Below are 55,883 nucleotides of genomic sequence, written 5' to 3'. Positions count from 1 at the left end.
CGACGGGCGGGTACTCACCTTCGCACTCATGTCGAACGACCGATTGCCGGAGCAGAGCAGGCCGGCGCTCGACGCGGTGGCGGGTGCCCTGCGCGACTGCGGATGCTCGTAGAGAACGGGTGGCTGATGACCGAGAAGACGACCGAAAAGACCGAGCGCAAGAATTCCGGATTCAGCGGAGCGGTGGACTGGCGGCTGGCCGCGCGAACCGGGGCGCTGCTCGCGCCGGCAGGACCGCGCGCGTCCCGGCAGACGGCGCAACAGGTCGTCGCCGAGTTGGCATCGGCCTCGGTGCTGGCCGAACTGCCGGTGCGTGAGGTCAGTGGGCTGCTCGACGACCGGCCGGTTCCCGAGGCCAGGATCGTCGACCGGCCGGGGTGGATCGCCGCGGCCGCCGACTCGATGGCCGTGCTCACCGGTACCGAATCCGCCGACGGCGGCAAGTTCGTCGGCAAACCCGCGGGTGTGCAGGCGGGGACGATGCTGGCGTTCCTGTCGAGCGCGATCCTCGGGCAGTACGACCCGTTCACCGGCGAGGACGGCACCCTGCTGCTGGTCGCGCCCAATATCCTCGGCGTCGAGCGCGCACTCGGCGTGGATCCGAGCGACTTCCGGCTGTGGGTGTGCCTGCACGAGGTGACGCACCGGGTGCAGTTCTCGTCGGCGCCCTGGCTGGCCGGGTACATGCGTACCAACGTGGACATCCTGAGCGAGGTCGGCGAGGAGCCGATGAGCGAGATGCTCACCCGGTTGGTCGGTGAGGTGCGGTCGCGGCGCAACGGCGCGAACGCCGACGATCCGAACAGTCGAGGGGTGGTCGGGCTGTTGCGCGCGGCCCAAGCGCCACCGCAACGGGAGGCACTGGATCGGTTGTTGATGCTCGGCACGCTGCTCGAAGGGCACGCCGATCATGTGATGGACGCCGTCGGGCCCGCTGTGGTGCCGACCGTCGCCGATATCAGGGCCGCGTTCGATCGGCGTCGACAGAAGCCGTCCAACCCGATCCAGCGGCTGCTGCGGGCGTTACTCGGCGTCGACGCGAAGGTCGCGCAGTACGTGCGGGGCAAGAAATTCGTGGACGCGGTCGTCGAGCGGGTCGGGGTCGCGGAGTTCAACGCGGTGTGGACGAACGCGGACACCCTGCCGTTGCTGGACGAGGTCGACGATCCGGACCGGTGGATTCGCCGGGTACTCGGATAGGCCTCGGTAACCTGCACAGGTGACATACGCGGGCGATAGACCGCCGAGCACGGCCGCTCGGTCTGCTGTTGGATCGCGGCTGCCGTCCGATGATCGAGATGCGACCGTTCGGTGTACCCGATGACATCGCGCCTACCGGAGACGGCGGCGGTGCTGGCGGTACGACGGGGTGTGCGCGAGTGGGTGGCCGCGCACGGTGGGCCGAGCCCGGTGGTTGTGGGGTTGTCCGGTGGGGCCGATTCGCTGGCGCTGGTGGCCGCCGCTGTTGTCGAGGCCGGTGAAGTCTGTGCGGTGGTCGTCGACCATCGGTTGCAGGCGGGGTCGGCCGAGGTGGCTGAACGAGCGGCCACGCAGGCGCTGGGGCTCGGGTGCGTCGGGGCGATTGTTGTGCCCGTCGAAGTAGGGCGCGTGGGGGGCGCGGAAGCAGCGGCGCGGTCGGCCCGGTATGCGGCGTTGGAGACGGTGCGCGACGGGCGGCCGGTACTGCTCGGACACACGCTCGATGATCAGGCCGAGACCGTGCTGTTGGGGTTGGCGCGTGGGTCGGGCGGGCGGTCGATCCAGGGGATGGCGGCGTGGAATCCGCCGTGGGGGCGGCCCCTGCTCGGGGTGCGGCGGGCCGATACCGCGCGGATGTGCGCCGATCTCGGAATCGAACCATGGGACGACCCGCACAACGCCGACCGCAGGTACACCCGCGTGCGGGTCCGCGAGGAAATACTGCCGCTGCTCGAGGACGCGCTCGGCGGTGGAGTGGCGCAGGCACTCGTGCGCACCGCCGACCACCTGCGCGAGGACGGCGCGGTGCTCGATGCCTACGCCGCAGAGCTGCTACGTAACGCGCGTGCGCGCCTCGCTGGTACGTCTGCCCTCTCGATCGAGATCCTCGCCACTGCGCCGCCCGCGTTGCGTCGCCGGGTGGTGCGCGCCTGGCTCGCCGATCAGGGCGTGACCGGGCTCGTGAACGCTCATTTACAGGCGATCGACGAGCTGGTGAGCAATTGGCACGGGCAGGGCGGCGTGGCGGTGGCCGGCGGCTCCAGCGACCACAGGTTGGTCGTGACGCGTGAACGTGGCACGCTGGCGGTGCGAGCACAGCCGCGCATTTGATGCCACGAAGGGACACCCACTTCCGTGTACGGAGACGACATCGCATCGGTGCTGATCACCGAAGACGAGATCAAAGCCAAAATCGAGGAACTGGCCGAACTCGTCGCCAAGCGGTACCCGCCCGATTCCCCCGAAGGCGACCTCCTGCTGATCTGCGTTCTCAAGGGCGCGATCTTCTTCATGACCGACTTCGCCAGGGCGTTGACGATCCCCACCCAGCTCGAATTCATGGCCGTATCGTCCTACGGTTCGTCCACCTCGTCCTCGGGCGTCGTGCGCATCATGAAGGACCTGGACAAGGACATCGCGGGCCGTAACGTCCTGATCGTCGAGGACATCATCGACTCGGGCCTGACCCTGTCCTGGCTCAAGCGCAACCTGTCCACCCGCAACCCGGCCTCGCTGGAAGTAGTGACCCTGCTCCGCAAGCCCGACGCGCTGCGCACCCCCGTCGATGTCGCGCACGTTGGCTTCGACATCCCCAACGAATTCGTCGTCGGCTACGGCCTCGACTACGCGGAACGCTACCGCGACCTGCCTTACATCGGCACCCTCAACCCAGCGGTTTACTCCTAGCCCGCTGTCCGCGAGCCGACCACCCGCAATAAGGCGCGGATGTCGGCTTCGATGATCCTGAACACCGCGTAGGACACGACGAACCCGATCACCCCGCCCACGCAGATAGCGCGGAGTGGGGTGGTGGTCGTTCGTAGGTCTTCGACCGGCAAGAACGTCGCTCCGATACCCGCGACGAGCGGAATAGACGCCGCAGCGATCAAATATCGGCGACATTGGGCGATCAAGCCTGTCAGTGCCTGTCTATCGCGGCGGAAGTCCTCACCATGGTGGAGAAACAACGGGTAGACGCAACGCGTGAGATACAGCGTGATCAGGAAGAACGGGTAGGTCATCGCAATGGCCGCGCAAATCGCTGCCGCGAGTCCGAAGTGAACTACGGTACGGATAGTCAGACCGTTGCCTGCGAATCCGATTGTCGCCGCGAATACAGCAGCCGCCATCAGCCACAGGACGGAGGCTATCGTGACGGCCTGGTTGCCCAACCTCAAGGAATCCTGGCGGGCGCGGTCGAGCGAACTGGAATGGCAGTCACTGCCCGCACGCAGCCGCCGGGGAATAATGAGGAGCCGTCTGGCCAGGTAGATCAAGATTGCGGCGCCGAAAGCGAAGAACACCACATTCGTGGCGCCTGCGACTCTCAGTAGAGTGGCACGGGTGCTCGGGTCGAGCCGGTCAACGATCAGCGCGGTGTTCAACTGTGCGTTGTAGATGGCGGCCAGCAAATTGGGGATGGCGATCGACAACGCCATGATGGGAAACAGGACCGGTCGCAATCTGATTCGCCAACTGTTCGGTGGTGGATCTACAAGGTCGCGAGCATGTGCGTCCTGACTCAGGTCGAACTGCGTAGCGAGGACATCTCCGTCGGGCCAGCGGTCAGTTCGGTCAGGCTCGAGGCAACGCAGCAACACCCGGCGGAGTGCAGGCGGGCAGTCCGGTGGAAGTTGTTGTAGCGCATAGTCGCTCACGCCATTGCTGCGCGAGGTGAGTATCGCTTCGAGTCTGGTTCGATCGCACCAGGTGGGGTCGTCGGCGTTGGTGTCGTCGAATGGCTTTGTGCCGGTGAGTAATTCCCACAGCAGTACGCCGAGTGAGAAGAGGTCGGAGCGTGCGTCCAGATCGGCGGCGGTGCGGTCGTAGCCGGGATGGCTGGCCTCCAGCTGCTCGGGTGACATGTACGCCAGCGACCCGCCGAAATACGAGAGCGGGCTGGTGCCCGCGGTCTCGCTGAAGCTGATGTTGAAATCGGCGAGCTTCGGCACACCCTCGGCTGTGAGCAGGACGTTCGCCGGTTTCACATCGCGGTGCAGCACACCCCGATCGGCCGCGTGGTCCAGCGCGGCGGCCAGCCGCCGACCCAACCAGGCCACGGTGTCGGGCCAGCTGAGTCGGGCGATCTCGTGGCGCACGCTCGAATCCGCCGGGCGGATCTCGCCCTTCTCGGTCATCGCCGCGTCGATCGCGTCCAGCAGGAGCCGGCCGTCGCGTTCGGCGGGCGGGGTCGCGCGGACCCAGCGCAGCAGGTCGAGCAGGGTGCCGCCGGGCAGGAACTGCATGTACAGCAGTCGCAGCCGGGGCGAGCCGTCCTCGGGTGGATCGAGGACCAGCTGATCGAACACGCGCACGATGTAGGCGTGGTCGAGCTGGGCCAGGGTCTGTGGCTCGGTACCGCTGTCGGCGGAGATCTTCACCGCGACCAGGCGTTGCATCGACCGTTGCCGGGCCAGGAAGACCCGGGCGAACGCGCCGACGCCGAGTTCGGTGAGCAGCTCGAAGTCGCCGACGCGATCGCCCGCCTCGAACCGGTCGAGCCCGCGACGATCGGTGGAGTGCATGGTGGCGGTGCGGTCGAGCGAGGGACGGGTCGCCTCGGTGCTGACAGTCGGGCTCACGACGGGTGATACGCGCGCACACGCGCGGAAGTTCAACCGTGCCGTGGATCGGTCAGCTGACTACCCGTTCCAAGGCTTTCAAGTCGGCTTCCAGAGCGCGGAAGAGCAGGTAGGAGCCGATGAAGGCGACGATGCCGCCGACGCAGAGCACCCGAACGGCGACGATCACCGCCGGGATATCACCGGGCGGCAGAAAGGTGACGCCCGCGACGGCGAGCAGCGGCACCGAGGCGGCCACCGCGAGGTACCAGGTGCAGCGGCGGCTGAGCGCGCGCAGCCAGGCGCCGTCGTCGGCGCTGATCTCGCCGTGGCGAAGGAAGATCGGGTAGATGCAGCGGACCAGGTAGAACGTCACGAGGAAGAACGGGTAGGCCACGGCGATCGCACCGCAGACCAGCAGCGAGGCGAGGAAGTGGACCACGGCGTGGCCCGGGACGTCACCGGCGGCCAATCGCAGCGCGATCGGGAAGGTGACTCCCGAGATCGCCCAGAGCGAGAACGCGACGATCACCACCCGGTCGCCGAAGCGCAAGGTGTCGTGTCTGGTGCGGCGCAGGATCTCGGAGTCGTAGCGGCGGCCGTGGCGCAGACCGCGCGGTACGGAGAGCACGAAACGGGCGAGGTAGATGAGCACCGCGGCGCCCAGCGGGAAGAACACCACGTTCACGCCCGCGGTGATGATGACGAACGATTTCTGCGCGGTCTCGCTGAGCCGGCTCACCACCAGGTGCTGATTGTGCAGGATGTTGTACCAGGACGCGAGAGCGTTGGGGACACCGATCGCCAGGACCAGCACCAGCAGCGGCCACTTGCGCCACAGCATCCGCCAGCTGTTCGGCGGCGGGTCGACCAGGTCGCGGGCGCGGGCGTCCAGACACAGGTCGAACTGCTTGGCCAGCACCGAGCCCGTTGCCCAGCGACCCGACCGGTCCGGGTCGAGGCAGGTCAGCAGCACCCGGCGCAGGGCAGTGGGACAGTCGCCCGGAACCCGCTCCAGCGCCACGGGGTCGACGCCGCCGGTTCGGCGCTCGAGCATGGTCTCGAGGGTGGTCTCGTCGCCGCGCCCCTCGGCCGCCGCGGTGTCGTCGTCGAACGGCTTGGCGCCGGTCAGCAGTTCCCACAACACCACGCCGAGGGAGTAGATGTCGCTGCGGGTGTCGAGATCGGCGGCGGTGCGGGCGAGACCAGGGTGGCAGGCCTCCAGCTGCTCGGGCGACATGTAGGCCAGCGAACCGCCGAAGTAGGCCACCGGGCTGGTGCCCTCGACCGTGCGGCTGAAACTGATGTTGAAGTCGGCGAGCTTCGGGACGCCCTCGGCGGTGAGCAGGACATTCGCCGGTTTCACGTCGCGGTGCAGGACACCGTGCGAGGACGCGTAGTCGAGCGCCTCGGCCAGCCTTCTGCCCAGCCAGGCCACCGTTTCCGGCCAGGTCAGGTCAGCGATCTCGGAGCGCACGCTCGAATCGGTCGGGCGGATCTCGCCCTTCTCCTCCATGGCGGCGTCCACGGCGTCGAGCAGGAGTTTGCCGCTGCGCTCGGCCGGCGGGGTCGCGCGGACCCAGCGTAGCAGGCCGAGCAGGGTGCCGCCGGGCAGGAACTGCATGTACAGCAGACGCAGGCGACGCGAATCCGATGGCGTCGAGTCGGTGTCGAGCAGCTGTTGGTCGAACACGCGCACGATGTAGTCGTGGTCGAGTTGGGCCAGGGTCTGTGGCTCGGTGCCGCGGTCGGCGGAGATCTTCACCGCGACCAGACGCTGCATCGAGGTCTGCCTGGCCAGGAAGACGCGCGCGAAAGCACCGGAACCGAGGCCGGTGAGCAGTTCGAAATCGCCGATTCGCTGGCCGATCTCGATGCGGTCGAGCGGCTCGAACGCCCCGGGGTTCGACAGAGCGTCCGTCGACGCCGTCGCGGCCGAGGTGGCGGTCGCGGTGAGGTCGAGCTGCGGGCTGGTCATCTGGGTACTACGAGTCGAGTCCAGGGTTCGGTTCACCGTCGCGTCCGGATCGTCGGAGCGGTGGGTGCTCTGATCGAGGTCCTCGGCATTGAGCAGGCCGCGCAAACTGGGCGCCTGCTCCGGATACTCCCGCAGGCAATCGCGCGGATCGACGCGCTCACCGCTGTGCCTGCGGATGACGAATTCCTCGAACACCAGCCCTGCGGGCAGCGATGCCCGATCGAGTTCGGGGAACTCGGCGCAGTACTGACTCAGCCGCTTGCGCGCGATGTCGGTGCCGGCGTGATGCAGCCAGCGGTGGCGAAGGTCGACCCGGATCAGCTGGTGGAGCGCCTGCGCGCGCAAGGTCGCCGCGTCGGGCAGGTACGCGGCGATGTCGGGCGGGTGCTCGCCGAGCGTGCCCCACGCGGCGGCGAACGCCTCGACCATGTCGACGCGCACATTCGTGGCCCGACCGGGTGTTGCGTCGGGTAGTTCACCGCTTCCGGTGTTATCGCTCATCAACCGACCTCAAAGGTTCGCGCGCGGATCGGTGCGAAATTCATTCCGCCACACCCGCCGCCATCGCCGGAGAGCTGTACTAGAAATGATAACTTGCGCCTCTAGAGCTGATCACCCGAATTTCGACGACCGTGCGACGGGGGCGAATCCGCAGATGAACGAGGACCTCACAGCGGTAGCATGGGAGTCCGTCGACGACGACGGCGTAACGGACGCTGAGGTGACGATGGACTCGTCCCACCTACCCGCCGACCAATACCCCATCGGCGGCCCCGCAGCCGCGCTGGCCGCCCGCGTTCGCGCGGGCGTGATCACCCCGGCCGACGTCACCGCCGACGCGCTCGCCCGCATCGCCTCGGAGAATCGCAAGATCAACGCGTTCACGATGGTGCGCGGCGAGCGGGCCAGGGCGGAAGCGCGCGAACTCGCCGCCAGACCGGACCTCGACGCGCTGCCGCTGGCCGGTGTGCCGGTGGCGGTGAAACAGAACATCGCGGTGGCGGGCGAGCCGACGCAGGCGGGTTCGGCGGCCACCTCCGCCGAACCGGCGAGCGTTGATCACCCGGTGGTGGCCCGGTTGCGCGCCGCGGGCGCGATCGTTGTCGGGCTGACGGCGATGCCAGAACTCGGACTGTGGGGCAGTACCGACTCCACGGGGTGCGTTACCCGTAATCCGCGTGATGTCGGCCGGTCAGCGGGTGGATCCTCGGGTGGCGCGGCCGCCGCGGTGGCCGCCGGACTCGTGCCGATCGCGCACGGCAACGACGGCCTGGGCTCGATCCGGGTGCCCGCCGCGGCGTGCGGAGTCTTCGGGATCAAGCCGGGTAGACATGTGGTGCCCTCGCAGATCGGCGCCGACTCCTGGGCGGGCCTGGCCGAGAACGGCGTCCTCGCGACCACGGTGTCGGACGCGGCGCTCGCCCTTTCGGTGCTGGCGGGCCGTTCCGACCTGGCCGAACTACGCAAGCCACAGCGACTACGCATCGGACTGGCCGTGGCTCCGCCGTCGCGACTGGTTCGAATGGATCGGCATTGGACGGCGGCGGCGCGCACCGCGGGTGCGCGCGCGGCAGTGGCCGGGCACGAGGTGCAACCGGTGGAACTGCCCTATGGCGACGCGGCGCTGTTGATGCTGCTGCGCTGGCCGAGCGCGAGTCTGGCCGACGCCGACGCACTCGCGAACCCCGAACTGCTCCAGCGACGCACCAGACGTCATCTGGCGATCGGGCGGGTGATCCAGCGACTCGGTCTGGTCCGGCCGAGCCAGATCGACCGGACCGAAGCCAGACTGCTCGAGTTCTTCGAGGACTTCGACGTGGTGATCACCCCGACGCTCGCCGCACCGCCGCCCAAGGCCAAACAGTGGAGCGGGCGCGGGTGGGCCGCCAATGTCGTGTCCTCGGTGCGCTACGCGCCGTTCACCGGGCTGTGGAATCTGCTCGGCTGGCCCGCGGCGTCGCTACCGATGGGCACCCATCCCGAGGCGCACACCCCGTTGGCCGCGCAACTGATCGGTCCGCCGGGCAGCGAGTCCACTCTGCTCGGTCTCGCCGCCCAACTGGAACTGTCGAACTAGGCGCGACCCGCGCCGTCGCTCAGACCGCGATCGGCTGCGGCTGCGGGGTCGGCTCGGAGAAACCACCGTCGACGGCGCGACCGGCGAACTCCAAGATGGTCGGGCGCGTGTCGTCGGCCCGCCATGCCACCGCCAGCTCACACGGGGTGAGGCCGGCGACCGGACGCGCGGTGAGCCCGGGCCAGCGGTACATCGGCACGTTGTTCTCGGCCAGCAGGCACACGCCGAGACCGAGACTCACGGCCTCCAGCTTGTCTTCGGGGGTGGCCGCCTCGGCGCCGATCTTGGCCGCCTTGCCGCCACGGGCATCGTTGCCGAGCCAGAAATCGCGGACCGCGCCCGCCTCGGTGGGCAGGGCGATGAAGGGCTCGTCGAGCAGATCAGCGAACTCGATGCTGTCCTGCTCGGCCAGCGGATGCGATTCCGGCAGCAGCACCCAGCGCGGCTCGGTGCGCAGCACCTGCCAGCGATACCGGTTGGAGTCGGGCAGCGGCAGCCAGACCAGCGACAGGTCGGCCTGTCGACCGGCCAGGCCACTCGAGGGGTCGTTCCACGATGCGGCGTGCAGGGCGAGGCGGTGACCGCTGGCGCTCTCCAGGTCGTTGATCAGTCCCCGGCCGAGTGCGGACTGGATACCCACGCGCAGCACTTCACCGGCTTCCTGGAGGGACACATTGGTCACCTCCCACAGCTCGAGGATCTTGCGTGCGCCTTCGAGCAGTTCCTTACCGGCGACGGTGAGGGCGACACTGCGCTGGTTGCGGTCGAACAGGACCACGTCGAGCTGGCGTTCGAGCTGGCGGATCTGGCGTGACAACGTCGGCTGAGCGATATGCAGCCGCTGGGCGGCGTTCGTGAAATGCAGTTCCTCAGCGACGGCGACGAAATACCGCAGATCGCGCAAATGCGGGTCCATAGCACCTTGCTATCAGAATCGGTCGGGAAAATCCAGCCAAAACTGGCAAGGAAGTTCGCGGAGGTGGATCAAAACAGTCACCAGGTTGGTATTGCACAGCATATGGCCTGGCATGGTGAGCTGCACCATCGGATTGTCTATTGTTCGTGCCGATGTGCCATTGGGTGAATCAGCGTCAAATTTGGGCAGCTGACCAGCGAAAATGCGGCGATTTTCACATTGACCGCCCGAATGTGGGCGCTGTCGGAGCGGTCGAAAGGTGCCGCTGACCACGGCACTATGACCCGATAGGGCACAAAAGTGATCTTGCTCACAAAATTGTTTCGAAACGGTGAATCCGGCTGCGCGCCAACGTGCGTCGCAGCCGGAATCGACCTACTTGCTCTTCTTGAGACGCAACACCGTAGGCAGGTCGATCCGCCGCATCCCGCGCGCACCGGCCGCCCGCATCGCCGCGACCGCGATCACCAGTTTGTTCATGTCGGAGGGGTACCAGAACAGTTCCTTGCCCATGGTGGGCAGCTTCGGCTTCGTCATCGCCTGGGCGCGGCAGTATTTGCGCAACCCCGACGCACCGCCCCACCGCGCGCCGACGCCGGACAGGCCCCAACCGCCCATCGGCATCGCGGGATTGAACAGGTTCGCGAACACGTCGTTGATGTTCACCGCGCCCGTCTCCAGCTGCCTGGCCACGCGTTCGCCGCGCGCCTTGTCGCCGGTCCACACCGATGCCGAGAGCCCGTAGATCGAGTCGTTGGCCAGCCGGATCGCCTCGGCCTCGTCGGCCACCTTCATCACCGGCAGCGTCGGGCCGAAGGTCTCCTCGGCGACGCACGACATCGAATGATCCACATCCACGAGCACGGTCGGCTCGAAGAAGGTGCCGACACCGGTGCGTTTGCCGCCGGTGGTCACCCGGGCGCCCGCCGCCACCGCTTCGTCGACGTGGCGCTGCACGATCAGCACCTGGTTCTCGTTCGCCAGCGCGCCCACGTCGTGCTCGGACTCGCGACCGTCGGCGCCCTGGCGCAAGGCGGCGACCGCCGCGGTCAGCTTGGTGACGAATTCGTCGTAGACCGGCGCCTCGACATAGACCCGCTCGACGGAGATACACACCTGACCGGCGTTGAACATGCCGCCGAAGGCGATGCCGTGCGCGGCGCGGTCGAGGTCGGCGTCGGCGAGCACGATCGCCGGGTCCTTGCCGCCGAGCTCGAGGCTGTAGGGCACCATCCGCTCCGCGCAGGCGGCCGCGATCCTGCGACCGGTCGCGGTGGAACCGGTGAACTGGATGTAGTCGGCGTTCTCGACCACGGCCGCCCCGGTCGCGCCGGCGCCGGTGACCACCCGCAACACCGGCGGCGCGCCGATCTCGGCCCAGCCGCGGGCCAGCTCCACCGCGGACAGCGGCGTCACCTCCGACGGCTTGAGGATCACCGCGGCGCCGGCGGCCAGCGCGGGGAACACATCGATCGCAGGCATCGCGAGCGGGAAGTTCCACGGCGTGATCACCCCGACCACGGGATAGGGACGGTAGGCCACGGTCAGTGACTTCACCCGCGCGAGCGGGCTGTGCGGGGACGGGTGGTCGTCGGCGAGGAACTTGCCCGCCCGGCGCGCGTAGTAGCCGAGGATGTCCACCGCGAACGCCGAATCGACGATCGCGTCGACGCGCGGCTTGGCGGTCTCCGATTGCAGCACCGCGGCCAGCTGCTCGGTGTTGTCGATCAGCCAATCCTGCATCTTCAGTAGCCAGTGCTTGCGCCCGGCCGGCCCGATCGCCTCCCATTCGGGCTGGTAGAGCCGCAGTTCGCGGACCGCCGCCGCCACGTCGTCGGGTGCGATGACGGGTACGGTGCCGACGAGGTCGCCGGTCGCCGGATTGTGAACTTCGATCACCGCGACGTCATTGTCGAGTTCGCTCACTGGTCGTTCTCCTCGTGCGTCCGCTGAATTCGGTGCATCGGCAGGCGGGGATGTGGCCTGTCCGCTGATTCCTACGCTGTCTCGCCGACCTCGTTCTCGCGCGCCGCGATCCGCCGCAGCGGCGGCTCGGTGGGCGGCGGGACCCGGCGATCGGGCAGTTCCGCCAGCAGGGTGGTGGTGGCGGCGGCGATGGCCGCGACGGCTTTGTCGACCGCGGGTTTGGTGGCGCTGCTCAGGCCGGAGATGCCGCCGACTTTGCGCACATACTGCAAGGCGGCAGCGTAGATCTCCTGCTCGGTGGCGGCAGGCTCCAGACCACGCAAGACGGTGATATTTCTACACATGTCAGAACCATAGACCTGTGCGGCATGACACGACAGGTGAAGAATAGGGGGATCTGAAAATCTCGTGATGCAGGTGAGATTGGAGCGCGCCCCGTGATCGCGGTCACGGCACTAGACTCGCCCGCATGGCTGCCAGGGGAGTACCAGCGCTGACCACATTCCCGTACCCGGAATTAGACGAGCGCGAAGAAGATCATTGGTCGGGCGCGGGTGTGAGCGACGACGAACTGCGCGCGCTCGCCCTCGGCGCCTTCTATTCCACGCGCTGGGACGCCTTTCACGACGCGATGCTGCTCGGGCCCGAACGCGAGCACCCGCTCGGCGACCGCCGCGAACTCGCCATCGACACCCTCACCGGTGCGTGGGGCATCACCGACGGCACCGAAGCCCGCGCCTCGATGGAGCAGTTGCTCGAGGGCATGCACGCACCCCTGTACTCGCTGGTGCATCCACTGGTGATGGCCTCGGTCAATGCCAGCGAGCGCGACCGCTTCGGCGAACGGGCCGACAAGCAGCGGGCGTTCCTGCGTCAGGTCGGTTCGTTTCGGGGGATGGACAATCCCGAGGCGCTGGTCCGCGACTACGACATCTGGGCACAGGCCATCAAGATCGGCTTCACCGACCACCTGTCGCGCCCGCTACCCAACGACATCCACGCCTGGGACCTGGCTCGCGTAGTCGCGGTGGCCCGCATGGCATTCACCGCGGGATACATCGACGCCGACGTGGCGTGGGAATACTGCATGCGCGCGCTGGCCCCCGCGCAGCGCCGCTACCGCAACTGGCGCCAGTTCGGCGATGCCTATCTCACCGGCTGGACCTACTGGCAGGCCACCGAGGACCTGGCCGAACTCAAGAACGGCGGCGTCGACCGGCGGATGGAACTGGTACGCCTGTGGACCCGCCCCACCAGCCCCTGGCGCCGGATCGAACTCAACGAACCGGAACAAAAGGCCGAAACCGAAGCACCCGAACCGAATTGAACATCTGACCCACCCCCGAACATCCCGACCCCGAGGAGGGATCGCCGACGCAGTCGGCGGTCGCGCCCGTCCCGTCGATCAGGTGCCGTTGCGTACGCGACGAAGGAGCAAGCAACGGCACCTGATCGACGGGACACCAGGGGGCGCGACCTTGAGCGCGCCAGCGCTCCAAATTACAAGCTGCGCAGGATCCCGCGGCCGTAGCGCTGGAATTGCGTGTCGTCGACCATCCCGAGCGAATGCCGTTCGACCAGCAATTCCCATTCCGCGTACAGCTGGTTGACACCCGGATCGGCTGCCCCGGCGGCACCGTCGGCGGCCTGTCTGCGGATGGCGAAATTCACCGCGCAGGTGACGCGTTCGGTGTCGGCGCGATCCACGCCCGCGAAATGCAGCGTGCGATTGCCGTCGTTGATGTCGATGCCGGAGCCGCCGTGGCGCGTATCCACCTCGCCGGGCGCCGAGCGCGCGCCTTCGACGGTGCGGGCGCCGAGGATGGCCGCCACCGCCAATTCGAAGGCATAGCGTTCGCCGCCGCCGATGGAGATGAACAGCACCCGGGAGGTGGTCGCGGCGAGCAGACCGGCGCCCGATCCCGCGGGCGGGGTGGCCAGGGCGATGGCCGTCTCCAGGACGTATTCGTCGGGGGTGACATACCGGTTCAGCGCGGTGACCGCCGAACGCGCGTCCTTGCGCGGGGCCATCCGGCGTACGGCGCGCTCGACATCGGCCCTGGTGGGACCCGACTTTCCCCACTCGGGAGCGGGTGGGGTGAGATCGGGCGCGGCCACGTCGATGCGCTTGGTCGCCATGATCTGGTCGTTGATCCGGTCGACGATGCCGAGGGCGGTGGGCACGTCGTGCTCGGCGATGAGCACCGGAAGGGGAGTGCGGTCGGCGGGAACTCCGGTGAGTACCGCTGTGGGGTAACGCAGATAGATCTCGATCACCACCGCCTCGTCGGCGCGCCGATTGAGGCGCACCTTGAGTAGGTCGGCGATGGGAACGTCGAGAACACGTTCGCCGTCGGTACCCGGCCGGAGGACGACGAGCCGTCCACCGCCGTGGCGCAGAATCGCTGTGGGTGTTCGTAGCTCGACGATGTCTATACCCCCTGCGCTGTAGTTGTGTCGTCGCCCACGATAAGGCGGGCATGACATGATTGTGGCCAGTTGCCACAACCCGGTCGGAGCGTTCGGGAACCACTTGCGTTCTCCGGCCGTTTACCAGTGCAACTGCACCAGCAGCCGAAGTGCGCGATGTATCGAACTAGACCGTACGCGGTAACGTGGCATGTCCGCATCCGAAACCCGCCGATCTCGACGCTTCGCAAGCACACCCGGAGTAACAACCGGAAAGGACTGGGCCGTCCGGCCGACGCTCTATGAACCGCAAGACAGTGTTTCGCACCTTGGCGATCATCTCGGGCATCATGCTCATGATCTGGCTGTTCAGCTTTCTCAGCGATGACACGCGCGGTTGGGAGAGTGTCGACACCTCCGTTGCGCTGACCCAGCTCGAAGACAAAGCGAACGTCAAGAACGTGCAGATCGATGACAAGGAGCAACAGCTCCGCATCGAACTGAACAACGGCAACGAGGCCACGAGCAACAACGCCAAGATCGTCGCCAAGTACCCGAGTGGTGGGGAGAACTCCGCCCAGATCCTCGACGCCGTGCAGAAGTCCGGCGCGCCGTACGACACGGTGGTCAAGCAGGAGAGCTGGCTGTCGCAGCTGCTGCTGTTCATCGTGCCGATGGTGCTGCTGGTCGGTCTGTTCATCTTCGTGATGTCGCGCATGCAGGGCGGCGGTCGTGGCGGGATGATGGGTTTCGGGAAGTCCAAGGCCAAACTGCTGACCAAGGACATGCCCAAGACCACGTTCCAGGACGTGGCCGGTGCCGACGAGGCCGTCGAGGAGCTCTACGAGATCAAGGACTTCCTCCAGAATCCGGCCCGCTATCAGGCGCTCGGCGCGAAGATCCCCAAGGGCGTGCTGCTCTATGGGCCGCCGGGAACCGGTAAGACGCTGCTGGCCCGCGCGGTCGCGGGCGAGGCCGGGGTGCCGTTCTTCACCATCTCCGGTTCGGACTTCGTCGAGATGTTCGTCGGTGTCGGCGCCTCGCGCGTGCGCGACCTGTTCGAGCAGGCGAAGCAGAACAGCCCCTGCATCATCTTCGTCGACGAGATCGACGCGGTCGGTCGCCAGCGCGGTGCGGGCCTCGGCGGCGGTCACGACGAGCGCGAGCAGACCCTCAACCAGTTGCTGGTCGAGATGGACGGCTTCGGCGATCGCTCCAACATCATCCTGATCGCGGCCACCAACCGTCCCGATATCCTCGACCCCGCGCTGCTGCGCCCCGGTCGGTTCGACCGGCAGATCCCGGTCGGCAACCCCGATCTGGCCGGTCGCCGCGCGATCCTGCGGGTGCACTCGGCGGGCAAGCCGATCTCGCAGGAAGCCGACCTCGAGGGTCTGGCCAAGCGCACGGTCGGCATGTCCGGCGCCGATCTGGCCAACGTCATCAACGAGGCCGCGCTGCTCACCGCCCGCGAGAACGGTTCGGTCATCACGGGCGAATCGCTCGAGGAATCGGTCGACCGGGTGATCGGCGGCCCGCGCCGCAAGAGCCGCATCATCAGCGAGCACGAGAAGAAGATCACCGCCTACCACGAGGGCGGCCACACGCTGGCGGCGTGGGCGATGCCCGATATCGAGCCTGTCTACAAGGTCACCATTCTGGCCCGCGGCCGCACCGGCGGCCACGCCATGACCGTGCCCGAGGACGACAAGGGCCTGATGACCCGCTCGGAGATGATCTCGCGGCTGGTCTTCGCGATGGGTGGGCGCGCCGCCGAGGAACTGGTGTTCCATGAGCCCACCACCGGCGCGTCCTCCGATATCGATCAGGCCACCAAGATCGCCCGTGGCATGGTCACCGAGTACGGCATGAGCGCTCGTCTCGGCGCCGTGCGCTACGGCCAGGAGCAGGGCGACCCGTTCCTCGGTCGCTCGATGGGCGTGCAGCCCGACTACTCGCACGAGGTCGCCCGCGAGATCGACGAGGAGGTTCGCAACCTCATCGAGGCCGCGCATACCGAGGCGTGGTCCATCCTCAGCGAGTACCGCGAGCAGCTCGACGCCTTGGCTACCGCGTTGCTCGAGCGCGAGACGCTGCACCGCAAGGATCTCGAGACGATCCTGGCCGGGGTGCAGAAGCGTCCGCGGATCACCGCGTTCAACGATTTCGGTGATCGGCATCCGTCCGACAAGCCGCCGGTGAAGACGCCGGGCGAGCTGGCCGTGGAGCGCGGCGAGCCGTGGCCGCCGGTGCAGCCCGCGCCGGTGCCGGTGCCCAACGGGGCGCCGCCGGTGGAGCCCAACGGCTACCCGGGCCAGCCCTATGGTCAGCCCGCGCCGCCCGCGGCCGGTTACCCGTTGCCCGCCGCCCCGACCCAGGCGTTCCCCCGGCAGTCGGGGACGCACGGCTCGCGACCCGATTACGGCGCTCCGGCAGGCTGGTCGGCGCCGGGTTGGCCGCCGCGCGAGGATCAGCAGCCACCGCAGCAGCAGCCTCAGCAGCCCCAACCGCCGCAGGACCAGGGCAGTGCCTGGGGACGTCCCGAGCAGCAGCAACCGCGGCACACCGGCGACGGTTACCAGCCGTGGGGCGCCCAGCCGCAGCCGCCGGTGCGTGACGCCGATCCGGAGAACAAGGATTGGGAAGGGCCGAACGGCCGCCACTGACCGGTGGCCAACTACGCTCGAATGTCGAATCCCGGAGAGGTACCGGGATTCGGCACTGGTTCTCGGACTACGCTCGGTCGTCGAATGTCGGGTGGTCGCCGACTCTCGGCTTCTGGTTCCCGGCCCGCCGGCCTCTGGACTGAGCGCAGGGCCGAGGACCCGCGGCGTCAGCCGCAAATATCACGGAGGTGCGGAGAAGTTGTCGGCCAACAAGCAGGATCTCGATCCGACAGGTGAGCTGGGTGCGTCCAGTCCGTCGGAGCTGACGGCGCTGGCGACCGGTTTGCCGTTCGATCAGGCGCGCGCGGAGAGCGCGGTGCGTGAGCTGCTGCTCGCCGTCGGTGAGGACCCGGACCGTCCCGGCCTGGTCGACACGCCCGCGCGCGTGGCGCGTGCGTACCGGGAGATATTCGCCGGGCTCTACACCGAGCCCGACGCGGTGCTGGCGACCACGTTCGACGAGGGTCACCAGGAACTCGTACTGGTTCGCGACATCCCGATGTTCTCCACCTGCGAGCATCATCTGGTCTCGTTCCACGGCGTCGCGCACGTCGGCTACATCCCCGGCTCGCACGGCCGGGTGACGGGTCTGTCGAAGCTGGCCCGCGTCGTCGACCTCTACGCCAAGCGCCCCCAGGTGCAGGAGCGGCTGACCAGCCAGATCGCCGACGCGGTGATGCGCCGACTCGATCCGCGCGGCGCGATCGTGGTGGTCGAGGCCGAGCACCTGTGCATGGCCATGCGCGGAATCCGGAAGCCCGGTGCCAGCACCACCACCTCGGCGGTGCGGGGCCAGTTGCAAACCGACGCCGCCTCGCGAGCTGAGGCGCTGGACCTGATCCTGCGCAAATGAGCGAACCGCTGGTGACCGCCCGTGACCGCCGCTCCTGCGTGGTCATGGGTGTGGTCAACGTGACCGCTGATTCCTTCTCCGACGGCGGTCGCTACCTCGATCCCGAACTCGCGATCGCCCACGGTGTCGAGCTGTACGAGGCGGGCGCCGACATCGTCGATGTGGGTGGCGAATCCACCAGGCCCGGAGCCGACCGGGTCGATCCGGCCGCCGAGGCCGCCAGGGTGGCGCCGGTGATCAGGGGTCTGGTCGCCGCCGGGGTGCCGACCAGTGTCGACACCATGCGCGCCGAGGTCGCCGAGGCCGCGCTGGCGGCGGGCGTATCGGTGGTGAACGACGTCTCCGGCGGCCGTGCCGACCCGAACATGGTGAAAGTCGTCGCCGAAGCGGGTGTGCCGTGGATTCTCATGCACTGGCGGGCGGGCGCCGACTACCGGCACACCGGACCCGCCGATCACTACGATGACGTGGTCGCCGAGGTCCGTGCCGAACTCACCGCCCAGGTCGATGTCGCTGTCGCCGCCGGTGTCACCCCGGACCGACTGATCCTCGACCCCGGTCTCGGCTTCGCCAAGAACGCCGAGCACAACTGGGAGCTGCTGGCCGCGCTGCCGGAACTGGTGGCAGGCGGTTTCCCGGTCTTGATCGGCGCCTCGCGCAAGCGTTTCCTCGGCGCGCTACTGGCCGACGAATCCGGCCCGCGCCCGCCCGATGGTCGCGAAACGGCCACCGCCACGCTGTCGGCCCTCGTGGCCACCCACGCAGCCTGGGGTGTGCGCGTGCACGATGTGCGAGCCTCTCTCGACGCCATCGCCGTCGTCGACGCCTGGCGCCGAGCCGCCGACGCTCGATCGGCCGCTGCCCGAGGAGCCACGCCGTGAAAGTCCCCGCTACCCGAACCGTCGCAGGCGTCCGAGTCACTCTTCGAGGAGCTGTCCGATGAACTCGCCCTTGCTGCCGCCGCGTGCGGGTAGACCCGCCACGTCGCGGATCGAGCTGCGCGGCCTTCGTGCGTTCGGCAGGCACGGAGTGTTCGACTTCGAGCGTCGTGACGGTCAGGAATTCGTCATCGACCTGACGGTGTGGGTCGATTTCGCCGTCGCCGCGGCGTCCGACGATCTCGCCGACACCGTCGACTACGGCGCGCTCGCCGAACGTGCCGTGCGCATCGTCACCGGTCCGCCGCGCAACCTGATCGAAACGGTGGTCTCCGAGATCGCCGACGACGTGATGGCCGACCCGCGGATCGAGGCGGTGGAGGCGGTCGTGCACAAACCGTCGGCGCCGATCCCGCACACCTTCGAAGACGTGCGGGTGGTGGCCATCCGGTATCGCACGCAGGCCCCGGAGCCGCGACGATGACTCGCGCGGTGCTCTCGATCGGCTCGAATATGGGCGATCGGCTCGCGCATCTGCGCAGTGTGCGCGACGCGTTGGGGGAGCGCGTCGTGGCGGTTTCGCCGGTCTATACGACCGCGCCGTGGGGTGGCGTCGACCAGGACGATTACCTCAACGCCGTGGTGATCGCCGAAGACCCGGCTTTCGACGATTACGCCTGGCTGCGGTTCGGTCAGGAGCTCGAGCAGGCAGCGGACCGTGTTCGCGAGGTTCGCTGGGGTGCGCGCACCCTCGACGTCGATGTGGTCCAGTGCGCGGACAGCACCGGCGCGGCGATCGACCGCCACACCGACCCGACGCTGATCCTGCCGCACCCGCAGGCCCACCACCGGGCCTTCGTGCTCATTCCGTGGCTGGCCGTCGAACCGGCCGCGCGCCTGCTCGTCGACGGGGTGGCCCGACCGATCGCGGAGCTGCTGGCCGGACTGGACGCGTCCGAGCGGGACGGCGTGGTTCGTACCGATCTGGTGCTGCACGAGGAAAGCGCCGGCTCGTGCTGAAACCCACCCGGGTACTCGATCTCGCGCTGAATGTGGTGGTGGCCGCCGCGGTCGCCTGGATCGCCACCCGGTTCGCCTATTCCAGTTTCCCGTCGATCTCGGTGGCCGCGGGCGCCTCGCTGCTGCCGGTCGCCGCGATCGAGGCGACGCTCGGTTTCGCGATCAGGGCCAAGATCGCCGATGAGCAGATCGGTGATGGTCCGGGCCAGATGCATCCGATCAACGTCGCCAGGGGCGTGGCGCTGGCGAAGGCGTCGTTGCAGGTGGGTTCGCTGGCGGCGGGCGTGTGGCTGGGGTTCCTGCTGTGGGTTTTCCCACAGCGCGGCACCGTCACCGCCGCCGCTACCGATTCGCCGGGGGCGGTGGTGGGGCTGCTGGCCGGTTCGGCCCTGGTTGCTGCGGCTTTGTGGCTGGAGTATTGCTGTCGGGCGCCCGAGGACCCGACCGACGATCCTGCTACTACATAGCAACTTGCGAATGGAATCACTGCGACCTTTGGTGGGCCGACCAGCCGTTTCCGGCTACCCTGGCGCTCATGGTTTCACCTTCCCGCAACACTGCGCCCCGTCGACGGCGGGACGACGCGGGAAAATTCTTCGTCGGTTTCGTCCTGCTGCTCGGTCTGACAGCCAGTGTTTTCCTGATCTTCAGCGAAAATGTCCAATACGTGCGGATCGGCCTGGTAGCGGCGCTGTGGGCGGCGGTTATCGGCGCTCTCGCGGCAACCAGATACCGCAAGGACGCTGCCGTCGACAAGGCGAAGGTGCACGATCTGCAGACGGTGTACGAGTTGCAGCTCGAGCGTGAGATCGCCGCACGCCGCGAGTACGAGATGGGCGTCGAGGCGAGGGTGCGTGCCGAAGTCGGCGCCGATTCCTCCGAGATCGCCGCATTGCGCGCCGAGCTGACCCTGCTGCGCCAGAATCTGCAGGTCCTCTTCGACGGCGCACTGCCCGACGAGCAACCCGCGCTGCAGGCCGACGCCGTGCGGATCGACGCGTTGCCCGCCGGTGGCTTCAATGCCTTCGACGATCATGATCATGATTTCGACGTCAGCCCCCATGATTTCGACGTTAGCCACGAGGATGCCGCCGCAGCCTGGTTCGGTCCGTGGCAGCAACCGCCCAGCGCATTGAAACCTGTCTTCATCCAACCGGTTTCGGCCAATTTCGCCGACCCGTACGACGATCCGGTCACCGCGGAGACCTCGGCGGTGCAGCTCGACGAGTACGCCGAAACCCAGCAGCCGACCGTCGCCGAGCCGCCCACCGCGCCGTCCAATCCCTCGGCCAAGACACCTCCGCCCCGGCTGTCCTCGCCGAATACCCGCCAGGTGTCGGGCACCGACCTCCCGGTCGAGCCCATCACCAACGGCCATTCGTTCGCGACCCCCGAGCCCACCCTGGCAGCACCCGAGCCCACCCTGGCAGCACCCGAGCCCGCTCCGGCGGCACCCGCGCACACTCCGGCGGCGCCCGCGCCCATCCCGGTGACCCCTGAGCCGACTCCGGCACCGGTCGCCGCGGACGAACCGGTCGCGGTCCCGGTGGCCACGGCGGAGCCCGCCCAGCCGCCGGCCCCTCGCCCGGAGAAGGCACCCGCGGTGGGCACCAGCACCCGTCGACGCCGCCGCGCCGAAACCGAGGGCACCGCCCGACTATCGGTGGCAGACATCATGGCCAACCTGGAATCGGAATCCAGCCGCTGATACCCCGCCGACAGGCCCGCCTCGAGCCGACCCCGCACACGCGCGGGGCCGGCACCAGGTAGTTCGCGCCGGGGACGGCAGCGTAAGCCGACCCGCGCGGGCGGGAGAGCTAGATCACGGCGGGGTTGATGGCGCCGTGCCCGCACACCCCTCTATCCTCGACTCGTAACGTCTGGTACCCGCAACGCGGGACTGGAACGAAATCGAGAGGACAACGTTGACCTCGAGAAGTGTCAACCCTGATGGCGCGCGCACGAGTATCGACGCCGTGCCCGCACGAATGGATCCAGCGCCCGCACGACTGACGGTAGGAATCGTCTCGGCGGGACGAGTGGGTTCCGCACTCGGCGTCGCGCTCGAGCGAGCCGGCCATGTGGTCTTCGGTGTCGCCGCGATCTCCGACGCCTCGGTGCATCGTGCCCGTACCCGGCTTCCCGAAGCCCAGGTGCTGCCGATCGAACAGATCGCCCAGCGCAGTGAACTGCTCCTGCTCGCCGTTCCCGACGCCGAACTGGCCGGGCTGGTCCGCGGCCTCGCCGGGGCGAACGTGGTCCGCCCCGGCACCATCGTCGTCCACACCTCCGGCGCGAACGGCGTCGCGATCTTGGCGCCGTTGACCGAGCAGGGCGCGCTCGGCCTCGCGATCCACCCCGCCATGACCTTCACCGGCCACGACGAGGACATCGCTCGGCTCGCCAATGCCTGCTTCGGCGTCACCGCCGCCGACGAGGTCGGGTACGCGATCGCGCAGGCGCTCGTGATCGAGATGGGTGGCGAACCGGTTCGTGTCGAGGAGAGCAGTCGTTCGCTCTATCACGCGGCCCTCGCGCACGGCAGCAATCACCTGGTCACGCTGATCGTCGACGCCGTCGCGGCCCTGCGCGAATCCCTGTCCGGCCCCGGCCTGCTCGGCCAGCCGCTGGTTGACGACCAGCCAGGCGGCCTGCCCGAACGGCTGCTCGCGCCGCTCGCCTCGGCCGCTCTCGACAACGCGCTGCGTCGTGGCCGGGCCGCGCTGACCGGTCCGGTCGCCCGCGGCGATGTCGATGCCGTCGCCGCCCACCTCGCAGCGCTCGCGCAGGTCGACGACCGGCTGGTCGAGTCCTACCGAGCCAACTCGTTGCGTACGGCCCAACTCGCCGACACCGATCCGGCACTGCTGGAGCTCCTCGCCAAGAAAGGCCACTGATGGAACCCCGAGAAGTGCATCACCACCAGGGTGGCGCCCGCGCCACCGGCGCCTTCAAGGCGGGCGTGCTCACCGTGCACCACAACCCGGAGGTGCTCGACACGGTCGCCAAGGCCCTGCGCGGCGCCGGTCGGACGGTCGGTTTCGTGCCGACGATGGGCGCGCTGCACGAAGGGCACCTCGCGCTGATTCGCCAGGCCAAGCTCAACAACCAGGTCGTGATCGTCTCGATCTTCGTCAATCCGCTGCAGTTCGGCGCGAACGAGGACCTCGACGCCTACCCGCGCACCCTCGACGCCGACCTCGAACTGCTCCGCACCGAGGGCGTCGACCTGGTCTTCGCGCCGACCGTGTCCGATATGTATCCGCACGGCATGCGCACCACGGTCGCGCCGGGCCCGCTCGGCGCCGAACTCGAAGGCGGCAGCAGGCCGACGCATTTCGCGGGCATGCTCACCGTCGTCGCGAAGCTGCTCAACATCACCCACGCCTCCGAGGCGTATTTCGGTGAGAAGGACTACCAGCAGCTCACGCTGATCCGGCAGATGGTGCGTGATCTGAACATGGACGCGCGGATCGTCGCCTACCCGACGGTCCGTGAGGCCGACGGCCTGGCGCTGTCCTCACGCAACCGCTTCCTCGACGCCACCCAGCGCGAGTCGGCGCTGGCGCTGTCGGCCGCGCTCGCCGCGGGCCGCCACGCCGCGGGCCTCGGCGCGGACGCGCTCGTGCAGACCGCTCGCGCGGTTCTCGACGCGGTCGACGGCCTAGAGGTCGACTATCTCGAACTGCGCGACTCGAATCTGGGTCCGGCTCCCACCGCCGGCAACGCCCGGCTGCTGGTCGCCGCCAAAGTCGGCGACACCCGCCTGATCGACAACGCTCCCGTAGTACTCGGCGCCCAGATCGACGGGCATCCCGACGCGAACTCCCTCCCTGCCTCGCAGGCGCACTGAAAGGCGACGACGATGTTGCGCACCATGATGAAGTCGAAGATCCACCGTGCCACCGTGACCCACGCCGACCTGCACTATGTCGGCTCGGTGACCGTCGACCAGGATCTGCTCGACGCCGCCGATCTGCTCGAGGGCGAGCAGGTCTGCATCGTCGACATCGACAACGGCGCCCGCCTCGAGACCTACGTGATCGCCGGTGAGCGCGGTTCGGGCGTGATCGGCATCAACGGTGCCGCCGCCCACCTCGTGCACCCCGGTGACCTGGTTATTCTCATCGCCTACGGCCAGATGGACGAGGCCGAGGTCCGCGCTTACGACCCGAAGGTGGTCTTCGTCGACGACCACAATCGTCCGGTGGAGCTGGGCAGCGACCCCGCGCACGCACCGGAGGGCTCCGGCCTCACCTCGCCGCGTTCGCTGTCGTTCGTCTGAGCCGGGCGGGGGAGCCGGCACAATGCTGCTGACGATCGACGTCCGCAACACCGGGATCGAGCTCGGTCTGTTCTCCGGCAGCGGTGAACACGCGAAGCTGGTGCGGCACTGGCGAATTCACACCAATCCGCTGATCACCGCAGACGAGTTCGCGATGCAGGTGCGTGGCCTGGTCGGCGAGGATCTCGATCAGATCATCGGCGTCTCGGCGCTGTCGACCGTCCCGCCGGTGCTGCGCGAACTGCGTGCCATGCTCGCGCGCTACTGGTCTCACGTGCCGCATGTGCTGGTGGAACCCGGTGTGCGAACAGGCATTCCGCTGCTGGTCGACAATCCGAAGGAGGTCGGCGCCGACCGCATCGTCAACTGTCTCGCCGCGTTCCGCGGTTTCGGCGGGCCCGCGATCGTCGTCGATTTCGGCACCGCGATCTGCGTCGACCTGGTCTCGGCCAAGGGCGAATTCCTCGGTGGCGTGATCGCGCCCGGCGTGGAGATCTCGGCCGAGGCGCTGGTGGAACGCAGTGCGATGCGTCGCGTCGAGCTGGCGAGGCCGCGTTCGGTGGTGGGTAAGAACAGCATGGAGTGCATCCAGTCCGGCGCGATCTTCGGATTCGCCGGGCTGGTCGACGGACTGGTCGACCGCATTCGCGACGAATTCGACGCGTTCGCCGGCACCGATGTCACCGTCGTCGCGACGGGGGCGGGCGCGCCGCTGATCGTGCCGGAATCGGAGACCATCGACCAGCACGTCCCGCATCTCACGCTGACCGGCCTGCGCCATGTCTATGAGCGCAACAAGAAATAGTGTCTGCTAAACTTGTGCTCGTGATCTTCCGTGTGCGCACCCAGGAGTGTTGTCGAGGCTAATTCGCCTCGACCGTTCGAGGCTGACGTTTCCCTCGACCGTTTTCTCACCTCCTGGAGATGCGCTCATGCGTTCCTCTGTCCTTTCCCTCTCGTCCGCACGCGATGAGTATTCCGCGACGCCCCCGCTCGACCGGGCGATCGCCTCGGCGTTGCCGACTCGGTTGCGGCCCGCTGACCTCCTGCGACTCACCGACGAAGGTGCCGAAGACGTCCTGTCGGGCCGCTACGATCACCTCCTTCCGGCCGACGGTATCTGGCCCGCCGAGGATCGCTGGGCGGCCCGCCTTTCGCACGACGACGAGGTCGATGTCTGGCTGATCAGCTGGACGCCGGGCAAATTCACCGATCTGCACGATCACGCCGGCTCGCTCGGCGCGCTGACCGTGCTCAGCGGCGCCCTTTCCGAATACCGCTGGAATGGCACGGAGTTACGCAGACGCACGCTCGCCGCGGGTGATCAGGCGTCGTTCCCGATCGGCTGGGTGCACGATGTGGTGCGCGCGCCCGCCGCCGCCGAATCCGTCGGCCCGCTCGATCCCACCTTGAGCGTGCACGCTTATTCGCCGCCGTTGACGGCGATGTCGTATTACGAAGTTACCGGCCATGGAACGTTGCGCCGAACCAAAACCGTCCTCACCGACCAGCCCGAAGGTGATCTGTGATGAGCCGTTTGACGATTGATCAGATGCTCGAGAACGCTCGCGCGCGATTGCGCCGGGTGTATGTGTACGACGTGGCCGCCGCGCTGGAACGTGGCGCCATTCTGGTCGACATCCGGCCTGCCGCCCAGCGGGTGCGTGAGGGCTCACTGCCCGGAGCGCTGGTGATCGAGCGCAATGTCCTGGAATGGCGGCTGGATCCGACCTCGTCGGCGCGGTTGTCCCTCGCCGTGGATCATGACGTGGAGTGGATCATTTTCTGCTCGGAGGGGTACACATCGAGTTTGGCGGCGGCGGCGTTGCAGGAGTTGGGGTTGCACCGCGCCAGCGATGTGATCGGCGGGTACCAGGCGTTGAAGTCGGCGGGGTTGTTGACGGTCGGCGTCGACGTCCCGCATTTCGCCCGCGAGGTGCACGCACTGGCTTCGCTGTAGACGCGAACCGCAAACTCCGAAATGTGAAGTGCCTCACTGAGTTCGTGAGTGCCCGGGTAACTTCGAGCGGTCCTGCGCAAAACGCGGGACCGGGAGCTCGCGATCGCGCTCGCGGAATTCCCGGAGCCGCGGGTGAGCGCGGTGGGCCAGCGGTAAATCCATTTCCGGCGACCGCTAATGTTGTCGGATGTGAGCACTCCTAACCCCGCCGCACCCGGCCGCGCCGCCACAACCGCTGTGGACATCGATGTTCCCGAGCAGATGCGCATTCGCCGGGACAAGCGCGAACGGCTGCTCACCGAGGGCGGTGAGGCCTATCCGGTGGTGGTGCCACGTACGCACACGCTGGCCGAAATCCGCGCCGCCTATCCGGATCTGGAAGCCGACACCCAGACCGGTCTGCAGGCAGGTGTCGCGGGTCGCGTCATTTTCGTTCGTAATACCGGCAAGCTGTGCTTCGCGACACTGCAGGAAGGCGACGGTACCAAGTTGCAGGCGATGATCAGCCTCAACGGTGTCGGCGCCGACGCGCTGGCGGCCTGGAAGGCCGATGTCGACCTGGGTGACTTCGTGTTCGTGCACGGCGAGGTCATCTCCTCGCGCACCGGCGAATTGAGCGTGATGGCCGATTCGTGGTCGATGGCGGCCAAGTCGCTGCGACCGCTGCCGGTGGCGCACAAGGAGATGAACGAGGAGTCGCGCGTTCGGCAGCGCTACGTCGACCTGATCGTGCGTCCCGAGGCCAGGGAAATGGCTCGTACCCGCGTGAACGTGGTTCGCGCGCTGCGCAATGCGCTGGAGCGCCGTGGCTTCCTCGAGGTCGAGACCCCGATGCTGCAGACCATCCACGGCGGCGCCGCCGCGCGCCCGTTCATCACCCGTTCCAATGCGCTGGACATGGATCTTTTCCTGCGCATCGCACCGGAGCTGTTCCTCAAGCGGTGCGTGGTCGGCGGCCTGGAGAAGGTCTTCGAGATCAACCGGAACTTCCGCAACGAAGGCGCCGACTCGACCCATTCGCCGGAGTTCGCGATGCTGGAAACCTACGAGGCATACGGCACGTATGACGACTCCGCGAAGATGACCCGGGAATTGATCCAGGAAGTCGCGAACGAGGCATTCGGAACCCTTCTGGTGACACTGGCCGACGGCACGGAATATGACCTCGGAGGTGAGTGGACCACCGTCGAGATGTACCCCTCGTTGTCGGAGTCGATCGGTGTGGAGGTCACTCCGGAAACCACGGTCGAGGAATTGCTCGCACTCGCCGATCGGGTGGGTCTGGAAATTCCTTCCGACAAGGGCTACGGTCACGGGAAACTGGTCGAAGAACTTTGGGAACACGCGTATGGCGACAAGCTCTACGCACCGACTTTCGTGCGCGACTTCCCGGTCGAGACTTCACCGCTGACCCGGCAGCATCGCAGCAAGTCCGGCGTTACCGAGAAGTGGGATCTCTATGTTCGCGGCTTCGAGTTGGCAACGGGCTATTCGGAACTGGTAGACCCGGTGATCCAGCGGGAACGCTTCGTCGACCAGGCGAGGTTGGCCGCGGCAGGCGATGACGAGGCCATGGTGCTCGATGAAGACTTCCTCGCCGCGATGGAACACGGCATGCCGCCGACCACCGGAACGGGTATGGGAATCGATCGCTTGTTGATGGCACTCACCGGTGCGGGAATCCGGGAAACGATCCTGTTCCCGATTGTGCGGCCCACTACTCGCTGACCAGTGAATTCATGGGGTGAAGTCCTCATGTTGGAAATTTCGCATTTCGGGGTATTCTTGCCTCGGGTATTCGGCCTGGAGGCAGGCTTGACGATTTCGAGAGGACGTTCATCTCATGGCAAAGAAGGTCACCGTTAGCCTGATCGACGATGTCGACGGTGAGTCCATCGCGGACGAGACCATCGAGTTCGCAATCGATGGGGTGTCGTACGAGATCGATCTGTCGGACGCAAATGCGGCGCGTCTGCGCGAAGGCCTGGACGAGTGGGTCGCCAACGCCCGTCGGGTGAGTGGCCGTCGCCGGGTGAAGGCCGCCGGTGCGCCCGCGCCGCAGGGCAAGAGCCGCGTTTCCATGGACCGTGAACAGAGCGCCGCAATTCGCGAATGGGCTCGCCGGAAGGGCCACAAGGTCTCGGCTCGCGGTCGTATCTCGGCGGAAATCACCGAGGCATACAACAAAGAGGTCGGCAAGAGCTGAGATATTGGCGGCGCGGGCGCCGCGTGGTTCGCGGCCCCGTCGGTCCCGCTGTTGAGACGCCGTTGCTTGCTCCTTCGTCGCGTACGCAACGGCGTCTCAACAGCGGGACGGCCGCGAACGGCAGGCTGCGCCTGCCTGCCCCTCCTCGAGGTCGGGGCGTGTGGGCCGGGTTTTGTGGGTCGGTCGATGTCGGGTGGGGTTTCGTGTCCGGGTCCTGTGGGGTTGGGGTGGTAGGGAAGTAGACTGTTGGCCGTGCACAAGGTGTTTCGAGTATCCGGCGGTGTCGCGCAGTGAGTTCCTTCCTGCGGTATACCGACGACACCGGTAAGCAGCATGAGCTGGCCCTCGAGGCCGACCAGCAGCGTGTCACCATCGGGCGCAATGTGCAGGCCGACCTCGTGCTCGCGTGGGACGCCGAGGTGTCCCGGCTGCACGCGGCGGTCGAACATCTCGGTGCGCACTGGACCATCATCGATGACGGACTTTCGCGCAACGGCACCTTCGTCAATGGCGAGCGGCTGGTCGGTCGGCGTCGGTTGAGCCCCGGCGACCGGATTCGGGTCGGGACCACGCTTGTGCATTTCTTCGATTTCGGCGGAGTGGTGGATGACGCGACGCATACCGCGTCCGGATCCATTCCCACAATGCGCTCGCTGACCGAGACCCAGCGCGCGGTGCTGGTCGCGCTGTGCCGTCCGTACAAACACGGCACCGGTTTCGCGACGCCCGCGTCGAATCAGCAGATCGCCGAGGAATTGTTCCTGTCGATCGACGCCATCAAAACGCACCTGCGCGCCCTGTTCGCGAAGTTCGGCGTGGAAAACCTCCCGCAGAACCAGAAGCGCACCCGTTTGGCCGCGCTGGCGATGCAGAGCGGGCTGATCTCCGACCACGATTTGTGACTGCGACGTTCGCGTAGGTCGGTGAGCGTCTGAGCTATGTCGCGGACCCGATCCGGACGGTTGACTTATTCGTATCACCGGAGCGCGAGACCGAAGCTCCGGACCACGAGTCAGGAGACCTCGCATGTTCGCAGTTCGGATGGCCGCTATGGTGGCGGCCCTGCTCAGCACCGGACTCATCGCCGGCGTGTTCTACGCCTACGCGATCTCGGTGATGCCCGCGCTCGGCCGTGCCGACGACCGCACGCTGATCGATGTGATGCAGAAGATCAATGTCGTGATCATCAACCCCTGGTTCATGTTCGGCTTCATGGGCACGGTCGGTTTCACCGCGCTCGCGGCGGCGCTGCACCTCGGTAAGGAACAGCGCTCGCCGCTGATCTGGATCGGAATCGCGTTGGCGCTCAACGTGATCGCTTTCGCCGTCACCGCGGGTTCGAATGTGCCGCTCAACGATGCGCTCGCCGCGGCGGGTGACCCGGCGTCGATTACCGATATCGCTACTGTCCGTGCGGATTTCGAGGCGAGTTGGGTGCGCTGGAATATTGTCCGCGCGGTGCTGCACGCCGCGGCTTTCCTGGTGCTGTGTGGTGCGCTGTTCGCCGCGGGGGTGCAGCAGGGTAAGTCGAATTCGACCGTCGGCGCGATCGCGGCGCCGACGTCGATGATTTCCGCGCGGTAGTGCCACGCGAAAACTAGAACGTGTTCCATGATGTGTGGAACACGTTCTAGTGAGGAGTCGTTCATGCGACGTACATCGCTTCTGGTGCTGGCCGCGGCACTGTTGGCCTGCCTGCCCGCCACCGCGTCGGCCCGGCCCCTCCCGGTCGACTACAACTTCTTCGCGGGCATCCCCCCGGAGCTCCTCAACCCCGGCGGCTCGCTACCCGGCGCGAACGACCCCGCCTGCGTCCCCTCGCCGAGCCATCCCGACCCGGTGGTCCTGCTGCACGGCACCGGCGGCGGAGGGCAGACGAACTGGGGGGTATACGCCCCGCTGCTGGCCAATGAGGGCTATTGCGTCTTCTCGCTCACCTACGGCTCCTACGCCCTTCCCTGGCCCGTCTCCGCGATCGGCGGAATGCGCCCCATCGAGCAGAGTGCCGCCGAGGTGTCGGCCTTCGTGGATGGCGTGCTGGCCCGCACCGGCGCCGAGCGCGTCGACCTGATCGCCCATTCGCAGGGCAATATCGTCGGTAACTACTACGTCAAGCGGCTGGGCGGAGCGGACAGGGTCGGCAAGCTCGTCGGGATCGCGCCGCCCTGGCTCGGCACCAACGCGTTCGGGGCGGGCGATATCGCCTACTTCAGCCGGGCACTCGGCGCGGGGCCCGCCTTCGACGCGGTGAGCTCGTCGCTGTGTCAGGCCTGCGGGCAGATGTTCACCGGTTCGCCCTTCATGACCGCGCTCAACGCCGACGGTGTGTACGACTCGCGGGTCACCTACACCAATATCGTCTCCGCTCTCGACGAGTTGGTCGTCCCTTACACGTCCGGCCTGGTACCGGGCCCGAACGTCACCTCGATCGTGGTGCAGGACGGGTGTGCGCGGGACTACTCCGAACACCTGGCCATCGCGGGCAGTCCGCGCGCGGCGGGGCATGTGCTCAACGCGCTCGATCCTGCCCGGCGGGCCGCGGTTCCGTGCGAATTCGTCCCACCTTTCACCGGTTGAGTCGTATCGCGCGATTACGCTGTGGGCAAAACTGAACCGGAAACGAATGCCGCGACGTGCGCGTTGTCAGTGAGTGACCATGTTGTCGTCGGTCCCCATTAGGGTGGACCGGCGGCGGCGGAATCCCCTGCCAACTAGAGTGGATGGCGGGGGCCGCAACCCCCGGGCTTCATGGCAGGCTGACGGCGATAGTTGTCGGTCCGACGCCCTAGGTTGTATCGAGCATACTGCGGCGTCTGTTGCCAGAATGTCGGAGCAGGAGAGTGAGGGAGCGATGTTCGAGAGGTTCACCGACCGCGCGAGGCGTGTCGTTGTCCTGGCCCAAGAAGAGGCCCGGATGCTCAACCACAACTACATCGGCACCGAGCACATCCTGCTTGGGTTGATCCACGAGGGCGAGGGCGTGGCGGCGAAGTCGCTGGAGTCCCTTGGCATCTCGCTGGAGGGTGTGCGTAGCCAGGTCGAGGAGATCATCGGTCAGGGCCAGCAGGCGCCGTCCGGTCACATCCCCTTCACCCCGCGTGCCAAGAAGGTGCTGGAGCTGAGCCTGCGCGAGGCGCTGCAGCTCGGCCACAACTACATCGGCACCGAGCACATCCTGCTCGGTCTCATCCGCGAGGGCGAGGGCGTCGCCGCCCAGGTGCTGGTCAAGCTCGGCGCCGACCTGAACCGCGTCCGTCAGCAGGTCATCCAGCTGCTGTCCGGGTACCAGGGCAAGGAGCCCGTCGAGGGTTCCGGCACCCGGGGCGAGGCGGGCACTCCGTCCACTTCGCTGGTGCTCGACCAGTTCGGCCGCAACCTCACTCAGGCCGCGCTCGAAGGCAAACTCGACCCGGTCATCGGCCGCGCGAAGGAAATCGAGCGCGTCATGCAGGTGCTGAGCCGCCGCACCAAGAACAACCCGGTGCTGATCGGTGAGCCCGGTGTCGGTAAGACCGCGGTCGTCGAGGGTCTGGCACAGGCCATCGTCAACGGCGAGGTCCCCGAGACCCTCAAGGACAAGCAGCTCTACACCCTCGACCTGGGTTCCCTGGTCGCGGGCAGCCGCTACCGCGGTGACTTCGAAGAGCGCCTCAAGAAGGTGCTCAAGGAGATCAACACCCGCGGCGACATCATCCTGTTCATCGACGAGCTGCACACCCTCGTGGGAGCAGGAGCCGCGGAGGGAGCCATCGACGCGGCCTCGATCCTGAAGCCGAAGCTGGCCCGTGGCGAGCTGCAGACCATCGGCGCCACCACTCTCGACGAGTACCGCAAGTACATCGAGAAGGACGCCGCCCTGGAACGCCGTTTCCAGCCGGTGCAGGTGGGCGAGCCGACCGTCGAGCACACCATCAACATCCTCAAGGGTCTGCGCGACCGCTACGAGGCACACCACCGGGTCTCCATCACCGATGGCGCGCTCGTCGCCGCCGCCACCCTGGCCGATCGCTACATCAACGACCGGTTCCTGCCGGACAAGGCGATCGACCTGATCGACGAGGCGGGCGCCCGCATGCGCATCCGCCGGATGACCGCTCCGCCGGACCTGCGCGACTTCGACGACAAGATCGCCGATGCGCGTCGGGAGAAGGAAAGCGCGATCGACGCGCAGGACTTCGAGAAGGCCGCGCGTCTGCGCGACAAGGAGAAGCAGCTTGTCGCCAAGCGGGCCGAGCGCGAGAAGCAGTGGCGTTCGGGTGATCTGGACGTCGTGGCCGAGGTCGACGACGAGCAGATCGCGGAGGTGCTGGCCAACTGGACCGGCATTCCCGTCTTCAAGCTCACCGAGGAGGAGACCACCCGTCTGCTCCGCATGGAAGACGAGCTGCACAAGCGGATCATCGGCCAGGAGGATGCCGTCAAGGCCGTCTCCAAGGCGATCCGCCGCACTCGCGCCGGTCTGAAGGACCCCAAGCGTCCGTCGGGTTCGTTCATCTTCGCCGGTCCGTCCGGTGTCGGTAAGACCGAGCTCGCCAAGTCGCTGGCGAACTTCCTGTTCGGCGACGACGACGCGCTCATCCAGATCGACATGGGCGAGTTCCACGACCGCTTCACCGCTTCTCGACTGTTCGGTGCCCCTCCCGGGTACGTGGGCTACGAGGAGGGCGGCCAGCTCACCGAGAAGGTGCGCCGCAAGCCGTTCTCGGTGGTGCTGTTCGACGAGATCGAGAAGGCGCACCAGGAGATCTACAACACGCTCCTGCAGGTGCTCGAGGACGGCCGTCTCACCGACGGTCAGGGTCGTACGGTCGACTTCAAGAACACCGTGCTGATCTTCACCTCGAACCTGGGCACCTCCGACATCTCCAAGGCGGTCGGCCTGGGCTTCACCCAGTCCAACGCCGAGGGCTCGAACTACGAGCGGATGAAGCTCAAGGTCAACGACGAGCTGAAGAAGCACTTCCGTCCCGAGTTCCTCAACCGCATCGACGACGTGATCGTCTTCCACCAGCTCACGAGCGAACAGATCGTGAAGATGGTGGACCTGATGATCGCCCGCGTCGCCAAGCAGCTGAAGAACAAGGACATGGCGATCGAGCTGACCGAACAGGCCAAGAGCCTGCTCGCCAAGCGCGGTTTCGACCCGGTCCTCGGTGCGCGTCCGCTGCGTCGCACGATCCAGCGCGAGATCGAGGACCAGCTGTCGGAGAAGATCCTCTTCGGCGAGATCGGCGCAGGCCAGACCATCGTGGTCGACGTCGAAGGCTGGAACGGCGAGGGTCTCGGCGAGGACGCCAAGTTCAACTTCACCGGCAAGACGAAGCTGACCAAGGCTTCCGCGGGCGACGACAAGCCTGAGGTTGTCCTCACCGGCGCCGCCGAAGGCACCGCGCCCGAGGCCGCCGCCTCCGGCGAGTAACCAGCTGAACCGAGAAAGCCCGCCCCCTGTATCAGGGGGCGGGCTTTTCGCTGCTTTTCGGGGGTGTGGCCGAGTCGCCTACTTCTTCTCGCGCCCGCGCGGTTCGCTCAACACCGCGAGCCTGCCGCGGTACTCGTCCTCGGTGATCTCGCCGCGAGCGAACCCTTCCCGCAGGGCGGACACCGCGCCACCGCGGCCGACGCACCGTCGGCGGGCGAAGAACACCACCGCGATCACGGTGATCCAGAACAGCAGCGGAAAGATCCAGAAGAACGGCCAGGGATGCCACCCTCCGTCGTAGTGGTCGGCCAGCAGGGTCAGCGTCGTCGCGCTGTCGACAATGTTCATGGCTCAACCCTGCTCGCCCGAACGCGCGACGACATCGGCCGCGAGACCCGATCCGGCGTACGTCCCGACGCGTACGCCCCGACCGGTACCGTGAAGCGCATCGCCGTTTCCACCATGAGGGGTGCGCAGTGACACAGGCCGATGGTGCGCAGAGCCTCGATGACGTGCTGGCCGGTGTGCGGTGGCGGTTCGCGGGACGTGACGAGTTCACGCTGACGGCAGGTCAGTGGGAGTTCATGACCGAGCCGAGTGCGCTGGTCGTGCTGGACGGGCTGGTCCGCGTCGAGGGACTCAGCACGACAGAGGATCTGGCGAGCGGCGACTTCCTGTTCGTTCCCGGCACGGGCCGGTTCGCGATCAACGCGCTGTCGGCGGGACGGGTACTGCGGGTGCGCCTCGATCCCGTCGGAACCGGCGGTGCCATGACCGCGCTGCCGCAACGGCTGCTGCTGACCGGTTTCGTCGAGCACACACCATTGGCCGCCACCATGTTTCGCCACCTGGTCGAGCAGTGCCCCGACCCGTTCGGTGTCCAGGGCGACCGGGTGGCCACGCTGATCACCTCGATGGCGATCGAGTCCTGGTATGCGCGTGGTTGCGCGCCGCAACGGTGGCTACTGAAGGTGAACGAGCCCGGGGTGGCGCAGGCGATAGCCGCGATGCATGCCGATCCGGGGCAGGAGTGGACAGTCGAGGGGCTGGCGAAGATCGCGCTGGCCTCGCGGTCCGGGTTCGCGGCCCGGTTCCAGGCGGCGACCGGCCTCACACCGGGCCGGTACCTGGCGAAACTGCGAATCGAGCGGGCGCAGCTGTTGCTGACCGACCATGCTGTGCCGGTCGGCGCGGTGGCGCGCCGCCTCGGCTATCGCTCGGAGACGGCATTCGGGCGGGCCTTCCGCCGGCACACGGGTCACACGCCGACGGATTGGCGGCGGGTGACCCGGGCACCTGCGGATGTCAGTGCGCCGCCAGGGTGAGTGAACGTCGGATCAGCACACCACCGAGCACCGCGGCGACGGCGCCGAACGCGTAGGTGGCGGCCAGGCCGATGCTGTCCACCCCACGTCCGCCGACCGCCGAGCCGAGGATGATCGCCAGTTGGAAACCGCCGACTACCAGCCCGCTGCCCGCTTCCAGCCGATCGGGCAGCACCCGCGACACCCACACCTGCACGAGATTGAGGATGCCGCCGAACGCGACGCCCCACACGACCACGGCCAGGTAGGCGAGCGGGGCGAACGTCGCGGAGGCGATGATCGCGAGCAGTGACAGGCCGATGGCCGTTGGCACCACCAGCAGTAGGGCGCCGAGGTGGCGGTCGGCGAGGGCGCCGAGAACGAAGTTGCCGAGCAGTCCGCCGATGCCGAACAGGGCGAGCAGGATCGGGATCACCGCCGGGCCCGCGCCGAGCAGTTCAGCGAGGGCAGGGCGGATGTAGGTGTATCCGGCGAAGTGGCCTGCGACGACGGCGACCATGCTGACCAGGCCGAGCGTTACGCCCGGAGCCCGTAGCGCGCTACCGAGTGCGCCGAATCCTATGCCCTTGCTCGGTGCGATAGGCGGCAACATCAGCCGTACGGCGACGGCGGTGGCGGCGGTCAGCGCGGCCGCGATGAGAAAGGTCGTCCGCCAGCCGGCGTAGGTACTCAGCAACACGCCGAGCGGCACGCCGGCCACCGTCGCGACCGTGGTCCCCGCGTTCACGATCATCATCGCTTTGCCGAGCCGCTCGGCGGGCACGAGTTCGGCGGCGATCACCAGCGCCATCGACCAGTAGCCGCCGACAGCCAACCCGAGCAGCAGACGCGCGATCAGCAACAGCACGATGTTCGGTGCGAGGGCCACCACCACGTTCGAGACCGCCGCGCCGATGGTCAGCCCGATCAGCAGGGTTCGCCGATCCAAGCGGGGAAACAGCGCGCCCAGTCCGAGCGCGGCCAGCAATGCGGTCAGGGCCGTCGCGCTCACCGAGAGCCCGACGACTCCCTCTGGCACATGCAGATCCGTTGCCAGCGCGGTGAGTACGCCGGGGGGCAGGAATTCGGCGGTCACCAGTGTGAAGCTGCCGAGGAACATGGTCAGCAGGGCGGGCCGGATCCGGCGATCGGTGTTCTCCACTGTCGCGTCGGCCGTCGAAGTCGTTGTCATGCCAGGTGCAACAGCACCAGTCGCCGCCGTTCTCGCCCGAAACGCCACCGCGTCCGACTCGAACGCCGCGTTCGCGCAGCGTCGACTTCGAGCCGAAGTCGCGGCTATTCGAACCCGGAGAGCACGGGCGAGTTTCTCGCACTGGCGTACATCAGGAATTCCACCAGTCCTTCGTAGTGTTCCCGTAGGTATTCGTGGCAGAAGTCGGTGTCCCAGATATCCGGGTACACGTCGTTGTCGTCCATGTCGTCCGGGGCGAAGTGTTCGGCGAGGGCAGCGAACGGTGTCGCGGTCAGAGTGTGGGCCGCGGCGGACACCTCGTGGGCTGTCCAGATGCGCGGCTCGCCGTCGCCTGCCCACGGGTCGAGGTCGCGGATCAGGTCGACATCGACTTTCGCGGCCGCCAGCAGGTAGCGCAGTCCGTCCCAGGACTTGTCGATGTCGCCGACCGGTTCGCCGGTGTGGTCGATGGCTTCGATCAGGTCGAACGCGGCTTCGGCATCGGCGGTGATGCGGGCCGCGTCGGCCTCGGAGATGCGGTGGAATGCGAGCACTGGTCCCATGGCGGGAAAGGTAGAAATTCAGGCTTGGCGATACCTTGGCGACTTCTTCTCGCCGGTCGAACCGCCTTGTTTCGCGGCGTACGGTGGGAATTGCTCGTTTGAACCGACACGGGGGTGTTCGTACACATGACTGATTCCGACCGCACACTGATCGCCGTTCTGCTCGACCGCTCCGGGTCGATGCAGACCATCAAGGCCGACACCGAAGGTGGGTTGGCCGCCTATTTCGAACAGCAGCGCTCGGTGCCGAAGAAGATCGAGGTCACGCTCGCACAGTTCGACACCACCTACGACGTGGTCTACGCGAACGTGCCGCTGGCGCAGGTACCGGCACCGAGCTTGCAGCCGCGTGGCGGGACCGCGCTCTACGACGCGCTCGGCAAGCTCGTCACCAGCGTGGGCAGCGAACTGGCCGAGCGCCCGGAACACGAGCGCCCCGGCACCGTGATCGTGGTGGTTCTCACCGATGGCCACGAGAATTCCAGCCGCGAATGGACCCATGCCGCCGTGAAGTCCCTGATCACCCAGCAGCAGGACGTGTACAACTGGACCTTCGTCTTCCTCGGCGCCAATATGGACGCCGTCGAAGTTGGCTCCAACCTCGGCTTCGACCCCGGTTCGGCCATCACCTACGCCCCGGTCGCCGGCGGCGTCCGAGGCGCCTTCGACGCTCTCGCCGCCTACTCCGCCCGAGCGCAGGCCGCACCGGCGGGCGCCCCTCGCCGTGCGAACTTCTCCGCCTCCGAACGCCGACAGGCCGACCAGGGCTCGTAGCCGCCTACTGCCAACCCGGGCGGACCAGGCCGGATTCGTAGGCGAGGACTACGAGTTGGGTGCGGTCGCGGGCGTCGAGTTTGGTGAGGATTCGACTGACGTGGGTGCGCGCGGTGGCGGGGGACATGTAGAGACGGGTGCCGATCTCGGCGTTGGTGAGGCCTTCGGCCACCAGGGTCATCACCTCGCGTTCGCGGTCGGTGAGTTCGGCGAAGGCGGCGGGGGGTGGTTGTTTGGCGTGGGTGGAGAACTCGGCGAGCAGGCGGCGGGTGACGCCGGGGGACAGGAGAGCGTCACCGGCGGCGACGACGCGAACCGCGCGGAGCAGGTCGGCGGGTTCGGTGTGTTTCACCAGGAAGCCCGCGGCGCCCGCGCGGATCGCCTCGAACACGTACTCGTCGAGTTCGAAGGTGGTGAGGACGACGACGCGAACCGGCGCGAGCGCAGGGTCGTCGGCGATCATGCGGGTGGCGGCGAGGCCGTCGAGGATCGGCATGCGGATGTCCATCAGCACCACGTCGGGGACGAGCGCGCGGGTCATCCGGACGGCCTGTTCGCCGTTCTCGGCCTCGCCGATGACCTCGATGTCGTCCTGGGCGTCGAGCAGCGCGACGAAGCCGCCACGGACCAGAGCTTGGTCGTCGGCGACGAGAAGGCGAATCCTCGACGGACCCACACTGATCGGATCGGGGCTGTGGGCGGCGCTCACGCGCCCACCTCGCCGCGATGTCCGCGCCCGGAGCTCGACGAGCGGGCGTCGGCGGCCGAAGTCGCGGCCCGGGCGGGCAACCTGGCTGCCACCCTGAACCCACCGGACGGTCGCGGCCCCGCGGTGAGTGCCCCGCCGAGCGCGTGCGCCCGCTCGCGCATGCCGATGATCCCGTTGCCGCCGATTCCGGTGCGCGCGGCCATCGCGGTCGACCGGGTGTTGTCGACGGTGATGTCCACCGTCTCCGTGGTGTAGCGCAGGGTGATCAGCGCTGACGCGCCGGGCGCGTGGCGCACCACGTTGGTCAGGGCTTCCTGAATGATCCTGGCCGCTGCCACATCGATCACGCTCGGCAGCTTCTTGGGCGTACCGATGATCTTGGTGTCGACGACGAGCCCGGTCGCGCGGGTGCGTTCGAGCAGTGTGTCGAGGTCGTCGAGGGTCGGTGCGGGCGCACGCGGGGCCGGACGCGGTGGTGGGGGCGAATCCTCCACCACGACACTGTTTTCCGACACGACACTGTGTTCCGGGTACTCCGGCACGGCCGTGCCGCTGCGAATCGCGTGCAGCAGCGTGTGCACCTCGGCCAGCGCTTCTTTCGACGTGGTCTTGATGGTGGCCAGCGCGGCGGCGGCCTGCTGCGGCTTGCGATCGAACAACTCCAGCGCCACCGACGACTGCACATTGATCAGCGAAAGACTGTGCGCGAGAACATCGTGCAGCTCGCGGGCGATGGCCAACCGCTCCTCGGACGCCGCCCTGGCCTGCTGAGCCTGTTCGTCGCGTTGGGCGGCCTCGGCCCGCTGCGTGCGCGCCAGCACCACCGCGTGCCGCTGACGCACCCCCTCCGCGATCGCGACCAGCACGCCCATCCAGGCCAGCAGCCCGAAGATCTGCCATGCGTCGGAGTGCCGCCCGAGCAGGGCGGGTACCGGCCACACCATCGTCAGGTAGCCGATCACGACCACCGGATAGGTACGCCATCGCGATCCGGTGACTGCGGCCGACAGGAACGCGATCACCAGCGACAGGAAGATCGGCCCGTACCCGTAGTCGCGCAGGACGTAGGTCACCGTGGCGATCAGGGTCACCGCCAGCACCGGTTCGGGCAGCACCCGCCGCAAACCCAGCGCCACCGGCCCCACGAGCAGCAGCAGATACGCGAACGCATCCAGCGACCGCACTCCGGTTTGATGCGAATTCGCACCGGAACTACCGACCAGCTGGATCACCGCGACCACCGCCGCCAGGCCCCAGTCCTTGACGACCGAGTCACGCTCCCACTTCGCAGACGCTCCCACGTGTCCAACCCTATTGTGTGCCGGTGCCGCCCGCGTCGGCCCGCGCGCGTATTTCCGGCGAGCGAGGCACGATGCGATCATGTCGGCCGGTCGGCAGGCTGATCGCGCCGGGTGTTCGTCGATGTTGCCGTAGTCCGCGCGGCGTAGCGGCGAGCACGCCGCGAGACGGATGCCGCCGCACCCCTTCGGCGCGGATTCTGATTCCCATGAACGAATCGATCGTGGTCACCACCGAGTTGACCAAGCGCTATCGCGAGCACCTCGCGGTGGACGCGGTGAGCATGCGGGTCGCGGCCGGGGAGATCTACGGATTCCTCGGGCCCAACGGCGCGGGCAAAACCACCACGTTGCGCATGCTGGCCGGTCTCATCCGGCCCAGCGCGGGTACCGCCACCGTCCACGGCCTGTCGCCGGGCGATCCGGCGGTGCTGCGTCGCATCGGCGTACTCATCGAGGGCCCCGGCTTCTACCCCTACCTCTCCGGCCGCGCCAACCTGCGCGTGCTGGCCCGCTATCGCGGACACGGCCGTGCCGAGGTCGAGCAGGCACTGGACCGCGTCGGCCTGGCCGACCGGGCGGGCGAGCGCTTCCGGACCTATTCGCTCGGCATGAAACAGCGGCTCGGTGTCGGCGCGGCCATGCTCGGCGACCCCGATCTGCTCATCCTCGACGAACCGACCAACGGCCTCGACCCGGCGGGCGTGGCCGAAATGCGCACGCTCATCACCGATCTCGCGAATGACGGACACACTGTGCTGCTGTCGAGCCACCAACTCATCGAGGTGCAGGAGATCTGCCACCGTGTCGGCGTGATCGCCGGTGGTCGTCTACTCGCGGAATCGACGGTGGCCGAACTACGTGGCACCGCGACACTGCTGGTCCGTGCCGAGCCTGTCACCGTGGCGCTGGAGGCCGTGCGGGCAGTCACCGATGCCCCCGCCCGTGCGGGCGCGGAGGGAATCAGAGTCGACACGAGCGCCGCGATGGCGCCAGAGGTGGCGCGAGCCGTCGTGTCGGCGGGCGCGGATCTGCTCGAACTGCGGGTGGACGAGAAATCGCTGGAAGAAGTGTTCTTCGAGATGACGGCTGTGGAGGTAGCGAAATGAATTCGACGACAAGAGATCTCACCGCCAGTGTGCGCGCGGAAGCGCTACGGCTCGGACGGTGGCCCGCCTTCTGGATCATCCTGGGCACCTGGATCCTGCTCAACCTGACCTTCGCCTACCTCTTCAACTACCTCGCCTACACCTCCGGCGAAAACGGCGCGATGTCGGACGGTCTGCCTCGCGATGTCCTGCTCGGCCAGCTCATGCCCGCCGCTGTCCCCGAGGTTTTCACCCAGGGCATGGCGATGTTCGGCGGCGCGCTGGTGCTGATCCTCGGCTCTCTCGCGGTCGGCAGCGGATATGGCTGGGGCACTTGGAAAACCGTGTTCACCCAGGGGCCGAGCCGAGCGGCGGTGGTGGTGGGGCTGTTGGTGACCCTGCTGGCGGTGGTCCTCGCCCTCGTCCTGGTGGCCTTCGCCGTCGACGTCGGCATCGCCACGGTGATCGCGGCAGCCGAATCCCAGCCGATCGCGATGCCTCCGCTCGGCAACTCCCTGATCGGAATTGTCACCGGTACAGCGATTCTCGGCATGTGGATGCTCGCCGGTGTCCTCATCGGAGCCATCGCCCGCGGTCCCGCACTCGCCGTCGGTCTCGGCCTGGTCTGGGTCCTGGTGGTGGAGAACCTCCTTCGCGGTGTGGCGGGCATCTTCGGACCGCTCGAAGCCGTCACCGATCTGCTCCCCGGGACGGCGGCGGGCTCGCTGGCAGGCGCGATGCGCACAGTGGAGGGACCTGCCAACCCCGGTGTCCTCGATATCCTCACCCGCGGTGAATCGTTCGCGCTCCTGGCCGTCTACGTGGTGGTTTTCGCCGGCGGCACCCTCTGGTTGACGACCCGTCGCGATCTCACCTGACCCGCCACGAGGTCAGGACCAGCCCGCGGGGTTCGAAGCCGTCTCGCGGGAGATGCCGGAGCCGGTCTCGGGAAAAGCGCCGAAGCGCGCATGGTGGAGGTGGGCGAAGAAATAACACATTTCCTCACACTCGGCGTCGGTGGTCGCGGCCTCGGGGTCGGCGTTGACGGCCTCGTAGTAGTCGCGGCCCATGGCCACGATGAATCCGCGAGCGTAGAGGAAACCGTCGTCGGAGCCGTCGGTGACCGCCTGGATGTCGGCGCGGTCGATGTCGTAGAGCGCGCGTTCGGCGACACGGTCGAGCGCGGTCAGGTCCGCGCTGCTGAAATCGGCTGACAGGGCGCTCAACTGGGCCAGGAAGGCGTCGAGTCGGCTTCCCAGGTCGCCGTCGGCCGACCGTAGGGCCGTGGAGGGTGCGGTGCCGGTAGCCGTCCAGGCCGACTCGATCAGATTCCAGAATCGGGAGATGTCTTCGGGGGTGCTCGTCACCTGTCGGACGGTACTGCTGGGGTCCGACACATCGCCGACGGCCATCGTGCTCGCGCGTAGGACGAATCCTGAGTAACACCGTCGCGCACCCGATGGGAGGATCGGCCGGTCATGACCGGTAGAGTCGGCTGATGGACCAGCCAGTTCGCCCCCCGGACCTGTCCACGCGGCCACATGAGCTCACGGTCGAGCGCGTGATGAAAGCATCGCCCAGCCTGCTCTACGCGGCCTGGACCCAAGGCATGGACTTATGGCTGGCCGTTCCCGGATCCGTGCTGATGCGCCCCGCCGTCAACGAGCCCCTCTACTTCGACACCGGCTCGCCGGAAAAACGCAACCCCCATTACGGCCGCATCCTGCTGCTCGAGCCGAACCGGCGCGTCGAATTCACCTGGGTCACCGCCGCCACCGACGGCGTGGAAACCGTGGTCGCGGCCGAATTCCTCAAACAGCCACGCGGCATCCGCCTGCGCCTGCGGCACTCGGGTTTCCCGACCGCGGCCATCCGGGATCTACATCAGCAGGTCTGGCCGGACAAACTCGAGCGTCTCGACGAGATCACCAGCGCCACCGCCTGAGCGCCCGGGTCGGCCGTCGCGCAAGCCTGAGTGGGTGCCGCCGTCACCGCTGGGTGAACCAGCGGTGCGCGGCGGGGGTGTACATGGCCGGGATCGCGATGACGACGGCCAGGATGTGCACGGTCCGGCAGCCGGCCAGCACGGCCGAGTCGGCGGACATGCCGTCGAACAGGGCCGCGAAGTCGTCGGTCGACAGCAGCACCGCCAGCGGCTCGATGATCAGCGAGAGCAGGCCGACCACGCCGATGCCGACGGTGAGCAGCGCACGGGCCACTCGGCTGCCGTTGAGCATGTACACGGCCACCCCGGCAACCGCCAGGTAGATAGCCAGGCGGGGTAGCAAACCCGTTGCGGTAGCGCCGAATTCATCGCCGCCACGAACCGCGCGCAAGAGTCCTTCGGCGACCCCGGCGGCGAGGGCGGTGACGAGCCCGCCGAACGCGATGTCCACGGCGCGGGGGCGAGTGCTGGAAACAAGAATGGCAGTGCCGGTCATGACACCGACACTGCCCTTCTCAGCTGCTCGCGAGGATCACCCTGCGGTAGGAACCGTGTCCACTACCGGAGTGCTACGCCGCGAGGCGAACTCCGTGAGCGCGGCGAACGCCAGCCCCAAACTCACCCACAGCGTGGTGGTTTCGGCCAGCGAGGCCACCCGGAAGTTCCACAGCAGCGTGGCGGGGAAGTCGTCGGCCACCTCGTTCACACCGGGCAGCAGCACATAACCGACCGTGGTGACCACGACGAACACGCCCACCGCGGCGACGAGCCGCAAGGTGTCCGACGCGGCGAGCGCGCGGTAGGCCGCGACAGCGCCCGCGACGGCCAGCAGGCCGAGGACGACGGCCGCGACCCACAGCCAGGTGCGCTCGTTGATGGTGTCCGGATCGCCCACCGCGGGCGGGTTGGCCGGATATTTGAAGAAGGGCACCGCGACGATCGCCGCCCACGCGAGAACCGCCGAGATCAGCGACAGATGCGGCCCCGACAGATTCGTGAAGCGGCGCGCCACGTTCACCGCCGACGCGAACAACGCGCCGAAGGCCATGCCCGCCAAACCGAGCGCGAGGAACTGTCCGGCCTTCTGGCCCGACCGGCTGACCAGCGGTTCGTCTTCGTCGCCGTGGGTATGGCCCTGCGGTTGTTCAGCTTCGTGACCGTGTTCGGCCGGAGCGGCCGCGGCTTCCTCGATGGCGATCGCGGCGTCCACCTGGGGCTCGCCGACGAAGTAGCCCACTGTCGCGGCCAGCAGGCCGGCGATCAAGCCGGCCAGCAGGCCGCGCAACAGCAGGGTCTTGAGTGATCCGATCAGTGGCACGGAACACCCAGCAGGTGACGTCCGTCATGCATCAGCTCGTGCAGGAACATCCCGCTACGCGAGACGGCCCCCTGGTCGAAACCGACCAGGTACAGGGCGAGCAGTGCAAGCAGGACGACACCGACCGTGACCAGCACGGTTGCGAGGGTGTCGAGGCCGGTCGACCGGCTGGGTGAATGCGCGATTGCCATTCGAGTCCTCCTCGGGGATACGCGTCCCACGGTTGAAATGTGGTGCGAAGGTGCCGGTGTCTGGCTCTCCGGCACCGGGGACCCGGTACGTGGATGACAGTGGCGCGACCGCTCCGGATTCACACCGGATTACCGCGCACCCTCGCGGATGTTCCCTCGAACTGTGACAGTCGCGGTCACCCACGTCAATACGCGCAACCGTATGTCCAGCGGAAACGCCGCTGTCAGACCTTCGCGGGCACGTCGAGGACGACCTCGAACTCGAGCAGCGAGGCGCCCGTCGACACTGGCTTGGGGCGCTCGCCGTCGCCACCGTTCCCGGCATGCGCCGCACGGGCCGGACCGTCCCGCCACGCGGCGAACGACTCCTCCGAATCCCATTGCGTCACTACGAAATACCGGTTGTCGCCGGCGACGGGACGCAGCAACTGGAAGCCAAGGAATCCGGGGGAGTTCTCCACCGCTCCGGCCCGCGCGGCGAACCGCTTCTCCAACTCGGGGCCCGCGCCCTCGGGAACTTCGATCGCATTGATCTTCACAACAGCCATGGCATTCACAGTATCTTTGCCGGCTGGCGCCGGGGGTTCGCGGCCCTGGGGGCCTCGATCTTCCCTCCCTCCGGGTACTCCTTCGTCGCACCCTCCGCTCAGTCCAGATCGAGGCGGGCCGCGAACTCGCCTGCGGCGACGTGACACAGCGGGGCGGTGTGTGAGCTTGCCTGTGGCGACGTGACGTGGTTGGGCGGTGTGTGAGTTTGCCTTGGGCGATGTGACGGGCCGGCGGTGTGTGAGTTTGCCTTCGGTGATGTGACGTAGCTGGGGCGGTACCTGAACTCGACTCCGGCGACGTGACGGGGCTGGGGCAGTATCGGAGGGGTGTTGTACGACGAAGGTGGGTCCGGGGTTCCGATTCTGCTGTTGCACGGGCTGATGGGCAGTGCGCGGACGTGGGCCGATCAGGTGCCGTGGTTGCGGGGATACGGGCATGTGTACGCGGTCGACGCCGCGGGGCACGGCCGGCCGGCGCCCGCCGCGCTCACGACGGAGGCGTTCGTGGCCGACCTGGCCGAGCGCACCGCCGCGATCACCGAGCCGATGGTGATCGTCGGGCATTCGATGGGGGCTATCCACGGGTGGGTGTTCGCGGCGACCTATCCCGAGCGGGTGCGCGCGATCGTCGTGGAGGACATCGCTCCCGATTTCACCGGCCGCACCGCCGCCCACTGGGCCGAACTGGTCCACTCCTGGCCGCAACCGTTTCCCGACGAACAGGCGGTGCTCGACTATTTCGGCCCGGTCGCGGGCACGTACTTCCTCCGCGCGTTCACCGCCGCGCCCGACGGGTACCGGCTCCACGGCGAAGTCGACACCTTCCGAGCGATCTCCGAGGAGTGGGGCACGCGCGACTTCTGGACCGAATGGAAGTCGCTGCGGGTGCCCACCCTGCTCATCGAGGGTGAGCACACCATCACCCCGCCGGGGCAGATGCGAACGATGGCCGAGGTCCATCCCGACGCGGAGTATGTGCGCATCGCCGACTCGGGGCACCTGGTGCACGACGAACAGCCGGAGGCGTACCGCGAACACGTCGGCCGGTTCCTGGAGCGCGTCAGCGGGTGAGTCGAGCGGCGGTCTCTCGGCACGGGCCGAGATCCGATCTCACCCGGTGGGGCTACCTTCGCCCGCGAGTGCGAACAGTCCGTCGTCGGTCTGCTCGATCAGTCCGTCCACCAGCAGCGAGTCCAACGCCCGCGCACGCTGGCCGGGGTCGCGGGTCCATGCCAGGTCGAGGCGAATCCGCTCGACCGGGCCCGACGCGTCGCGCAGCACATCGAGCAGCCGCCCACGGGCCTGACGGTCGGTGCCCTCGTATTTCTGCACCTTGCGCACCACGTCGGCGGCCGGTTTGCCCGCCGCGACCCACGCGCAGTGCGGCAGCGGGCAGCGGGCGCAGTCGGGGTTGCGGGCCGTGCACACCAGAGCACCCAGTTCCATCAGGGCGGCCGAGAATCTCGCGGCTCGCGGCACCGGAGCAGGAAGCAGCGCTTCGGTTTCGGCGAGATCGCGCGAGGACGGGTTGCCGGGTTCCCTGCCGTGCACCGCGCGGGCGACAACGCGTCGTACATTCGTGTCCACCACGGGAACTCGCTGTCCGTAGGCGAAACAGGCCACCGCGCGGGCGGTGTACGCGCCGATGCCGGGCAGACTCAGCAGCACGTCGACATCGGCGGGAACCACGTCACCGTGTTCGGCCGCCAGCACCCGCGCGCACTCGTGCAACCGCAACGCCCGCCGCGGATAGCCCAACTTGCCCCACGCCCGCAGCACCTCCGCTTGTGAGGACGCCGCCATCGCCGACGGCACCGGCCATCGCGTCACCCACTCGCGCCAGATCGGCTCCACCCGCACCACCGGGGTCTGCTGGAGCATGATCTCGCTCATCAGGATGTGCCATGCGGTCGCCTCCGGTTCGCGCCACGGCAGCGCGCGCGCCGTGTCGTCGAACCAGCCGAGCAGGGCCTGCGCGTCGATGCTCACCGTTTCCGTTTCCTCCGAGCCAGTCTCTCTTTGCCGACGCGTAACGTGGCGGACTCGCTGGTAACCGAGCGGCTGTGCACAATGGTCGGTATGCCTGGTTCCAATCCGATAAGCGCCTGGAAGTCATTGCGTGAAGGCAACGAGCGCTTCGTCAACGACACCCTTCAGCATCCTAGCCAGGGGGCCGCGGACCGAGCCAAACTCGTCAAGGGCCAAAACCCCCACGCGATCCTGTTCGGCTGCGGTGACTCCCGCGTGGCCGCCGAACTGATCTTCGACCAGGGTCTCGGCGACATGTTCGTGGTGCGCACAGCGGGCCACGTCGTGGACAGTTCGGTGCTCGGTTCGATCGAATACGGCGTCGAGGTGCTCAATGTGCCCCTGATCGTCGTCCTCGGGCACGACAGCTGCGGCGCCGTGAAGGCCACCATCGACGCGCTCGACGGCGGCGAGGTGCCCGGCGGGTTCATCCGCAGCGTGGTCGAGCGGGTGACCCCGTCGATCCTGGTGGGACGCCGCGAAGGCCTCAACACGGTCGACGAACTCGAGGCGCGCCACGTGGTGGAGACCAGCAAGCTGCTCATGCAGCGCTCGATGATCATCTCCCAGCGTGTTGCCGCTGGTCAGTGCGCTATCGCGAGCGTCACCTACAAGCTGGAAGACGGTCGCGTGCACCTGCGGCGCACCGTCGGCAATATCGGCGAGGTGGTCTGAAACCGGGTCCCCTACCCGGTTCGGCCCCGACACGCCGAGGTCATCGAGCGCACCTCTGCGCGCTGCGCTTACCGTTGAGGCGTGCTGGAACCGAATGGACCGCTCTCACCGGAGATCTACTGGCGCCGCCGTGCACTCGCGATCGGCGTCATCATCGTCGCGCTCGCGATCGTGATCTGGCTCGTCACCATGGTCGCGCGCGGCGGTGACTCGGCCGGTGCCGACTCGGCGGCGGCGAGCACGACCACGTCGGCGGAGTCGAGCGCGGCCGAGACGAGCTCACCGACCGGAAGCACGTCGACAACACCCAGTAGCGCGTCGACCACGCCGAGCGCCACGACCAGCGCCGTCGAACAGCCCGCGGCACAGCCGTGCTCGGATCAGTCGCTGGCACTGAAGGTGTCGGTCGGCCAGCCGACCTATCGGGTCGGTGACCAGCCCGGGTTCGGCACAGTGATCACCAATATCTCCTCCGCGGCCTGCTCGCGCGATCTCGGCGCGGGCCCGCAGTTCCTCGTCTACACCCTCGACGGCCAGCGCAGGCTCTGGGCGAGCAACGACTGCAACCAGGACGACCCGGCGGAGATGAAGACGCTCAAGGCCGGTGAGCAACTCTCGTACAAGGGCACCTGGTTCGGCACCACCTCGCAGCCGCAGTGCGCGGGTGACCGCCTCCAGGTGCCCGCGGGCGCGTATATGGTCGTCGCCCAGCTCGGTGCCGTTCGCAGTGCCGCGGAGCCGTTCAACCTCGCTTCGTGACGTCCGATACCCGCGGGCCGGGGGCATTGTGCGGGTGTGCCATAGGTCGCATGTTCGAGATGGGTGGATTTGCAGTGTTCGCAGGATCCGCGACCCCGTCAATGGTTATTGGCGGGGAAATGGCGAACCGGCACTGAATCGGGCGGTTGCGGAAGTTATTCCACCGCTACTACTTCGCGGGGTGCGCGGGATTTGCGGAGTTCGGCCAATCGCAGTGCCGATCGGAGATCCCCGACCTCGTGGATACGCATCGTGCCGGTCTTGGTTTTCTCCGAACCGGGCGGTACGAGCGCGGTGGTGAACCCCAGACGTTCGGCTTCGGCCAGGCGCCTGCCGAGCCCGGTGACCTTGCGAACCTCGCCCGCCAGCCCCACCTCGCCGAGGATCACCCATCCCGCGGGCAGCGCGATGTCGGCCTCGGCGGACGCGATGGCCAAGGCGATGGCCAGATCGGCGGTCGGCTCGAGTAAGCGCATCCCGCCGACGGTCGCCGCGTACACATCGTGCTTGCCGAGGAAGACCCGCCCTCGGCTCTGTAGCACCGCCAGCACCATGGCCACGCGGTTGTAGTCCAGCCCGCTCACGGCCCGGCGTGGTTGCGGGATCTCGGTCTTGACGGTGAGCCCCTGCACCTCAGCCACCAGGGGCCGTTTGCCGTCCATCGCGACGGTCACCGCGGTGCCGGGGACGGTGTCGGTGCGATGGTGCAGGAACAGCCCGGACGGATCGTCGACGCAGGCGATACCGTCGTCGTGCAGTTCGAAACAGCCGACCTCGTCGGCGCTGCCGAACCGGTTCTTGATGCCGCGAACCATCCGCAGCGACGAGTTCTTGTCTCCCTCGAACTGCAAGACCACGTCCACCAGGTGCTCGAGCGTGCGCGGGCCCGCCATGTTCCCGTCCTTGGTGACGTGCCCGACCAGCAGCACCGCGATCCCGGTCGCCTTGGCCAGCGAGGTCAGCGCCGCGGTGACCGCGCGCACCTGGGTGACCCCGCCGATCACACCGTCCACCTCTGGCGCCAGCATGGTCTGCACCGAGTCGACCACCAGCAGCGACGGCCGCACCTGCTCCACATGTCCGAGCACGATCGACAGGTCCGATTCGGCCGCCAGGTACACCCGGTCGTGCACCGCGCCCGTCCGATCCGCCCGTAGCCGCACCTGCCCGGCGGACTCCTCGGCGGTCACGTACAGCGCGGTCTCCTCGCGCGCCGCCGCCCACCGGAACGCCACCTCGAGCAGCAGCGTCGACTTGCCGACCCCCGGCTCGCCCGACAGCAGCACCACCGATCCCGGCACCACACCGCCCCCGAGTACCCGATCGAGCTCGCTCACCCCCGTGGACCGGGCCCGCGTGACCTTGGCGTCGATCTGCGACAACGGCGCCGCCGCCGTACTCGGCAGCATCGCCCGACGCCCCGGGGCCGCGGTGGACGCCGAAACGGCCACCTCGTTCACTGTTCCCCAGGCACCGCAATCCGGGCACTTGCCCACCCACTTGGACACCTCGTGGGTGCACGCGGAGCACTGGAAGACTGCTTTGGTCTTGGCCACACGCGCACCCTACGGACCCGGACCGACACAAAGGAAAAGCCGCCGCGAAGTTCGCGACGGCTCTTCCCTACGGCTGGTGTCAGTGACCGCCCGCGCCCTCGGGCGCCGGGCCGGACTTCTCGTTCTCGATGCGCGGGACGGCGGCGGCATCGACCGGGACCGATACCTGCACGGTGCCTGCGTCCTTGAAGTTGAACGTGACGTTGTAGGTCAGGCCGGGGACGATGTCCTTGGTCAGGCCCGTGATCTCGATCGTGGCCGGGGTGGTCACCGGATCCTTCGAGGGGATGTCGACACCCGCGGCGGTGCTGGTCGGGGCGGCGGAGGTGGTGGGCGCGGCCGAGGTGGTGGTCGGCGCGGCCGAGGTGGTGCCGTGGTGATCGTCGGCCGCGGCGGGCTTGGTCTCGCCCGGTCCGACGACCACGGTCTGCTGCGGCTTCAGCACGAACTTCGGATCGCCGGCGGGCCCGGTGATCTTGATCTGGCCCAGATCGCTGCTCACGCTGGTGAGCTCATCGGTCACCGTCTCGCTGTTGTTGATGATCGACAGCGCGAGCACCGCCTTGCCGCCCTTGTCGTGCTCGGCGGCGGCCTCCGGGTAGATGATGTGCACGTTGCGCAGGGCGATGGCGCCGACGTTGGCGTGATTGCCGTTGATCGCGGCGGCCTGCGACGAGGTCTGGGTGTGCTGGCCGGCACTGCAGCCGGTCAGGGCGATGCCCGCGGCAGCGGCGAGCGCGGCAACCGTCACCATGCGACGTCGCGCCGAGTGGGCGGTCACAGCTTTCAGGGCAGTCACGGTTTGTCCTCCATGTCGACCGGGCTCACTCCGTCCACACGGGGATCGGAGGGTAGTAACTAGGCAGCGTAGTAGTTCACTTCGCGCGGGTGACGTTCGGGCTCGCGACGCGCGGGTGCGGAAGTAACAGTTCGGTGTCCGGAGGGGGTTTGCCGGAGGGATGCCGGGACGGTGCCGCGCGATAACCTGTCGCTGTGCTGGTGGTTAACCTGTTCTGCCACAACACAATGCACAACAATTCTGGATTGTCAACCCCTGTGGTGGCCTCGTTGTGGCCCTGACCTGCACAGTTGATCGCGCCGTTATCGAGTCGCATGTTAAACTGTGAACATCGAAAGGGGCACGGGACACATGATTTTTAAGGTCGGAGACACCGTCGTTTACCCCCACCACGGAGCGGCGCTGATCGAAGCAATCGAGACCCGCACCATCAAGGGTGTGCAGAAAGAGTATCTGGTCCTGAAGGTTGCGCAAGGCGACCTGACCGTTCGGGTTCCCGCAGAGAACGCTGAATACGTCGGCGTCCGTGACGTCGTCGGCCAGGAAGGTCTCGACCGCGTCTTCCAGGTGCTGCGCGCGCCACACACGGAGGAGCCGACCAACTGGTCCCGCCGTTACAAGGCCAACCTCGAGAAGCTCGCCTCCGGCGATGTGAACAAGGTGGCCGAAGTGGTGCGTGACCTGTGGCGTCGTGAGCAGGACCGCGGCCTGTCCGCCGGTGAGAAGCGCATGCTCGCCAAAGCCCGTCAGATCCTCGTCGGTGAGCTAGCGCTCGCCGAGGGCACCGACGACGGCAAGGCCGAATCGCTGCTCGACGAGGTTCTCGCCGCGGCCTCCTAGAAAACAAACGAACAAGTGCGACCTGTCGTAGCACTGGTCCCTGCCGCCGGTCGTGGCGTGCGCCTGGGTGAACCAACCCCGAAGGCGTTCGTCGCGGTCGGCGGCACACCTATGGTCCGGTTGGCCGTCGACGGTCTGATCGCGTCCGGTGCCGTGCACCGGGTTGTCGTGGTCGTGCCCGCCGAACTGGTCGAGACCGCTACCACGCTGCTGTCCACCACCTCGCTGACCGGCGGTTCGATGCCCCCCGTGCCGGTGCATGTGGTGGTCGGCGGCGCCGAGCGCACCGACTCGGTGCGCGCGGGCATCGCCGCCGCGCCCGACGCCGCGTTCTATCTCGTGCACGATGCCGCGCGCGCGCTGACACCACCGGAGCTGATCGCGCGGGTGGCCGCCGCGCTCCAGGCGGGCAGCCAGGCCGTGGTTCCCGCATTGCCCGTCGTGGACACCGTGAAATCGGTCGACGACGCGGGCATCGTCACCGGAACCCCCGATCGCGCCCACCTGCGCGCCATCCAAACCCCCCAGGGCTTCGCCGCCGACCTGCTTCGCCGCGCCTACGCCACCGACGACGGCGCCACCGACGACGCGGGCCTGGTCGAACGGCTCGGCGTCGCCGTGCGGACAGTTCCCGGTGACCCGCTGGCCTTCAAGATCACCACCCCGCTCGATCTACACCTGGCCGAGGCGCTGCTCGCCGACGGCACCCGGTCCCCGGTCGCGGGCCACGCGCAGGCGGTTGCCCGATGAGAGTCGGAATCGGCAGCGACGTGCACCCCATCGAGCCGGGACGCCCCTGCTGGATGGCCGGGCTGCTGTTCGCGGACGCCGATGGCTGCGCGGGCCACTCCGATGGTGACGTCGCCGCCCATGCCCTGTGCGACGCCCTGCTCTCCGCCGTCGGCCTCGGCGACGTGGGCGCGGTCTTCGGCGTCGGCCGCCCCGAATGGGCCGGTGTCACCGGTGCCGCCATGCTCACCGAGGTCCGTCGGCTGCTGGCCGAAGAGGGCTTCGAAGTCGTGAACGCCGCGGTGCAGGTCATCGGCAATCGACCCAAGATCGGCCCGCGCCGCGCCGAGGCGCAAAAGATACTCGGTGAACTTCTCGACGCACCCGTTTCGGTGTCCGGCACCACGACGGACGGGCTCGGTCTGACCGGTCGCGGCGAGGGTATCGCCGCCATCGCCACCTGCCTGATCGCAGCGTGTTCGTAGCCCTGACGGGCCCCTGAATTCTTCCCACCGCGCAGTGCGTTCTCATGAGTGCTTCTCGCCGATTCGATCAGCCGTCGCGTAAACCACGGCGCCACGAACCGGCCGGTCAACCCCACCCCAATCCCACCGACTAGGATCGAATGCCGTGACCTTGCGCCTTTTTGACACCGACACGCGGACCATGCGGGAATTCACCCCGTTGGTCCCCGGCCGTGCCTCGGTGTATCTGTGTGGGGCCACCGTCCAGGGCCAACCCCATATCGGTCATGTGCGCAGTGGCGTCGCCTTCGACGTGCTGCGTCGCTGGTTGCTCGCGCACGACTACGACGTGCGGTTCATCCGCAATGTCACCGATATCGACGACAAGATCCTGAACAAGGCCGCCGAGGCGGGCAGGCCGTGGTGGGAATGGGCCGCGACGCACGAGCGCGCGTTCGACCGGGCCTACGAGATTCTCGGCGTGCTGGCGCCGTCGGCCGAACCGCGCGCCACCGGGCACATCACCCAGATGGTCGACCTGATGCAGCGTCTGATCGAGCGCGGTCACGCCTATGCCGCCGAAGGCGATGTGTATTTCGACGTGGTGAGCTGGCCGAATTACGGCGAGCTATCCGGTCACCGCCTCGACGACGTGCACCAGGGCGAAACCCCGACCCGCTGCAAACGCGATCCCCGCGATTTCACGCTGTGGAAGGCCGCCAAGCCCGGCGAACCGAGTTGGCCGTCGCCGTGGGGCCCCGGTCGCCCCGGCTGGCACCTGGAATGCTCCGCGATGGCCGAGTTCTATCTCGGTCCGGAATTCGATATCCACTGCGGTGGCATGGATTTGATTTTCCCGCACCACGAGAACGAGATCGCCCAGTCCAAAGCGGCAGGCGACGGTTTCGCGCGTTACTGGTTGCACAACGGCTGGGTGACGATGGGCGGGGAGAAAATGTCGAAGTCACTCGGCAACGTGCTCTCGGTGCCGAATGTCCTCACCCGGGTGCGCCCGGTAGAATTGCGTTTCTACTTGGGCAGCGCGCATTACCGTTCGATGCTCGAATACTCCGACAAGGCACTCGACGACGCGGTCGCCTCGTATCAGCGCATCGAAGCCTTCGTGCAGCGCGTGCTGGATCGAGCGGGCGAGGTGCCGGTCGGTAAATGGACCGACGGTTTCGCCGCCGCGATCGACGACGATCTGGCAATCCCGAAGGCGCTCGCCGAAATCCACCGCGTGGTGCACGAGGGCAATCGCGCGCTGGAAGCGGGCACGGTGGAGTCCGCGGTCGAGCTGGCCGGCCAGGTGCGGGCGATGCTGGGAATCCTCGGCGTCGACCCGCTCGACGAACAGTGGTACACCCCCGCCGACAACTCGGCGGCGAACGACGCGCTCGACGTGCTCGTCCGCACGGAGCTGGAGCGCCGGGCGAACGCGCGGGCCGACAAGAACTGGGCAGAAGCCGATGCCGCACGGGATCGGCTCATCGCCGCGGGTATCGAGGTCATCGATACCCCGCAGGGGCCGGAATGGTCGCTGGGCGCATCGAGCGGAAAGGCGAACTGATGGCAGGCAATTCACAGCGACGCGGAGCGGTCAGGAAGAGCGGCACCAAGAAGGGCGCCGTCGCCGGTTCGGGTGGCAAGCATCGCCGCGGTCTCGAGGGTCGGGGCGCGACCCCGCCCGCCGCCGAGCGCACCAAGCACCCCGCCGCCAAACGGGCGCGGGCCGCAGCCAAAGCCACTGCGGCACAGGGGCGTCCGACCGGTAAGTCCGGCGTTCCGCGCGCGGGTCGCAAGTCCGACGAGGGTCCCGAGTTGGTACTCGGCCGCAACCCCGTGCTCGAGTGTCTGCGCGCCGACGTGCCAGCGACGGCACTGTACGTGGCGGTCGGTACCGAGAACGACGATCGGCTCTCGGAGAGCGTGCAGCGTGCCGCCGATATGGGCATCTCGATCCTCGAGGTGCCGCGCACCGATCTGGATCGGCTCAGCGCGAACGGTTTGCACCAGGGTGTTGCCCTTCAGGTGCCGCCGTACCGCTACGCCCACCCCGACGACCTGATGGACCGGGTGAAGGCCACCGCCGAACCGGCCCTGCTGGTGGCACTGGACAACATCACCGACCCGCGCAACCTCGGCGCTGTCATCCGCTCGGTGTCCGCGTTCGGCGGGCAGGGCGTGGTGATCCCGCAGCGTCGCAGCGCGAGCGTCACGGCTGTCGCGTGGCGGACCAGCGCGGGTGCCGCCGCTCGGTTGCCCGTCGCGCGGGCAACCAATCTGACTCGCACGCTGAAGGATTGGGCCTCCAACGGTATTCAGATCGTCGGCCTCGACGCCGACGGTGACACCACCCTCGACGACTTCGACGGCAGTGTGCCGACGGTGGTGGTGGTCGGGTCCGAGGGTAAGGGTCTGTCACGGCTGGTTCGTGAGAACTGTGACTCGATTCTGAGTATTCCGATGGCGGGTCCGGTCGAGTCGTTGAACGCCTCGGTCGCCGCGGGTGTCGTCCTCGCCGACATCGCGAGGCAGCGCCGTCTGGGCTGAGTCCGCGCAGTTGACGGGCAAAACCGCTCTGTCACCGTACAATTCGTGCTGTGGCGATCCCTAATCAGCCGATCGGTGAGACGGTCGAGCACCCGCAGGCCAACCTGATCCTTGTGCTCGGGCTGCTCAGCCCGTTCTGCTGTGGGCTCTTCGGGCCGGTCGCGTGGGTGCTCGGTAAGCGGGCACTCAATGACATCGACGCGTCCTACGGTGCGCTCAGCGGCCGGTCGCAGGTGGTGATCGGGTATATCGCGGGCATTTTCGGCACCATCTGCATGCTGCTGTACGCGATGCTGTACCTGGCCGGTTCCTGCAACGGGAACTTCTGAGGTTCAGTCCAGGCTCGGGCGCTCGCCGGGGGCGTCCCAGGCGGGCCATTCGCCGCTGACGCTGCCGGTCCAGTTCGGCGGACGGCGTTCCTTGAACGCCGTCATCGCCTCGCCGCCGTCGATACTCTTGGCAACCTGCGCGTTCAGCTCGGATTCGAGCTGACCGACCACCGCGGGCGTCATACCGAGGCTCTCCCAGATCAGCCGCTTGGTGAGCGCTACCGGCAGGGGAGCGGTGCCGGTAGCGATGTCGTCGGCCACCGCCATCGCGGTCGTCAGCACCTCGTCGGCGGGCAGTGCGGCATTGGCGAGTCCGAGCGACTTGGCTTCGTCACCGTCGAAGGTGCGTCCGGTGAGCATGATGTCGGCGGCGTTGGCCAGCCCGGCCAGCCGCGGCACGGTCCAGTGCGCGAATCCGTCGGCGAGCACCCCGCGACGCACCTGATTCAGTCCGTACACCGCGTCGCGGGCGAAATACCGCAGGTCACACTGCAGAGCCAGGGCCAGCCCGATACCGACGGCGTGCCCGTTCACCGCGGCGATCACCGGTTTGCGGACCTGCCAGGGGGCCGGATCGAGCGTCGCGCTCACGTCGCCACCGCGCGCGGCCAGGTCGGCGCCCGCGCAGAAGGCCGGTGGCGTGCCGGTGATGACGACGGCGCGGATCGCGTCCTCGGTATCGCACCGGCGCAGCGCGGCGCTCAGCTCGGCCGCCATCGCCGGGGTGACGGCATTCTGCTTGGCCGGTCGGTTGAGCGTCAGCTTGGCGACGCCGCCCGCGACATCGACGAGCAATTCCGAACTCATGGGATGGAATCGTACTAGCGACCGGCGAGCAAGTGTTTGCCGATCGCGTACTTGTGCACTT

At 67.7% G+C, this 55,883-nt stretch carries 60 protein-coding genes (2 of these 60 running past the window's edge); 39 read left to right on the top strand and 21 right to left on the bottom strand.

The genetic code is table 11. From position 1 onward, the window contains the following. From dacB to hpt, 4 genes are all read left to right on the top strand, one after another. On the top strand, positions 1-112 hold the final stretch of the coding sequence (gene dacB, locus NA12_RS21775) for a D-alanyl-D-alanine carboxypeptidase/D-alanyl-D-alanine endopeptidase (protein ID WP_084473004.1). It extends 1,253 nt beyond the left edge of the window; 112 of the gene's 1,365 nt are visible here — the last part of the coding sequence; its start codon lies off the left edge, out of view; the stop codon is at positions 110-112. A gap of 14 nt (positions 113-126) precedes the next feature. Beyond that, on the top strand, positions 127-1,200 hold the full coding sequence (locus NA12_RS21770) for an Rv3626c family coenzyme F420 biosynthesis-associated protein (protein ID WP_067454702.1): 1,074 nt from the start codon (positions 127-129) through the stop codon (positions 1,198-1,200). A gap of 120 nt (positions 1,201-1,320) precedes the next feature. After that, on the top strand, positions 1,321-2,310 hold the full coding sequence (tilS, locus tag NA12_RS21765) for a tRNA lysidine(34) synthetase TilS (RefSeq protein WP_067454288.1): 990 nt from the start codon (positions 1,321-1,323) through the stop codon (positions 2,308-2,310). Between the two features lie 24 nt (positions 2,311-2,334). Then, the gene (gene hpt / locus NA12_RS21760) at positions 2,335-2,886 is read left to right on the top strand and encodes a hypoxanthine phosphoribosyltransferase (protein ID WP_067454285.1); all 552 of its coding nucleotides are present in this window, start codon (positions 2,335-2,337) and stop codon (positions 2,884-2,886) included. On the opposite strand, the gene NA12_RS21755 is transcribed toward hpt, so the two are convergent. Continuing rightward, the gene (locus NA12_RS21755) at positions 2,883-4,781 is read right to left on the bottom strand and encodes a serine/threonine-protein kinase (protein ID WP_243654803.1); all 1,899 of its coding nucleotides are present in this window, start codon (positions 4,779-4,781) and stop codon (positions 2,883-2,885) included. The genes hpt and NA12_RS21755 overlap by 4 nt on opposite strands. Before the next feature lie 52 nt (positions 4,782-4,833). Then, positions 4,834-7,239, bottom strand: coding sequence for a protein kinase domain-containing protein (locus tag NA12_RS21750; protein ID WP_084472985.1), 2,406 nt, complete (start codon positions 7,237-7,239; stop codon positions 4,834-4,836). A 226-nt stretch (positions 7,240-7,465) separates the two neighbouring features. On the opposite strand from NA12_RS21750, the gene NA12_RS21745 reads away from it, so the two are divergent. Next, the gene (locus NA12_RS21745) at positions 7,466-8,815 is read left to right on the top strand and encodes an amidase (RefSeq protein ID WP_067454693.1); all 1,350 of its coding nucleotides are present in this window, start codon (positions 7,466-7,468) and stop codon (positions 8,813-8,815) included. Positions 8,816-8,834: 19 nt separating this feature from the next. Here the strand turns inward: NA12_RS21745 and NA12_RS21740 are convergent, their stop codons facing one another. The 3 genes from NA12_RS21740 to NA12_RS21730 form a co-directional block, all read right to left on the bottom strand. After that, positions 8,835-9,731: a LysR family transcriptional regulator gene (locus NA12_RS21740; RefSeq protein WP_067454282.1), complete on the bottom strand. Its 897-nt coding sequence runs from the start codon at positions 9,729-9,731 to the stop codon at positions 8,835-8,837. Between the two features lie 375 nt (positions 9,732-10,106). Next, a complete protein-coding gene (locus NA12_RS21735; RefSeq protein ID WP_067454279.1) occupies positions 10,107-11,657 on the bottom strand; it encodes an aldehyde dehydrogenase family protein in 1,551 nt (516 codons plus the stop codon). A 71-nt stretch (positions 11,658-11,728) separates the two neighbouring features. After that, entirely contained in the window at positions 11,729-12,001 is a 273-nt protein-coding gene (locus tag NA12_RS21730) for a DUF2277 domain-containing protein (protein ID WP_067454277.1), read from the bottom strand. A 125-nt stretch (positions 12,002-12,126) separates the two neighbouring features. Between NA12_RS21730 and NA12_RS21725 the strand changes: the two genes are divergently transcribed. After that, on the top strand, positions 12,127-12,984 hold the full coding sequence (locus NA12_RS21725; protein ID WP_067454275.1) for a DUF1266 domain-containing protein: 858 nt from the start codon (positions 12,127-12,129) through the stop codon (positions 12,982-12,984). A 173-nt stretch (positions 12,985-13,157) separates the two neighbouring features. On the opposite strand, the gene NA12_RS21720 is transcribed toward NA12_RS21725, so the two are convergent. Next, complete coding sequence (locus tag NA12_RS21720; RefSeq protein WP_243654804.1) at positions 13,158-14,144, bottom strand: hypothetical protein; 987 nt, start codon at positions 14,142-14,144, stop codon at positions 13,158-13,160. A gap of 224 nt (positions 14,145-14,368) precedes the next feature. Here NA12_RS21720 and ftsH point away from each other — a divergent pair, with 224 nt between their 5' ends. The 19 genes from ftsH to NA12_RS21625 all read left to right on the top strand — a co-directional run bounded on the left by ftsH (position 14,369) and on the right by NA12_RS21625 (position 33,353). Then, positions 14,369-16,732 (top strand): ATP-dependent zinc metalloprotease FtsH, encoded by a 2,364-nt coding sequence (ftsH, locus tag NA12_RS21715; protein ID WP_067454274.1) that lies wholly within the window; start codon positions 14,369-14,371, stop codon positions 16,730-16,732. A 238-nt stretch (positions 16,733-16,970) separates the two neighbouring features. After that, the gene (gene folE, locus NA12_RS21710; protein ID WP_132369807.1) at positions 16,971-17,585 is read left to right on the top strand and encodes a GTP cyclohydrolase I FolE; all 615 of its coding nucleotides are present in this window, start codon (positions 16,971-16,973) and stop codon (positions 17,583-17,585) included. Next, positions 17,582-18,466 (top strand): dihydropteroate synthase, encoded by an 885-nt coding sequence (gene folP, locus NA12_RS21705; protein ID WP_067454269.1) that lies wholly within the window; start codon positions 17,582-17,584, stop codon positions 18,464-18,466. The genes folE and folP overlap by 4 nt, the downstream gene beginning before the upstream one ends. Before the next feature lie 58 nt (positions 18,467-18,524). Further along, a complete protein-coding gene (gene folB / locus NA12_RS21700) occupies positions 18,525-18,947 on the top strand; it encodes a dihydroneopterin aldolase (protein WP_067454266.1) in 423 nt (140 codons plus the stop codon). Beyond that, positions 18,944-19,483, top strand: a complete 540-nt coding sequence (folK, locus tag NA12_RS21695) for a 2-amino-4-hydroxy-6-hydroxymethyldihydropteridine diphosphokinase (protein WP_067454263.1) — start codon at positions 18,944-18,946, stop codon at positions 19,481-19,483. The genes folB and folK overlap by 4 nt, the downstream gene beginning before the upstream one ends. Continuing rightward, the gene (locus NA12_RS21690; protein WP_067454260.1) at positions 19,477-19,950 is read left to right on the top strand and encodes a DUF3180 domain-containing protein; all 474 of its coding nucleotides are present in this window, start codon (positions 19,477-19,479) and stop codon (positions 19,948-19,950) included. Before folK ends, NA12_RS21690 begins: the two co-directional genes overlap by 7 nt. Positions 19,951-20,018: 68 nt before the next feature. Continuing rightward, a complete protein-coding gene (locus NA12_RS21685) occupies positions 20,019-21,191 on the top strand; it encodes a DUF6779 domain-containing protein (protein WP_084472983.1) in 1,173 nt (390 codons plus the stop codon). Between the two features lie 280 nt (positions 21,192-21,471). Then, positions 21,472-22,380 (top strand): Rossmann-like and DUF2520 domain-containing protein, encoded by a 909-nt coding sequence (locus tag NA12_RS21680; protein ID WP_067454257.1) that lies wholly within the window; start codon positions 21,472-21,474, stop codon positions 22,378-22,380. After that, positions 22,380-23,336: a pantoate--beta-alanine ligase gene (gene panC, locus NA12_RS21675; RefSeq protein WP_067454254.1), complete on the top strand. Its 957-nt coding sequence runs from the start codon at positions 22,380-22,382 to the stop codon at positions 23,334-23,336. Before NA12_RS21680 ends, panC begins: the two co-directional genes overlap by 1 nt. Positions 23,337-23,348: 12 nt before the next feature. Next, entirely contained in the window at positions 23,349-23,768 is a 420-nt protein-coding gene (panD, locus tag NA12_RS21670) for an aspartate 1-decarboxylase (protein WP_067454251.1), read from the top strand. Between the two features lie 22 nt (positions 23,769-23,790). Then, entirely contained in the window at positions 23,791-24,573 is a 783-nt protein-coding gene (locus NA12_RS21665) for a type III pantothenate kinase (RefSeq protein ID WP_067454248.1), read from the top strand. A 127-nt stretch (positions 24,574-24,700) separates the two neighbouring features. Continuing rightward, positions 24,701-25,297, top strand: coding sequence for a cysteine dioxygenase (locus NA12_RS21660; RefSeq protein WP_067454245.1), 597 nt, complete (start codon positions 24,701-24,703; stop codon positions 25,295-25,297). Positions 25,298-25,305: 8 nt separating this feature from the next. Further along, positions 25,306-25,728, top strand: a complete 423-nt coding sequence (locus tag NA12_RS21655) for a rhodanese-like domain-containing protein (protein WP_174551118.1) — start codon at positions 25,306-25,308, stop codon at positions 25,726-25,728. Between the two features lie 261 nt (positions 25,729-25,989). Next, positions 25,990-27,456, top strand: a complete 1,467-nt coding sequence (gene lysS / locus NA12_RS21650; protein WP_067454684.1) for a lysine--tRNA ligase — start codon at positions 25,990-25,992, stop codon at positions 27,454-27,456. A gap of 115 nt (positions 27,457-27,571) precedes the next feature. Continuing rightward, entirely contained in the window at positions 27,572-27,934 is a 363-nt protein-coding gene (locus tag NA12_RS21645; protein ID WP_067454241.1) for a histone-like nucleoid-structuring protein Lsr2, read from the top strand. A gap of 290 nt (positions 27,935-28,224) precedes the next feature. Then, a complete protein-coding gene (locus tag NA12_RS21640) occupies positions 28,225-28,836 on the top strand; it encodes an FHA domain-containing protein (RefSeq protein WP_084472982.1) in 612 nt (203 codons plus the stop codon). 124 nt (positions 28,837-28,960) lie between these two features. After that, a complete protein-coding gene (locus tag NA12_RS21635; protein ID WP_067454235.1) occupies positions 28,961-29,518 on the top strand; it encodes an anthrone oxygenase family protein in 558 nt (185 codons plus the stop codon). 63 nt (positions 29,519-29,581) lie between these two features. Further along, on the top strand, positions 29,582-30,511 hold the full coding sequence (locus tag NA12_RS21630; protein ID WP_067454232.1) for an esterase/lipase family protein: 930 nt from the start codon (positions 29,582-29,584) through the stop codon (positions 30,509-30,511). Positions 30,512-30,785: 274 nt separating this feature from the next. Then, on the top strand, positions 30,786-33,353 hold the full coding sequence (locus tag NA12_RS21625; RefSeq protein WP_067454681.1) for an ATP-dependent Clp protease ATP-binding subunit: 2,568 nt from the start codon (positions 30,786-30,788) through the stop codon (positions 33,351-33,353). 78 nt (positions 33,354-33,431) lie between these two features. Here the strand turns inward: NA12_RS21625 and NA12_RS21620 are convergent, their stop codons facing one another. Beyond that, positions 33,432-33,701, bottom strand: a complete 270-nt coding sequence (locus NA12_RS21620) for an SHOCT domain-containing protein (RefSeq protein WP_067454229.1) — start codon at positions 33,699-33,701, stop codon at positions 33,432-33,434. A 128-nt stretch (positions 33,702-33,829) separates the two neighbouring features. Between NA12_RS21620 and NA12_RS21615 the strand changes: the two genes are divergently transcribed. After that, a complete protein-coding gene (locus NA12_RS21615; RefSeq protein WP_067454225.1) occupies positions 33,830-34,678 on the top strand; it encodes a helix-turn-helix domain-containing protein in 849 nt (282 codons plus the stop codon). On the opposite strand, the gene NA12_RS21610 is transcribed toward NA12_RS21615, so the two are convergent. Beyond that, a complete protein-coding gene (locus NA12_RS21610; RefSeq protein WP_067454221.1) occupies positions 34,659-35,849 on the bottom strand; it encodes an MFS transporter in 1,191 nt (396 codons plus the stop codon). The two genes, NA12_RS21615 and NA12_RS21610, sit on opposite strands and share 20 nt — an antisense overlap. 104 nt (positions 35,850-35,953) lie before the next feature. Next, positions 35,954-36,412, bottom strand: a complete 459-nt coding sequence (locus tag NA12_RS21605; protein ID WP_067454219.1) for a YfbM family protein — start codon at positions 36,410-36,412, stop codon at positions 35,954-35,956. Positions 36,413-36,538: 126 nt separating this feature from the next. Between NA12_RS21605 and NA12_RS21600 the strand changes: the two genes are divergently transcribed. Beyond that, complete coding sequence (locus NA12_RS21600) at positions 36,539-37,186, top strand: vWA domain-containing protein (protein WP_084472980.1); 648 nt, start codon at positions 36,539-36,541, stop codon at positions 37,184-37,186. Positions 37,187-37,190: 4 nt separating this feature from the next. On the opposite strand, the gene NA12_RS21595 is transcribed toward NA12_RS21600, so the two are convergent. After that, positions 37,191-37,895 (bottom strand): response regulator, encoded by a 705-nt coding sequence (locus NA12_RS21595; RefSeq protein ID WP_243654805.1) that lies wholly within the window; start codon positions 37,893-37,895, stop codon positions 37,191-37,193. Next, on the bottom strand, positions 37,892-39,196 hold the full coding sequence (locus tag NA12_RS21590; RefSeq protein WP_067454216.1) for a sensor histidine kinase: 1,305 nt from the start codon (positions 39,194-39,196) through the stop codon (positions 37,892-37,894). Before NA12_RS21590 ends, NA12_RS21595 begins: the two co-directional genes overlap by 4 nt. Before the next feature lie 206 nt (positions 39,197-39,402). Here NA12_RS21590 and NA12_RS21585 point away from each other — a divergent pair, with 206 nt between their 5' ends. Next, positions 39,403-40,302 carry an ABC transporter ATP-binding protein gene (locus tag NA12_RS21585; protein WP_067454213.1) on the top strand — a complete coding sequence of 300 codons (900 nt, stop codon included), beginning with the start codon at positions 39,403-39,405 and terminating at the stop codon, positions 40,300-40,302. Continuing rightward, entirely contained in the window at positions 40,299-41,159 is an 861-nt protein-coding gene (locus NA12_RS21580) for an ABC transporter permease subunit (RefSeq protein WP_067454211.1), read from the top strand. The genes NA12_RS21585 and NA12_RS21580 overlap by 4 nt, the downstream gene beginning before the upstream one ends. 12 nt (positions 41,160-41,171) lie before the next feature. Here NA12_RS21580 and NA12_RS21575 read toward each other — a convergent pair whose 3' ends face one another. Beyond that, positions 41,172-41,648: a DUF4240 domain-containing protein gene (locus NA12_RS21575; protein ID WP_207905569.1), complete on the bottom strand. Its 477-nt coding sequence runs from the start codon at positions 41,646-41,648 to the stop codon at positions 41,172-41,174. Between the two features lie 131 nt (positions 41,649-41,779). On the opposite strand from NA12_RS21575, the gene NA12_RS21570 reads away from it, so the two are divergent. Then, the gene (locus NA12_RS21570; RefSeq protein ID WP_067454205.1) at positions 41,780-42,226 is read left to right on the top strand and encodes an SRPBCC family protein; all 447 of its coding nucleotides are present in this window, start codon (positions 41,780-41,782) and stop codon (positions 42,224-42,226) included. A 43-nt stretch (positions 42,227-42,269) separates the two neighbouring features. Here NA12_RS21570 and NA12_RS21565 read toward each other — a convergent pair whose 3' ends face one another. The 4 genes from NA12_RS21565 to NA12_RS21550 form a co-directional block, all read right to left on the bottom strand. Further along, on the bottom strand, positions 42,270-42,722 hold the full coding sequence (locus NA12_RS21565) for a hypothetical protein (RefSeq protein WP_132369754.1): 453 nt from the start codon (positions 42,720-42,722) through the stop codon (positions 42,270-42,272). A 36-nt stretch (positions 42,723-42,758) separates the two neighbouring features. Further along, positions 42,759-43,544, bottom strand: a complete 786-nt coding sequence (locus NA12_RS21560; RefSeq protein WP_067454199.1) for a CbtA family protein — start codon at positions 43,542-43,544, stop codon at positions 42,759-42,761. Then, on the bottom strand, positions 43,535-43,735 hold the full coding sequence (locus NA12_RS21555; protein ID WP_019044677.1) for a CbtB domain-containing protein: 201 nt from the start codon (positions 43,733-43,735) through the stop codon (positions 43,535-43,537). The genes NA12_RS21560 and NA12_RS21555 overlap by 10 nt, the downstream gene beginning before the upstream one ends. 224 nt (positions 43,736-43,959) lie before the next feature. Continuing rightward, the gene (locus tag NA12_RS21550) at positions 43,960-44,283 is read right to left on the bottom strand and encodes an antibiotic biosynthesis monooxygenase family protein (protein WP_067454197.1); all 324 of its coding nucleotides are present in this window, start codon (positions 44,281-44,283) and stop codon (positions 43,960-43,962) included. Between the two features lie 327 nt (positions 44,284-44,610). Between NA12_RS21550 and NA12_RS21545 the strand changes: the two genes are divergently transcribed. Further along, a complete protein-coding gene (locus NA12_RS21545; RefSeq protein ID WP_067454194.1) occupies positions 44,611-45,354 on the top strand; it encodes an alpha/beta fold hydrolase in 744 nt (247 codons plus the stop codon). A gap of 39 nt (positions 45,355-45,393) precedes the next feature. Here the strand turns inward: NA12_RS21545 and NA12_RS21540 are convergent, their stop codons facing one another. After that, positions 45,394-46,272 carry an iron-sulfur binding domain-containing protein gene (locus tag NA12_RS21540; RefSeq protein WP_067454192.1) on the bottom strand — a complete coding sequence of 293 codons (879 nt, stop codon included), beginning with the start codon at positions 46,270-46,272 and terminating at the stop codon, positions 45,394-45,396. A gap of 90 nt (positions 46,273-46,362) precedes the next feature. Between NA12_RS21540 and NA12_RS21535 the strand changes: the two genes are divergently transcribed. After that, positions 46,363-46,986, top strand: coding sequence for a carbonic anhydrase (locus tag NA12_RS21535; protein WP_067454672.1), 624 nt, complete (start codon positions 46,363-46,365; stop codon positions 46,984-46,986). Between the two features lie 81 nt (positions 46,987-47,067). Continuing rightward, positions 47,068-47,745, top strand: a complete 678-nt coding sequence (locus tag NA12_RS21530; RefSeq protein ID WP_067454189.1) for a hypothetical protein — start codon at positions 47,068-47,070, stop codon at positions 47,743-47,745. A 155-nt stretch (positions 47,746-47,900) separates the two neighbouring features. Here NA12_RS21530 and radA read toward each other — a convergent pair whose 3' ends face one another. Together radA and NA12_RS21520 are read right to left on the bottom strand one after the other, a co-directional pair. Beyond that, the gene (radA, locus tag NA12_RS21525) at positions 47,901-49,301 is read right to left on the bottom strand and encodes a DNA repair protein RadA (protein ID WP_067454187.1); all 1,401 of its coding nucleotides are present in this window, start codon (positions 49,299-49,301) and stop codon (positions 47,901-47,903) included. Positions 49,302-49,380: 79 nt separating this feature from the next. Beyond that, a complete protein-coding gene (locus NA12_RS21520; RefSeq protein WP_243654806.1) occupies positions 49,381-50,100 on the bottom strand; it encodes a copper chaperone PCu(A)C domain-containing protein in 720 nt (239 codons plus the stop codon). Positions 50,101-50,451: 351 nt separating this feature from the next. On the opposite strand from NA12_RS21520, the gene carD reads away from it, so the two are divergent. The 6 genes from carD to NA12_RS21490 all read left to right on the top strand — a co-directional run bounded on the left by carD (position 50,452) and on the right by NA12_RS21490 (position 55,015). Continuing rightward, a complete protein-coding gene (carD, locus tag NA12_RS21515; protein WP_019044685.1) occupies positions 50,452-50,940 on the top strand; it encodes an RNA polymerase-binding transcription factor CarD in 489 nt (162 codons plus the stop codon). A gap of 15 nt (positions 50,941-50,955) precedes the next feature. Then, a complete protein-coding gene (gene ispD / locus NA12_RS21510) occupies positions 50,956-51,690 on the top strand; it encodes a 2-C-methyl-D-erythritol 4-phosphate cytidylyltransferase (protein ID WP_084472978.1) in 735 nt (244 codons plus the stop codon). Next, positions 51,687-52,154, top strand: coding sequence for a 2-C-methyl-D-erythritol 2,4-cyclodiphosphate synthase (gene ispF / locus NA12_RS21505; RefSeq protein ID WP_067454185.1), 468 nt, complete (start codon positions 51,687-51,689; stop codon positions 52,152-52,154). Before ispD ends, ispF begins: the two co-directional genes overlap by 4 nt. A gap of 145 nt (positions 52,155-52,299) precedes the next feature. After that, complete coding sequence (gene cysS, locus NA12_RS21500; protein WP_067454183.1) at positions 52,300-53,703, top strand: cysteine--tRNA ligase; 1,404 nt, start codon at positions 52,300-52,302, stop codon at positions 53,701-53,703. Continuing rightward, on the top strand, positions 53,703-54,686 hold the full coding sequence (gene rlmB, locus NA12_RS21495) for a 23S rRNA (guanosine(2251)-2'-O)-methyltransferase RlmB (protein ID WP_067454664.1): 984 nt from the start codon (positions 53,703-53,705) through the stop codon (positions 54,684-54,686). The genes cysS and rlmB overlap by 1 nt, the downstream gene beginning before the upstream one ends. A 50-nt stretch (positions 54,687-54,736) precedes the next feature. Next, positions 54,737-55,015, top strand: coding sequence for a DUF4190 domain-containing protein (locus NA12_RS21490; RefSeq protein WP_067454181.1), 279 nt, complete (start codon positions 54,737-54,739; stop codon positions 55,013-55,015). A gap of 3 nt (positions 55,016-55,018) precedes the next feature. On the opposite strand, the gene NA12_RS21485 is transcribed toward NA12_RS21490, so the two are convergent. After that, positions 55,019-55,822: an enoyl-CoA hydratase/isomerase family protein gene (locus NA12_RS21485; protein ID WP_067454178.1), complete on the bottom strand. Its 804-nt coding sequence runs from the start codon at positions 55,820-55,822 to the stop codon at positions 55,019-55,021. Between the two features lie 14 nt (positions 55,823-55,836). Continuing rightward, positions 55,837-55,883, bottom strand: partial view of an acyl-CoA dehydrogenase family protein gene (locus NA12_RS21480; protein WP_067454175.1) — the end only. 1,129 nt of this gene lie beyond the right edge of the window; 47 of the gene's 1,176 nt are visible here — the last part of the coding sequence; the start codon falls outside the window, past its right edge; its stop codon occupies positions 55,837-55,839.

This window comes from Nocardia alba NBRC 108234 (assembly GCF_001612665.1).
In the GTDB taxonomy this organism is placed as follows: domain Bacteria; phylum Actinomycetota; class Actinomycetes; order Mycobacteriales; family Mycobacteriaceae; genus Nocardia; species Nocardia alba.
This window is presented reverse-complemented; position numbering and strand designations above follow the sequence as displayed.

What these genes read in the sequence shown, in the direction of transcription:
- NA12_RS21770 (WP_067454702.1), top strand. Translation starts at nt 127, where the DNA reads ATGACCGAGAAGACGACCGAAAAGACCGAGCGCAAGAATTCCGGATTC.
- tilS (WP_067454288.1), top strand. Translation starts at nt 1,321, where the DNA reads ATGACATCGCGCCTACCGGAGACGGCGGCGGTGCTGGCGGTACGACGG.
- NA12_RS21750 (WP_084472985.1), bottom strand. Translation starts at nt 7,239, where the DNA reads ATGAGCGATAACACCGGAAGCGGTGAACTACCCGACGCAACACCCGGT.
- NA12_RS21745 (WP_067454693.1), top strand. Translation starts at nt 7,466, where the DNA reads ATGGACTCGTCCCACCTACCCGCCGACCAATACCCCATCGGCGGCCCC.
- NA12_RS21740 (WP_067454282.1), bottom strand. Translation starts at nt 9,731, where the DNA reads ATGGACCCGCATTTGCGCGATCTGCGGTATTTCGTCGCCGTCGCTGAG.
- NA12_RS21730 (WP_067454277.1), bottom strand. Translation starts at nt 12,001, where the DNA reads ATGTGTAGAAATATCACCGTCTTGCGTGGTCTGGAGCCTGCCGCCACC.
- NA12_RS21725 (WP_067454275.1), top strand. Translation starts at nt 12,127, where the DNA reads ATGGCTGCCAGGGGAGTACCAGCGCTGACCACATTCCCGTACCCGGAA.
- NA12_RS21720 (WP_243654804.1), bottom strand. Translation starts at nt 14,144, where the DNA reads ATGTCATGCCCGCCTTATCGTGGGCGACGACACAACTACAGCGCAGGG.
- ftsH (WP_067454274.1), top strand. Translation starts at nt 14,369, where the DNA reads ATGAACCGCAAGACAGTGTTTCGCACCTTGGCGATCATCTCGGGCATC.
- folP (WP_067454269.1), top strand. Translation starts at nt 17,582, where the DNA reads ATGAGCGAACCGCTGGTGACCGCCCGTGACCGCCGCTCCTGCGTGGTC.
- folB (WP_067454266.1), top strand. Translation starts at nt 18,525, where the DNA reads ATGAACTCGCCCTTGCTGCCGCCGCGTGCGGGTAGACCCGCCACGTCG.
- folK (WP_067454263.1), top strand. Translation starts at nt 18,944, where the DNA reads ATGACTCGCGCGGTGCTCTCGATCGGCTCGAATATGGGCGATCGGCTC.
- NA12_RS21685 (WP_084472983.1), top strand. Translation starts at nt 20,019, where the DNA reads ATGGTTTCACCTTCCCGCAACACTGCGCCCCGTCGACGGCGGGACGAC.
- NA12_RS21680 (WP_067454257.1), top strand. Translation starts at nt 21,472, where the DNA reads ATGGATCCAGCGCCCGCACGACTGACGGTAGGAATCGTCTCGGCGGGA.
- panC (WP_067454254.1), top strand. Translation starts at nt 22,380, where the DNA reads ATGGAACCCCGAGAAGTGCATCACCACCAGGGTGGCGCCCGCGCCACC.
- panD (WP_067454251.1), top strand. Translation starts at nt 23,349, where the DNA reads ATGTTGCGCACCATGATGAAGTCGAAGATCCACCGTGCCACCGTGACC.
- NA12_RS21665 (WP_067454248.1), top strand. Translation starts at nt 23,791, where the DNA reads ATGCTGCTGACGATCGACGTCCGCAACACCGGGATCGAGCTCGGTCTG.
- NA12_RS21660 (WP_067454245.1), top strand. Translation starts at nt 24,701, where the DNA reads ATGCGTTCCTCTGTCCTTTCCCTCTCGTCCGCACGCGATGAGTATTCC.
- lysS (WP_067454684.1), top strand. Translation starts at nt 25,990, where the DNA reads ATGCGCATTCGCCGGGACAAGCGCGAACGGCTGCTCACCGAGGGCGGT.
- NA12_RS21645 (WP_067454241.1), top strand. Translation starts at nt 27,572, where the DNA reads ATGGCAAAGAAGGTCACCGTTAGCCTGATCGACGATGTCGACGGTGAG.
- NA12_RS21635 (WP_067454235.1), top strand. Translation starts at nt 28,961, where the DNA reads ATGTTCGCAGTTCGGATGGCCGCTATGGTGGCGGCCCTGCTCAGCACC.
- NA12_RS21630 (WP_067454232.1), top strand. Translation starts at nt 29,582, where the DNA reads ATGCGACGTACATCGCTTCTGGTGCTGGCCGCGGCACTGTTGGCCTGC.
- NA12_RS21625 (WP_067454681.1), top strand. Translation starts at nt 30,786, where the DNA reads ATGTTCGAGAGGTTCACCGACCGCGCGAGGCGTGTCGTTGTCCTGGCC.
- NA12_RS21620 (WP_067454229.1), bottom strand. Translation starts at nt 33,701, where the DNA reads ATGAACATTGTCGACAGCGCGACGACGCTGACCCTGCTGGCCGACCAC.
- NA12_RS21610 (WP_067454221.1), bottom strand. Translation starts at nt 35,849, where the DNA reads ATGACAACGACTTCGACGGCCGACGCGACAGTGGAGAACACCGATCGC.
- NA12_RS21605 (WP_067454219.1), bottom strand. Translation starts at nt 36,412, where the DNA reads ATGGGACCAGTGCTCGCATTCCACCGCATCTCCGAGGCCGACGCGGCC.
- NA12_RS21600 (WP_084472980.1), top strand. Translation starts at nt 36,539, where the DNA reads ATGACTGATTCCGACCGCACACTGATCGCCGTTCTGCTCGACCGCTCC.
- NA12_RS21585 (WP_067454213.1), top strand. Translation starts at nt 39,403, where the DNA reads ATGAACGAATCGATCGTGGTCACCACCGAGTTGACCAAGCGCTATCGC.
- NA12_RS21580 (WP_067454211.1), top strand. Translation starts at nt 40,299, where the DNA reads ATGAATTCGACGACAAGAGATCTCACCGCCAGTGTGCGCGCGGAAGCG.
- NA12_RS21570 (WP_067454205.1), top strand. Translation starts at nt 41,780, where the DNA reads ATGGACCAGCCAGTTCGCCCCCCGGACCTGTCCACGCGGCCACATGAG.
- NA12_RS21565 (WP_132369754.1), bottom strand. Translation starts at nt 42,722, where the DNA reads ATGACCGGCACTGCCATTCTTGTTTCCAGCACTCGCCCCCGCGCCGTG.
- NA12_RS21555 (WP_019044677.1), bottom strand. Translation starts at nt 43,735, where the DNA reads ATGGCAATCGCGCATTCACCCAGCCGGTCGACCGGCCTCGACACCCTC.
- NA12_RS21550 (WP_067454197.1), bottom strand. Translation starts at nt 44,283, where the DNA reads ATGGCTGTTGTGAAGATCAATGCGATCGAAGTTCCCGAGGGCGCGGGC.
- NA12_RS21535 (WP_067454672.1), top strand. Translation starts at nt 46,363, where the DNA reads ATGCCTGGTTCCAATCCGATAAGCGCCTGGAAGTCATTGCGTGAAGGC.
- carD (WP_019044685.1), top strand. Translation starts at nt 50,452, where the DNA reads ATGATTTTTAAGGTCGGAGACACCGTCGTTTACCCCCACCACGGAGCG.
- ispF (WP_067454185.1), top strand. Translation starts at nt 51,687, where the DNA reads ATGAGAGTCGGAATCGGCAGCGACGTGCACCCCATCGAGCCGGGACGC.
- rlmB (WP_067454664.1), top strand. Translation starts at nt 53,703, where the DNA reads ATGGCAGGCAATTCACAGCGACGCGGAGCGGTCAGGAAGAGCGGCACC.
- NA12_RS21485 (WP_067454178.1), bottom strand. Translation starts at nt 55,822, where the DNA reads ATGAGTTCGGAATTGCTCGTCGATGTCGCGGGCGGCGTCGCCAAGCTG.